General features: G+C 55.6%; 59 protein-coding genes and 4 pseudogenes. 20 read left to right on the forward strand and 43 right to left on the reverse strand.

Annotated elements, in window-relative coordinates; all coding sequences use genetic code 11:
• On the forward strand, window positions 1–807 hold an 807-nt coding region (locus AAEZ03_RS03910), incomplete at its 5' end, for an IS3 family transposase (RefSeq protein WP_350576208.1).
• 165 nt (window positions 808–972) lie between these two features.
• Here AAEZ03_RS03910 and AAEZ03_RS03915 read toward each other — a convergent pair.
• A complete protein-coding gene (locus AAEZ03_RS03915; protein WP_350576210.1) occupies window positions 973–1,272 on the reverse strand; it encodes an RcnB family protein in 300 nt (99 codons plus the stop codon).
• 447 nt (window positions 1,273–1,719) lie between these two features.
• Here AAEZ03_RS03915 and AAEZ03_RS03920 point away from each other — a divergent pair, with 447 nt between their 5' ends.
• Entirely contained in the window at window positions 1,720–2,193 is a 474-nt protein-coding gene (locus tag AAEZ03_RS03920; protein WP_350576213.1) for a PA2171 family ribosome-binding persister protein, read from the forward strand.
• A gap of 197 nt (window positions 2,194–2,390) precedes the next feature.
• Here the strand turns inward: AAEZ03_RS03920 and AAEZ03_RS03925 are convergent, their stop codons facing one another.
• Entirely contained in the window at window positions 2,391–3,968 is a 1,578-nt protein-coding gene (locus tag AAEZ03_RS03925; protein ID WP_350576215.1) for a tyrosinase family protein, read from the reverse strand.
• Window positions 3,969–4,503: 535 nt separating this feature from the next.
• On the opposite strand from AAEZ03_RS03925, the pseudogene AAEZ03_RS03930 reads away from it, so the two are divergent.
• The 3 genes and pseudogenes from AAEZ03_RS03930 to AAEZ03_RS03940 all read left to right on the forward strand — a co-directional run.
• Window positions 4,504–4,662: pseudogene (locus tag AAEZ03_RS03930) on the forward strand (tyrosine-type recombinase/integrase); the annotation flags it as partial.
• Between the two features lie 5 nt (window positions 4,663–4,667).
• A complete protein-coding gene (locus AAEZ03_RS03935; RefSeq protein WP_350576216.1) occupies window positions 4,668–5,003 on the forward strand; it encodes a hypothetical protein in 336 nt (111 codons plus the stop codon).
• A 50-nt stretch (window positions 5,004–5,053) separates the two neighbouring features.
• Window positions 5,054–8,287, forward strand: coding sequence for an AAA domain-containing protein (locus tag AAEZ03_RS03940; protein WP_350576219.1), 3,234 nt, complete (start codon window positions 5,054–5,056; stop codon window positions 8,285–8,287).
• 77 nt (window positions 8,288–8,364) lie between these two features.
• Here the strand turns inward: AAEZ03_RS03940 and AAEZ03_RS03945 are convergent.
• The 5 genes and pseudogenes from AAEZ03_RS03945 to AAEZ03_RS03965 form a co-directional block, all read right to left on the reverse strand.
• Window positions 8,365–9,164, reverse strand: a pseudogene (locus tag AAEZ03_RS03945) (phage late control D family protein).
• Window positions 9,165–9,638: 474 nt separating this feature from the next.
• Window positions 9,639–9,929, reverse strand: a complete 291-nt coding sequence (locus AAEZ03_RS03950) for a hypothetical protein (protein WP_350576221.1) — start codon at window positions 9,927–9,929, stop codon at window positions 9,639–9,641.
• Between the two features lie 201 nt (window positions 9,930–10,130).
• Window positions 10,131–10,988: a hypothetical protein gene (locus AAEZ03_RS03955; RefSeq protein WP_350576224.1), complete on the reverse strand. Its 858-nt coding sequence runs from the start codon at window positions 10,986–10,988 to the stop codon at window positions 10,131–10,133.
• Window positions 10,989–11,160: 172 nt separating this feature from the next.
• The gene (locus AAEZ03_RS03960; RefSeq protein ID WP_055103924.1) at window positions 11,161–11,367 is read right to left on the reverse strand and encodes a tail protein X; all 207 of its coding nucleotides are present in this window, start codon (window positions 11,365–11,367) and stop codon (window positions 11,161–11,163) included.
• Window positions 11,342–11,623, reverse strand: a pseudogene (locus AAEZ03_RS03965) (phage tail protein); the annotation flags it as partial. The gene AAEZ03_RS03960 and the pseudogene AAEZ03_RS03965, both read right to left, overlap by 26 nt.
• 20 nt (window positions 11,624–11,643) lie before the next feature.
• Between AAEZ03_RS03965 and AAEZ03_RS03970 the strand changes: the two are divergent.
• Window positions 11,644–12,221: pseudogene (locus AAEZ03_RS03970) on the forward strand (tyrosine-type recombinase/integrase); the annotation flags it as partial.
• 536 nt (window positions 12,222–12,757) lie between these two features.
• Here the strand turns inward: AAEZ03_RS03970 and AAEZ03_RS03975 are convergent.
• Window positions 12,758–14,389 (reverse strand): AAA family ATPase, encoded by a 1,632-nt coding sequence (locus tag AAEZ03_RS03975; RefSeq protein ID WP_350576227.1) that lies wholly within the window; start codon window positions 14,387–14,389, stop codon window positions 12,758–12,760.
• A gap of 340 nt (window positions 14,390–14,729) precedes the next feature.
• On the opposite strand from AAEZ03_RS03975, the gene AAEZ03_RS03980 reads away from it, so the two are divergent.
• From AAEZ03_RS03980 to AAEZ03_RS04015, 8 genes are all read left to right on the forward strand, one after another.
• Window positions 14,730–15,446, forward strand: a complete 717-nt coding sequence (locus AAEZ03_RS03980) for a hypothetical protein (RefSeq protein ID WP_350576230.1) — start codon at window positions 14,730–14,732, stop codon at window positions 15,444–15,446.
• 443 nt (window positions 15,447–15,889) lie between these two features.
• Complete coding sequence (locus AAEZ03_RS03985) at window positions 15,890–17,224, forward strand: AAA family ATPase (protein ID WP_228393882.1); 1,335 nt, start codon at window positions 15,890–15,892, stop codon at window positions 17,222–17,224.
• Window positions 17,208–17,813, forward strand: a complete 606-nt coding sequence (locus AAEZ03_RS03990; RefSeq protein ID WP_153376272.1) for an HNH endonuclease — start codon at window positions 17,208–17,210, stop codon at window positions 17,811–17,813. The genes AAEZ03_RS03985 and AAEZ03_RS03990 overlap by 17 nt, the downstream gene beginning before the upstream one ends.
• Before the next feature lie 149 nt (window positions 17,814–17,962).
• Entirely contained in the window at window positions 17,963–18,661 is a 699-nt protein-coding gene (locus tag AAEZ03_RS03995; protein WP_350576235.1) for a hypothetical protein, read from the forward strand.
• Between the two features lie 31 nt (window positions 18,662–18,692).
• Window positions 18,693–19,103, forward strand: a complete 411-nt coding sequence (locus AAEZ03_RS04000) for a hypothetical protein (RefSeq protein ID WP_153376276.1) — start codon at window positions 18,693–18,695, stop codon at window positions 19,101–19,103.
• A gap of 145 nt (window positions 19,104–19,248) precedes the next feature.
• On the forward strand, window positions 19,249–20,991 hold the full coding sequence (locus AAEZ03_RS04005; RefSeq protein WP_350576238.1) for a P-loop NTPase fold protein: 1,743 nt from the start codon (window positions 19,249–19,251) through the stop codon (window positions 20,989–20,991).
• Window positions 20,992–21,852: 861 nt separating this feature from the next.
• Window positions 21,853–22,425 carry a hypothetical protein gene (locus AAEZ03_RS04010; RefSeq protein WP_350576241.1) on the forward strand — a complete coding sequence of 191 codons (573 nt, stop codon included), beginning with the start codon at window positions 21,853–21,855 and terminating at the stop codon, window positions 22,423–22,425.
• Window positions 22,426–22,624: 199 nt separating this feature from the next.
• On the forward strand, window positions 22,625–23,002 hold the full coding sequence (locus AAEZ03_RS04015; protein ID WP_028237301.1) for an Ltp family lipoprotein: 378 nt from the start codon (window positions 22,625–22,627) through the stop codon (window positions 23,000–23,002).
• Between the two features lie 141 nt (window positions 23,003–23,143).
• On the opposite strand, the gene AAEZ03_RS04020 is transcribed toward AAEZ03_RS04015, so the two are convergent.
• The 4 genes from AAEZ03_RS04020 to AAEZ03_RS04035 form a co-directional block, all read right to left on the reverse strand.
• The gene (locus tag AAEZ03_RS04020; RefSeq protein WP_350576244.1) at window positions 23,144–23,938 is read right to left on the reverse strand and encodes a DNA adenine methylase; all 795 of its coding nucleotides are present in this window, start codon (window positions 23,936–23,938) and stop codon (window positions 23,144–23,146) included.
• A gap of 150 nt (window positions 23,939–24,088) precedes the next feature.
• Complete coding sequence (locus tag AAEZ03_RS04025) at window positions 24,089–24,616, reverse strand: lysis protein (protein ID WP_350576247.1); 528 nt, start codon at window positions 24,614–24,616, stop codon at window positions 24,089–24,091.
• Entirely contained in the window at window positions 24,613–25,158 is a 546-nt protein-coding gene (locus AAEZ03_RS04030; protein WP_350576250.1) for a glycoside hydrolase family 19 protein, read from the reverse strand. Before AAEZ03_RS04030 ends, AAEZ03_RS04025 begins: the two co-directional genes overlap by 4 nt.
• Window positions 25,159–25,215: 57 nt before the next feature.
• Window positions 25,216–26,253 (reverse strand): phage late control D family protein, encoded by a 1,038-nt coding sequence (locus AAEZ03_RS04035; protein ID WP_350576253.1) that lies wholly within the window; start codon window positions 26,251–26,253, stop codon window positions 25,216–25,218.
• A gap of 172 nt (window positions 26,254–26,425) precedes the next feature.
• On the opposite strand from AAEZ03_RS04035, the gene AAEZ03_RS04040 reads away from it, so the two are divergent.
• Together AAEZ03_RS04040 and AAEZ03_RS04045 are read left to right on the forward strand one after the other, a co-directional pair.
• The gene (locus AAEZ03_RS04040) at window positions 26,426–26,704 is read left to right on the forward strand and encodes a ribbon-helix-helix domain-containing protein (protein WP_350576256.1); all 279 of its coding nucleotides are present in this window, start codon (window positions 26,426–26,428) and stop codon (window positions 26,702–26,704) included.
• The gene (locus tag AAEZ03_RS04045; RefSeq protein WP_350576259.1) at window positions 26,704–27,069 is read left to right on the forward strand and encodes a type II toxin-antitoxin system RelE/ParE family toxin; all 366 of its coding nucleotides are present in this window, start codon (window positions 26,704–26,706) and stop codon (window positions 27,067–27,069) included. The genes AAEZ03_RS04040 and AAEZ03_RS04045 overlap by 1 nt, the downstream gene beginning before the upstream one ends.
• Here the strand turns inward: AAEZ03_RS04045 and AAEZ03_RS04050 are convergent.
• The 25 genes from AAEZ03_RS04050 to AAEZ03_RS04170 form a co-directional block, all read right to left on the reverse strand.
• Window positions 27,015–27,221 carry a tail protein X gene (locus tag AAEZ03_RS04050; RefSeq protein ID WP_350576262.1) on the reverse strand — a complete coding sequence of 69 codons (207 nt, stop codon included), beginning with the start codon at window positions 27,219–27,221 and terminating at the stop codon, window positions 27,015–27,017. The two genes, AAEZ03_RS04045 and AAEZ03_RS04050, sit on opposite strands and share 55 nt — an antisense overlap.
• Window positions 27,196–28,041 (reverse strand): phage tail protein, encoded by an 846-nt coding sequence (locus AAEZ03_RS04055; RefSeq protein ID WP_350576265.1) that lies wholly within the window; start codon window positions 28,039–28,041, stop codon window positions 27,196–27,198. Before AAEZ03_RS04055 ends, AAEZ03_RS04050 begins: the two co-directional genes overlap by 26 nt.
• Window positions 28,042–28,050: 9 nt before the next feature.
• Window positions 28,051–30,735 carry a phage tail tape measure protein gene (locus AAEZ03_RS04060; protein ID WP_350576268.1) on the reverse strand — a complete coding sequence of 895 codons (2,685 nt, stop codon included), beginning with the start codon at window positions 30,733–30,735 and terminating at the stop codon, window positions 28,051–28,053.
• 120 nt (window positions 30,736–30,855) lie between these two features.
• Entirely contained in the window at window positions 30,856–31,191 is a 336-nt protein-coding gene (locus AAEZ03_RS04065; protein ID WP_350576271.1) for a phage tail assembly protein, read from the reverse strand.
• Between the two features lie 10 nt (window positions 31,192–31,201).
• Window positions 31,202–31,705 carry a phage major tail tube protein gene (locus tag AAEZ03_RS04070; RefSeq protein ID WP_153338341.1) on the reverse strand — a complete coding sequence of 168 codons (504 nt, stop codon included), beginning with the start codon at window positions 31,703–31,705 and terminating at the stop codon, window positions 31,202–31,204.
• 10 nt (window positions 31,706–31,715) lie between these two features.
• Window positions 31,716–32,888, reverse strand: coding sequence for a phage tail sheath subtilisin-like domain-containing protein (locus tag AAEZ03_RS04075; RefSeq protein ID WP_350576275.1), 1,173 nt, complete (start codon window positions 32,886–32,888; stop codon window positions 31,716–31,718).
• A 60-nt stretch (window positions 32,889–32,948) separates the two neighbouring features.
• Window positions 32,949–33,449, reverse strand: coding sequence for a hypothetical protein (locus AAEZ03_RS04080; protein WP_350576278.1), 501 nt, complete (start codon window positions 33,447–33,449; stop codon window positions 32,949–32,951).
• A gap of 2 nt (window positions 33,450–33,451) precedes the next feature.
• Window positions 33,452–34,681 (reverse strand): phage tail protein, encoded by a 1,230-nt coding sequence (locus AAEZ03_RS04085; protein ID WP_350576281.1) that lies wholly within the window; start codon window positions 34,679–34,681, stop codon window positions 33,452–33,454.
• Window positions 34,678–35,280: a phage tail protein I gene (locus AAEZ03_RS04090; protein WP_350576283.1), complete on the reverse strand. Its 603-nt coding sequence runs from the start codon at window positions 35,278–35,280 to the stop codon at window positions 34,678–34,680. Before AAEZ03_RS04090 ends, AAEZ03_RS04085 begins: the two co-directional genes overlap by 4 nt.
• Window positions 35,277–36,164, reverse strand: a complete 888-nt coding sequence (locus AAEZ03_RS04095; protein ID WP_350576286.1) for a baseplate assembly protein — start codon at window positions 36,162–36,164, stop codon at window positions 35,277–35,279. Before AAEZ03_RS04095 ends, AAEZ03_RS04090 begins: the two co-directional genes overlap by 4 nt.
• Complete coding sequence (locus tag AAEZ03_RS04100) at window positions 36,161–36,487, reverse strand: GPW/gp25 family protein (protein WP_350576289.1); 327 nt, start codon at window positions 36,485–36,487, stop codon at window positions 36,161–36,163. The genes AAEZ03_RS04095 and AAEZ03_RS04100 overlap by 4 nt, the downstream gene beginning before the upstream one ends.
• Before the next feature lie 5 nt (window positions 36,488–36,492).
• A complete protein-coding gene (locus AAEZ03_RS04105) occupies window positions 36,493–36,717 on the reverse strand; it encodes a hypothetical protein (RefSeq protein ID WP_278939429.1) in 225 nt (74 codons plus the stop codon).
• Between the two features lie 56 nt (window positions 36,718–36,773).
• Window positions 36,774–37,340 carry a phage baseplate assembly protein V gene (locus AAEZ03_RS04110; protein WP_350576292.1) on the reverse strand — a complete coding sequence of 189 codons (567 nt, stop codon included), beginning with the start codon at window positions 37,338–37,340 and terminating at the stop codon, window positions 36,774–36,776.
• A complete protein-coding gene (locus AAEZ03_RS04115; RefSeq protein WP_350576295.1) occupies window positions 37,340–37,846 on the reverse strand; it encodes a hypothetical protein in 507 nt (168 codons plus the stop codon). Before AAEZ03_RS04115 ends, AAEZ03_RS04110 begins: the two co-directional genes overlap by 1 nt.
• Window positions 37,839–38,504, reverse strand: a complete 666-nt coding sequence (locus AAEZ03_RS04120) for a hypothetical protein (RefSeq protein WP_350576298.1) — start codon at window positions 38,502–38,504, stop codon at window positions 37,839–37,841. Before AAEZ03_RS04120 ends, AAEZ03_RS04115 begins: the two co-directional genes overlap by 8 nt.
• Window positions 38,501–38,821, reverse strand: a complete 321-nt coding sequence (locus AAEZ03_RS04125) for a head-tail joining protein (protein ID WP_350576301.1) — start codon at window positions 38,819–38,821, stop codon at window positions 38,501–38,503. Before AAEZ03_RS04125 ends, AAEZ03_RS04120 begins: the two co-directional genes overlap by 4 nt.
• A gap of 2 nt (window positions 38,822–38,823) precedes the next feature.
• On the reverse strand, window positions 38,824–39,819 hold the full coding sequence (locus AAEZ03_RS04130; RefSeq protein WP_153338332.1) for a major capsid protein: 996 nt from the start codon (window positions 39,817–39,819) through the stop codon (window positions 38,824–38,826).
• A gap of 64 nt (window positions 39,820–39,883) precedes the next feature.
• Window positions 39,884–40,228 carry a head decoration protein gene (locus AAEZ03_RS04135; RefSeq protein WP_350576304.1) on the reverse strand — a complete coding sequence of 115 codons (345 nt, stop codon included), beginning with the start codon at window positions 40,226–40,228 and terminating at the stop codon, window positions 39,884–39,886.
• Window positions 40,225–41,370, reverse strand: a complete 1,146-nt coding sequence (locus tag AAEZ03_RS04140) for a head maturation protease, ClpP-related (RefSeq protein ID WP_350576307.1) — start codon at window positions 41,368–41,370, stop codon at window positions 40,225–40,227. Before AAEZ03_RS04140 ends, AAEZ03_RS04135 begins: the two co-directional genes overlap by 4 nt.
• On the reverse strand, window positions 41,367–42,851 hold the full coding sequence (locus tag AAEZ03_RS04145) for a phage portal protein (protein WP_350576310.1): 1,485 nt from the start codon (window positions 42,849–42,851) through the stop codon (window positions 41,367–41,369). Before AAEZ03_RS04145 ends, AAEZ03_RS04140 begins: the two co-directional genes overlap by 4 nt.
• The gene (locus AAEZ03_RS04150) at window positions 42,851–43,057 is read right to left on the reverse strand and encodes a phage head-tail joining protein (protein WP_153338328.1); all 207 of its coding nucleotides are present in this window, start codon (window positions 43,055–43,057) and stop codon (window positions 42,851–42,853) included. Before AAEZ03_RS04150 ends, AAEZ03_RS04145 begins: the two co-directional genes overlap by 1 nt.
• A 3-nt stretch (window positions 43,058–43,060) precedes the next feature.
• On the reverse strand, window positions 43,061–45,058 hold the full coding sequence (locus tag AAEZ03_RS04155) for a phage terminase large subunit family protein (protein ID WP_350576313.1): 1,998 nt from the start codon (window positions 45,056–45,058) through the stop codon (window positions 43,061–43,063).
• A 3-nt stretch (window positions 45,059–45,061) separates the two neighbouring features.
• Complete coding sequence (locus tag AAEZ03_RS04160) at window positions 45,062–45,655, reverse strand: terminase small subunit (RefSeq protein ID WP_350576316.1); 594 nt, start codon at window positions 45,653–45,655, stop codon at window positions 45,062–45,064.
• Between the two features lie 156 nt (window positions 45,656–45,811).
• On the reverse strand, window positions 45,812–46,156 hold the full coding sequence (locus AAEZ03_RS04165; protein ID WP_153338325.1) for a phage holin family protein: 345 nt from the start codon (window positions 46,154–46,156) through the stop codon (window positions 45,812–45,814).
• Between the two features lie 86 nt (window positions 46,157–46,242).
• Window positions 46,243–46,554: a hypothetical protein gene (locus tag AAEZ03_RS04170; RefSeq protein WP_350576319.1), complete on the reverse strand. Its 312-nt coding sequence runs from the start codon at window positions 46,552–46,554 to the stop codon at window positions 46,243–46,245.
• A 194-nt stretch (window positions 46,555–46,748) separates the two neighbouring features.
• Between AAEZ03_RS04170 and AAEZ03_RS04175 the strand changes: the two genes are divergently transcribed.
• Entirely contained in the window at window positions 46,749–46,994 is a 246-nt protein-coding gene (locus AAEZ03_RS04175; protein ID WP_350576321.1) for a hypothetical protein, read from the forward strand.
• Window positions 46,995–47,549: 555 nt separating this feature from the next.
• On the opposite strand, the gene AAEZ03_RS04180 is transcribed toward AAEZ03_RS04175, so the two are convergent.
• The 5 genes from AAEZ03_RS04180 to AAEZ03_RS04200 all read right to left on the reverse strand — a co-directional run bounded on the left by AAEZ03_RS04180 (window position 47,550) and on the right by AAEZ03_RS04200 (window position 51,435).
• A complete protein-coding gene (locus tag AAEZ03_RS04180; protein WP_350576323.1) occupies window positions 47,550–47,912 on the reverse strand; it encodes a PA0613 family protein in 363 nt (120 codons plus the stop codon).
• A complete protein-coding gene (locus AAEZ03_RS04185) occupies window positions 47,905–50,121 on the reverse strand; it encodes a VapE domain-containing protein (protein WP_350576326.1) in 2,217 nt (738 codons plus the stop codon). Before AAEZ03_RS04185 ends, AAEZ03_RS04180 begins: the two co-directional genes overlap by 8 nt.
• Window positions 50,111–50,329 carry a TraR/DksA C4-type zinc finger protein gene (locus AAEZ03_RS04190; RefSeq protein ID WP_350576328.1) on the reverse strand — a complete coding sequence of 73 codons (219 nt, stop codon included), beginning with the start codon at window positions 50,327–50,329 and terminating at the stop codon, window positions 50,111–50,113. The genes AAEZ03_RS04185 and AAEZ03_RS04190 overlap by 11 nt, the downstream gene beginning before the upstream one ends.
• Entirely contained in the window at window positions 50,322–50,840 is a 519-nt protein-coding gene (locus AAEZ03_RS04195) for a phage regulatory CII family protein (protein WP_278939443.1), read from the reverse strand. Before AAEZ03_RS04195 ends, AAEZ03_RS04190 begins: the two co-directional genes overlap by 8 nt.
• 334 nt (window positions 50,841–51,174) lie before the next feature.
• Entirely contained in the window at window positions 51,175–51,435 is a 261-nt protein-coding gene (locus AAEZ03_RS04200; RefSeq protein ID WP_278939444.1) for a hypothetical protein, read from the reverse strand.
• A gap of 79 nt (window positions 51,436–51,514) precedes the next feature.
• Between AAEZ03_RS04200 and AAEZ03_RS04205 the strand changes: the two genes are divergently transcribed.
• The gene (locus AAEZ03_RS04205; RefSeq protein ID WP_350576331.1) at window positions 51,515–52,231 is read left to right on the forward strand and encodes a LexA family protein; all 717 of its coding nucleotides are present in this window, start codon (window positions 51,515–51,517) and stop codon (window positions 52,229–52,231) included.
• A 17-nt stretch (window positions 52,232–52,248) separates the two neighbouring features.
• Here AAEZ03_RS04205 and AAEZ03_RS04210 read toward each other — a convergent pair whose 3' ends face one another.
• The gene (locus tag AAEZ03_RS04210) at window positions 52,249–53,556 is read right to left on the reverse strand and encodes a hypothetical protein (RefSeq protein WP_350576334.1); all 1,308 of its coding nucleotides are present in this window, start codon (window positions 53,554–53,556) and stop codon (window positions 52,249–52,251) included.
• A gap of 116 nt (window positions 53,557–53,672) precedes the next feature.
• Here AAEZ03_RS04210 and AAEZ03_RS04215 point away from each other — a divergent pair, with 116 nt between their 5' ends.
• Entirely contained in the window at window positions 53,673–53,852 is a 180-nt protein-coding gene (locus tag AAEZ03_RS04215; RefSeq protein WP_350576337.1) for a hypothetical protein, read from the forward strand.
• The gene (locus tag AAEZ03_RS04220) at window positions 53,849–54,442 is read left to right on the forward strand and encodes a hypothetical protein (protein WP_350576338.1); all 594 of its coding nucleotides are present in this window, start codon (window positions 53,849–53,851) and stop codon (window positions 54,440–54,442) included. The genes AAEZ03_RS04215 and AAEZ03_RS04220 overlap by 4 nt, the downstream gene beginning before the upstream one ends.
• Window positions 54,443–54,447 lie beyond the last annotated feature (5 nt).

A 54,447-nucleotide genomic window follows, 5' to 3' on the forward strand; every position in this document is an offset into this window, starting at 1 on the left:
CTACTGAAGCTGGCGGGTGTGGCGCGCAGTACGTTTTACTATCAAGTCCAGGCACAACAGCGCCCAGATAAGCACGCCTCGCTCAAAGAGCTGGTACAGCGTGTGTATGACCAGGAGAAAGGCCTTTATGGGTATCGGCGCATTACAGCTGTGATCAGGAGCTTGGGCACTTTGGTCAACAAAAAGCTCGTGGAGCGGTTGATGGTTGAGCTGGGACTGCGTTCGATTGTGCGTCCCAAAAAGTATCGCTCGTATCGAGGGGCTGTCGGCAGGACCGCACCGAATCTATTGGAGCGCAACTTCATCGCTCAGCGCCCTAACCAGAAGTGGGTAACGGACGTTACAGAGTTCAAGGTTGCTCAGCAAAAGCTCTATCTTTCGCCTGTTATGGATTTGTACAACCGCGAAATCGTCGCGTATGAAATGGCAACCCGGCCCTGCCTGGCGCTGGTCGACAATATGTTGGATAAGGCCTTCAAGCGTTTGCAGAGCGAGCCAAAGCTGGTCATCCACTCTGACCAAGGATGGCATTACCAGCACTCCCAATACCGCCATAAACTGGCCAAGCTCGGGGTTAAACAGAGCATGTCGCGCAAAGGAAACTGTCTGGACAATGCCGCGATGGAAAGTTTCTTTGGTACGCTGAAATCCGAGTTTTTCTACTTGAAGCGATTTGAAAGCGTTGAGGCGCTGAAGGCGGGGCTGGATGAATACATCCATTATTACAACCATGACCGCATCAAACTAACACTCAACAGCCTAAGCCCTGTGGGATACAGGACTCAGGCTGCGCAGGGCGCTAGTTAATCTGTCCAACTTTTGGGGGGCAGTTCAGTTACTCGTACGCATCTCATAAGTGAACAGCATTACGCCGCCGAGCGGGATTTTCTTTGAGTGGCAGCAACAGTGCTGACCTGGCCGAAATGCATGCGCTCTGAAAGAAGCGCTCGACCTCAGGCCAGCGCTATTTCATTACTTGTCGACCATCTCTTTAATGGTCCCGGTAGGGACGCTAATCAATATGTATTTGCCCTTGATCTCCACCCACTGCTCATGCTGCTCAGGAGCTTTAAGCTTGCGATTTTTCCAGTCTTTGATTTCCAGGCTCTCACGTTGATATTCAGCCGGGACTATATCGCCAATCTTCATTTCCACTGCGCCGGCACCTGGTCGATCAAGAGTCACGCTAGGCTCATCGGCGGCAAAGGACAGGCTGGACAGTGAGCAAAGCAGCCCGATGGTTAAAGCGGCAAATGGTTTTCTGTAAGTCATCAGTTATTCCCTCTGTAGACGTGGCGGAGCGAGTGTGCTGATCAAACCTCTGTCAGACCGGGCAGTGCTAAGGCAGGGCTTTCAGAATCCTTTAGCCCGCTTATAGCGAATACGTTGCTGACCCAATCAAGCAGACTTTATGAAGAAGTCACCACAGCTAAGCGCTCGCTGGGGTGGTATGAGGTTGACCAGCCTGCACAGGAAGCGTTCATTAAAATGACGACTAAGTGAGGTGTAATCCCGTTTGAACAATTGAGCAGGGATTTATGCATCATCCTAAAGACAGCATCGGGCATGCTGCATGAGCGCCATTAGCCACCATCCACCGCAACCGACTGAATTTAAGCGAAAAAAAATTCTTGGAAAACTGGCACGGCAAATGCGACAGGCATAAGGACATTGCCGGCAAAGATCGGCACCAACCATCCGTGATAGTGAGGGAATACCATGAACGCCATCGACCTTCTGAAAGCCGACCACGAAAAAGTAAAAGGCATTCTTAGTCAGTTAAGCGAGTCGACTGATCGGGCCGTCAAGAAACGCACGGAGCTTTTGGAAAAGCTTGAACTGGAAGTAAGCATTCATACCCAGCTTGAGGAGGAAATCCTTTACCCGGCCTATAAAGCTGCAGGCGGGAAAGCTGAGGCAGAAATGTACTATGAGGCCAAAGAGGAGCATCGCACAGTCGACTCCCTGGTACTGCCTGACCTGAAGGACACAGATCCGACAAGCCCGGAGTTCGCCGGTCGCGTGAAAGTGATCAAAGAACTCTTGGAACACCACATTGAAGAAGAAGAAACCGACATGTTCCCTCACGCGAAAAAGATTTTGGGAAAAGCCAAACTTGATGAGCTCGGGGATCAAATGCTTACTCTCAAAGCACGCCTGAAGAAAAATTTGACCCCATCGAAAGCTGCTTGAGAGTACCTTTTCGATTTAAATCCAAGCCCGCTACTCAGCGGGCTTTCTGTTACCCATCCTCAAACTAGCCAATAGTGGCCGCACGCCAAGATTGGTAAAGATAAGCCCGGATTTATACACCGATCCAGTGAAAGGCTTTGGTCCGGGCAAACTTGTTGTAAAGCGCCGGTGTGACCTCAGACAGCTTGGCTACGCAACTAGCCCACAACCCGAACCTGCATGCCATGGATCTGAAGTGCATTGCTTTGCGGCGGCCGTAGTCCGCTCAAACTTGCGTTGAGTGCAAGCTTGAGCGCGGTGTTTGTATCCAGTCCGCCGGTGCCATGCAGCCGGCTCAATGCCGCATTCACGCTGAGAGCGAATGAGCCTGCAGGGTGATGTCCATGTTGATCGTTTGCATGCGGCATGCGCATGTCCAGAATTTTCAGCTTACCGATCGATACGGAGGGCGCAGGATAGCTGCTGTTTGGCATGAGCAGCAGCTCCAACTCCCAGGCACTGGCAGGTACCGGATACTCCATACGAACATCCACAAGCAGTGAAGCTCCATCCCGGTCCAGTGCATCCAGCAGCACCGCAGCGGGGACGTCCACCTGAGCATCGATGGTTTGGCCTGCGCCTATGCTATTGGCGCTCAATATGGAGTCGTATACCGTACCGCTGCGTACCGGCGCCAGTGGCAAGGGCCGCGTCTCACCCACAATCAACGGATGATAGGAATAGTCGAAACGATCAGCCTGCAGATAGTGCTGGAGCGGGAGGTCGCGTACCGGCGCCGCATGCTCGTCGCTGAAGAATTCAAAATACTCCCCCGCCCAGGCCTCGAATTGCTCGGGCTCGGGGTGACCAGGGAGGTCTTCGGACGTCTGCATTTCAGTCCACACCTGCCAGAGCCGATCGACATTGGCGTGGTGCAGATAGAACAGCGGATCAATTGGCGAGAACATCGAAAGCATCGTACCGCCGACCGCGGCATGCACCGAGTTATGCGGCAAGCTCTCCAATAAATCCGAGCCGCTGAATACGCTATGGTGCGGTGCCAGTTGACCACCGAAGCCGACGAATTTTCGCGATGCAAATACTCGGTGAATAGACTCTGCGCTGGTGCCTTGTTTACTATCGTCGTCGAACTCCGGATTGGCCTGGCTAAGATCCCTTGAATTGTTGTTCTGCATAAAATACAGCCGCACCTCCGGGGCGAGGATCTCCAGTTCGGTGTAGCCGCGCAGCCCCAACAGCACGCGTTGTCGATCACTGAGCCCGCTCCAGATTCCGTCCAGGGTCTCGTCGAGCTTGTCCCTGAACACATACATGGATTGCTGGAACATATCACTGGTCGGGTCCAGCCCAGCTGAAAAAAATTCCTCGGGCGCACGCTGCACGTGGGTCCAGTTCCAGTACGGAAGTGCGAATGCACTGTTACCGCTCAAGTCCCGGCAGATTTTCTCGAACCAGCCAAGATAGACCTGATGCCACGGCAGAAACCACCAGTTTATGTGTGGGCAATCGAGAAGATGGACAAGGGCCTGGCGGTACCAGTTGCGTGGATCTTGCGGCGGCAGGCTCAACATCGTGGCAATGGCATTGCTGTAGTCCTGCAGAATGCCGACCGGGAAGTCTTGGGCACTGACATCCAGACGGGTAAATCGTGCGACCCCGGAGCGGGCAGCTGGCAGTGTTGGATTCATCGAGAATAGCGAACTGCTCCCAAACAGCACGCAAGTGCCAGCAACCCCGGCGCCAACGATAAAACGCCTGCGATTCATGCCATTCATTATCGACCTCCAGATCCAGGCTGAACAATCGTAAATTTGCGATACCAGCACGGATGCAGATTTACCATCTGCGTGCCTCCCTGCCAGCAACGCCACGGCGGTGAAACTAACGTTCACCGGCAACGATGAGCGTGAGCGTGTTTCCAATAAATCACAAACAGCGGTCAGTCCTTGATCTTGTGTCAAGGCCTGCAGTCGGGCAAATCGCCGCCGCGGGTCACCCCGTCCCCTACCGATGCGTTGGGGGTAGTAATCAAACTCAACCATGCACCTGCGGGCTTGGATTCATGCAGTGCGAATACGTCCAACCGCACGGCCAATCAGGCCTGCCGGCCAGTAGAGCCCCATTTGCAGGGTGTGCTTTGGGCTGCCGCAACAGCATTGCGTGCAGGTGCCACGGAGAAAGATCGACAACCGACAAGGCCAAAGGCGACACCCTCCTCTGCCAGCAAAACTCCGTCAGGATTTGTCGAAAAGTCTTACACATTCAGCACTGCGTACTTGTTTGAGCAGATGCCATATGGGATTGGGAGATAGCGGTGATGAGCGCCTCATGGTGCTCAACAGCGTGGCCAAGTCGATCGTGGATAAGCAGTGGGGCACCAGCAAGGAATGAAGGTTTCCTTGCGACAGTACCGCCATGCATCGGATGAATGATTCAGCCTGGAAGAAGGCGCGAGTGAGAGCGGCGAAGTTCTCATGCCCAGCCTGATGAATGCCTCCTACCGTGTTCCGAACCTACACGAAGGACTCGACGCGCCGATCTATGTCATTGAGACTCGGCCACAGCTGCTGGCCTGGCGCCACAAATGGCAAGGCATGGCCTACGTGGTCCAAGAGCTAGCAAAGCGCGAATTGCGCCCAGCCTTCGACCGAGAACCGGATGTAGTACCCGGCATCCGCGAAGAAGTCATCGATCTGGAAGAGGATTACACCCACAACTACGCCACCTGGTTTCCCTCAGGTAAGAGACCCGGCTCACGATTAGCATCACTTTTGCGCGCCGGGCGCCATCAAGCGATGCAACATGCCTGATATCCTCCCTGCCAGGAATCCAAGCCCCAGCGCTTTCAAGGACGTCGTGAATGAATTCGCAAAATATCGTCCGTTATTGGCACGCCGTCGAACTGCTGCAACCTCAGGCAGTCCCAAAGCTGAAAAAGCGCGACAGCGACTACCAGCCGTTTTTCCAAGACATCCCCACCTCGACCCAAATCCTGCCGTGGATGCCAGCCAATCCTCTGAGCCGACAGCGCCTGCCGAACAAACGCGTATGGAGCCACACGCTCTACGCACACCTCTACAACAACCTGGATGTTTCTCGCCAGCTAGAGACTCTCTACGGCGCTGACCAAGGCTACAAGGAGCCACAACAAAGGCTCACCGCCCTGTACGCACTCAAGTTCAACGATCAAGGCATGATGGTGGTTGATAGCTTGGTGCTATCCAGCGAGGCATGGTTCGTCGGCTGCGCCATCAACAAGAAAGATTGGACACGCGGCTTCGAGGAGACCCAGGACTCCCTCCGCGAACAGGCTAAAGGTCTGCTCAGTGGCGTGGTCCACGCTGCTGACCTGTCACGCCTAACAAGCTATATTCGTCAAACCTTGGGACTCGACAAGTTTTTCGCAGACGAGTCGCGCAAACATCGCTTCCGCTCAGCACCGATCAACCCGAACAAACCCAAACAAGAAGACGATCCGCTCAACAGTTTCCTGCTAAGCGATTTGGCCGACATGGCCGATGCCCTGGCCCGTGGCGAAACCAGCGAACCGTTGGCCCGCTACCTGAGTCATCACGACACCACTCAGCGCCTGCACCTCGACAAGCCCGAAGCAGATCTGGCTCTGATTGATCGCCTCGCCCCCTCGCGCTATGCGACCGGCTGCTGGCCTGCCGAAAGACATTTGGGGTTAGTGCACTCCCAACAATTGGCAGTCAACAGCCTGCTCCAAAACCTCAGTAACAACACCGGCATAATGGGCGTTAACGGTCCGCCAGGTACCGGGAAGACCACCCTGCTCCGCGACCTGATCGCAGCAGTGGTGACACAGCGAGCCGACGTACTGGCCTCGTTGACCAAGGCCTCGGACGCCTTCATCCACGATGGTCGCGAATCCGCCAACGATGGCGGACGCGAACGCTTTGCCTATCAGCTCAACCCCCGCCTGTTTGGCTTCGAAATGGTGGTAGCCTCCTCCAACAATGGTGCCGTGGAGAACGTTACTCTCGAGTTGCCCCAGCAGGATAAGGTAGACCCATCCTGGCTGCCCGATGCCGAATACTTCAGCGAACTGGGCGAACTCACCAGCGGCAAACCGGCTTGGGCAATGATCTCTGCGGCATTGGGCAGCAAAGCCAAACGTACCCAGTTCGTCGATCGCTTCTTCTATGGCAAGCGTCCACCTAATAAGACCCAAGACGAATCCACACTCTCCCAACCAGAGGCCCTCGACAACGGTATCTTGGACGAAGATCTCCCGGACGGCGACCCAACGCCCGACGCATCCGTAGCGAACAACACGCAAGACAAGCCAGCCCCCAAGGGCATGCGCGAATGGTTGTCCGAGCAAGTACCACAAATGAAGTTGCTCTCGTCCGCCGAAAAAACCAATTTCTGGCGCACCGCCGTAAAGCAATACCAGGACGCCAAGAACGCCGAACAAGCGATACGCACTCAAGTCAGCGACATTCTGGAACGGGTTCAGGCAGTGATCAGTGCCAAAGCCCGAGTACAACAGAAGGAAAAGGAGCGCCAAGTCCGTCTGACCCAACGCAGCGGTCTTGATGACGAACAAGCTACGCTGGAAACACTGCAACTCACGCCCGCTCGCGAGCAACTGCAACGCGAACTCCAGGCTCTCGAAGCACACCTTGCAAAAAAACCTGGTTTTCTCGCCAACCTATTCAGCCTTTGGGGTGCTTATCGCACGTGGGCAGCTCGGCAACGACTGCTCAATAGCACTTGCAGCTTGGCCAAGGACGCCTTCGACTGTGCGCAACGCCAGGCACAGCGGCTAAGCGGCCGGCTCATCGAACTCAATCAACAATTGGCTAGAGACGAACAGGAGATCAATGAAGCCGTGCTCCACGCCGCCCTGCAACTCGACAAAGCTCGCAGCATTGCCCAAGCGGGCAAGGCGAAGCATTTGCAGGTCTGGCTCGAACAAGGTCAGATCGGCAGAGGCAGCGAGATCGAGCTGCTCGAACCCTGGATAGTCGAAGGCTGGCGTCAGGCTCGGGCACAGGTATTCATCGAAGCGCTCAAGCTGCACCGCGTCTTCTTCCAGATCGAAGCCTCGCGTTTACGCGCTAACCTGGACTTCATCACCAGCACGCTTACTGGCAGTCAGTATCGGGGGGTGTCCAAGTCCGTGGTACGTTCTGCATGGGCCTCGCTGTTCATGGTAGTACCGGTGCTCAGCAGTACCTTCGCCTCGTTCGCCCGCTCCTTCGGTAGCCTTGGTTGCGCAGAGATTGGCTGGCTGTTGGTGGACGAAGCAGGTCAAGCTACACCGCAGGCTGCAGTGGGTGCCCTATGGCGTTCGCGCCGGGCTGTGCTGGTCGGTGATCCGTTGCAATTGGAACCGATCGTCACCGTATCTGATGCCGTACTCGAACACATGCGTACCCGCTATCAAGTCGATGCACACTGGCTACCCAATCGCCAGTCAGCCCAAACCTTAGCCGACCAGGCCACCCCTTGGGGTCGCATGGCTGGTCCCAAGGACAAGAAACACTGGGTCGGCCTGCCGCTGGTGGTGCATCGCCGCTGTGACAAACCAATGTTCGACCTGGCTAATCGCATCGCCTACGACGGAGCCATGGTCTATGGCACCATCGAGCCTTCTCCCGTCAAAGAAACTCCTGCCGGTCTACTCACCGGCTGGGTGCACGCAAGTGGCCGCTCCTCTGGCAATTGGGTCGACAATGAAGGCAAGGCGCTCGAACGTTTGCTGGCATTGCTAGATAGCTACGGAGTGCCGCTGGATAGCATCGCAGTTATCACGCCCTTTCAGGACGTGCGCAACCAGCTTAGGGATCGCTTAGATACCAAGATCGTGCGCGGTACGATTCACACCATGCAAGGTAAAGAGGCTGCAATAATCATACTTGTCCTGGGTGGGAGCAGTGAAAACGGCGGCGCTCGCGAATGGGCAGTGTCCAAGCCTAACCTGCTCAACGTCGCTGCCACCCGGGCCAAGCGCCGCTTGTATGTGATTGGCGATCGCAATGACTGGAAGCAGCGAAAACTCTTCTGTGACGTTATTGAGCTGCTACCAGCTCATTCCCAGATAACCACCGACAGCCATGTATGACAAATACCGACGCCTTAAGTACTTCTTCTAAGCTTTATACGAAATCAGAGAGCGGGTTGGGTTTGGGGTTTTGATGGTCAGAGGTCAACGATTTTCAGCGGCACTACAGGCTTCAAACCACTGGCCTTGGCTTCCCCTTGCTTCCCCCGTTGCATTCAACGGTGGTGCTCCAGCCGCTTTGGGTGAAGACCTGCTCAACCGAGTCCACCAGGTACTCGCCATCGAGCCCTGTCTGGAAGCCTTGGGCGTTGATACTGCGCCCGGCGAACAGGTCGGTACGCCCGGGCATTTCCAGTCGAACAGCAGCGGTAAAGCGGTTGAAGGCTGTCAGCCGAGATTTGGCCGCTTGTTCGGCGGCAGATTCGTTTGGGTAGATATGCCGGTCGGTGTATACGGGAGGTAGCCCCTCAGGCGCGTCTTCGTTGTTGTTGCAGTCTGACTTGCTCAGTTGGTCAGCCCGGAGCACTTCGGTCGTCACCGGGCAAATGGGCAACCAACTATTTCGCGCTGCTACGTCGTTGACGATACTGCCCAAGCTGACGCCTTCCCAACTGCCACTGTGTGCAGTTTTGCAGCTGCCGCGCATGTCGCTGGCTTTGCCTCGGATCACCAAGGTGTCGGGTGGGCCTGACAACTCAACTTCATCCACGGTGTAACGGCCCAACCGGGCCAGCACTGTGCCGGTCTAGCCAAGGAAGATTTCGATACTGGCCCCGCGATTTGGCAAGGAGACGGCACTGTCGCGGTCATCGATGCGCAGTTCGAAGTCGTCGGACTCCATGCCGGGTTTATCCGTGGTGCGCATTAATAGCAGGCGGTCATTGATCAACGAAGTGATGTCTGCGCCGTCTGCGACGATGCGAAAGGTGGGGGTCACGGGCAAACTCCAGACATGAAAAAGCCCACTCGATGGTGGGCTATACATTTAAGTGCAACGCTGCGCTATTCGAAAACTCTCACAAAGTCTATTTTAGCAACCTCGACTTTCTAAAAATGAACAGTAAAATCATTGCAGCTAAAAGCACTATCGAAGACCACTTTATCAGGGCCAACTTTCGTTTAAGACGCACGGGAAATGCATCCAGTTCTTCTATGCTGACTTCCCCTCGCTTTAAGTAAAACCCCGGAAATGTTACCACTCCGGCTATCCACCCTACCAATAGGAGCATCCCCCAAGGCCCACCATTTTTAAGTGGAATATGAAGCCGAATAGCAGAAGATTTTTTTAAATGCGCCAACATCAAATCCATCTACGTATACGCCATATGAAGTGATGCACCCACGCACATAAAAATCCCTCCAAATATCAATAAAGAGAAGGCAAGAAATATTAGATCAGCAATGCTCACGTTCACTTAACTATCTCATAAATAACATCGCCTGTTTCCTCTCCGATTACGCCACCAATTGCGCCGGAAGCAAAAGAAGCAACACCTACCACTGCAACACCACAAATCAATGTCCCAACACCACCCGTGGGCACACCAATCGCGAAACAAACATATCCAACAGTTGAACCTGTTAACACTGCGCCTGCCACCGCACCACCTGCGGCGCCTCCCAAAAAACTACCCGCTTCAGTGAACTTAATTCGCTTGCAAGCCTTAGTATTACCCGCCGAACAAACGTCTTGAACCTTCATGTAAGAGGCAGTTCCACCAATACCCGTGCCAATCCAACCACCGAGCTTAAGATATTTAGAGGCCTTGGACACACCGTAAATATGGGTGGCATATCCCGGTATTTGATCTGCACCACCGGCCAACGTCCAGCGGTGAACCAAGCTCCGCGTAGAGATGCCAAGTGCACTTTTTAAATTTGGATGGTCCGGAAAACCTATGCCTTAACGGGTTAAAGCGGTCAAGTTCGTGTTGAGTTGTGCCAACAGTCGCTTACGCTCTGCAAAAAAATCTGCTGAGCGCAGATGTCCATCCGCTTGGAATGACCGTATGTGCAGCGCTTCAATGTCTTTAAACAGGTTTTTTACGTCGTCCAGGTTCTTGGCAAACATCGCCTCCCCGATCCCGATTGATGTGGCACCTTGGGCAAAAAGGGTTTCGATCTCGTCACGATGCCGAACCATAAAATTGGCTTCTTCCGGACTAAGCGCTTTTACCGCCTCATTGGCTTTGGCAGCGGCCGCCATCAATATCGCTTCTTCACGGGTGCATTGCAGGTTGTTGGGATCGCTCAATACGATCATCGAACCGGCATTGACAGTGCTCAGCCCGGGGTTGAGTGCATCAAATTTGCTCATCACTGCGGGGTATTGCGACGAGAACAGCGCAGCCTTTAACTGATCGACTGTCGTACTTTTGGGAACAACATAGAAGCCAGGCTCTTGCAGTGGCTGCCTGAACTCTGGCTTTGAAACCGGGAGTGGTTCTCTCTCCGGCTCAACGGGGCTATGAAAACTGCCGGGCCTGCCTTGCCCCGTAATGTGCGCATACCGACCCAAGTTGTCATCGCTTAACGGACTGAAGGGGTCGGCGTCGACCAGCAACAAATCTCCGTTTTCAACAGCCTCTACGATTTGTTGGTCACTCATTGGCCGACCGAACACATCAACATGAAATAAGTTAAGAGGCGTATGGGGCAAATGCAAAGCAAGCTCGACGTTCGCTTTTGCAAAGAATGGTGATTCTATATTTCTGAAGCTAATTCCGAGTCGTTCGCGATCTTGTCGACGAATAAGGCGCATGCAGTATTTTCCCTAATTAAAACTGACCGCGCCGATTGATGCCGGCCAACGTCTTGAAGAGCGCGGACTGTATCGGCCAGTTCTGCCAAGGATCTGTCAGACCTTTCCTTTAATTGAGAAGGCTTTATCTATTTCATGCTCGGCCATTTAAAAACGATGCCGTTTGCAGTCATCAACCCCACAACATTACCCCCTCCTCACTCGCCCCCACCACATCTGGCAAGTGAATCACCACCCCGGCCCGATACGGCTGTACCTCATCGGCCAACCCTTGGTTGGCATCGAGCACGGCTTCGACCGTGCCGTTGAGGTGGCCGTAGTAGTTTTGGCAAAGGGTATCGAGCACGTCGCCGCTAGCGGTTCTGCAGGTCGTCGCCATAGCGTACAAACTCCAAGGTAAAGCCCTGTTTACGGGGGATGCCGCCTTGCAGGAAGGCGCTTTGTTCTTCTTCGATGTTTTTTAAACACCAGTTGCCCAGTACGTCGCCGTAGCCGGTGGTCAGGCCCAGCGGCTGGAGCTGGGCGCCGATGCTGCGCAGGGTATCGAGTTGTTTTAGGCCGCCTTTGAAGCCTGGGTAGATCGCGCCTTTGAGGGTGAGGCGTTCGCTGCCCATGCCGATGGCCTGTTGGGCTGGTCCGCTGGTAAATGGAGACTTTGCTCAAGGTTAAAAGCAGGTGTTGGGTGCAGGAAGTCTGCAAGATTTAATGGTATTGGGGGATTGCGATGGTGGAGTTGGATACCGTGCTTTTTTTGATTCCACACGGACTCTCTGGGCGAACGTTAAGAACCGGGACAAACGCTTGGTGATGGCCCACACCGTGGCCAAGTGGGTCATTGAGAAGCAGCTAGGTCAGCACAAGTTGTACGTCTTCCCCTTCGGCAAGCAAGACGGAGAAGGCGACGAAACAATGGTTCACCGGATGAATGGCTCAGCCTGGAAGAAGGCTCGCGTCAGAGCGGCGAAGAGATGGCAGGAAAAGTATTTGCGGCTGGCACATGATGGCTTTTCCAGAATCCGCATTCACGACCTGAAGCACACCTTTGGCAGAAGGCTACGTGCAGCAGGCGTGACACTGGAAGATCGAAAGGCTTTGCTTGGGCATAAGAGCGGAAGCATTACGAGCCACTATTCTACCGCAGAGCTTGGGCAACTGATCGAAGCGGCAAACAAAGCATCGTCAACTGATTCGCGCGGGCCAGTGTTGACAATCTTGAGGAGGATAACGGGGTGATCCCCCCGCAAAAGTCCCTGGACATGAAAAAGCCCAACTCGCAAAAGTTGGGCTAAGTCATTGAGAAATATGGTCGGGACGGAGTGATTCGAACACTCGACCCCTAGCACCCCATGCTCCCTCGTAAAATATCGTAAGCCATTGTAATTAAAAGAAAAATATAATTCTGCATGATAGCAAAATGTACTGCTATTCGAGCTTAGGCAAACGGTAAACCATGGCCTGTGGGGTAGGTTTTGCGCAGTTTCAGTCTCCCCTCACCTCCAGTTTTTGATTGTAGCCACTCAAAACCCAATAGCTAGGCAATGACTGTTTTCGGCCAAAAGCAGCCGCTCGGCATTGGCAGAAAACCGCTAAAACTGGAAGGTACGAGAAATGAACTACCACTAACCCAAGAGTACTGAGAGCCTGTTTGCAAGTATGGTCCAGGCAGACAAAAAACTTACGCTACAAGTGATCCGGCAACTGCCTAAGCAGCCAGTTCCCGGATCAGTACTGCCTCGCGCTACCGAGGCACAGAGGTCGGGTGCTTGGTATCAAGCGGTAGTGATCTCCGGCATCACTGTACGAATTGCGTTGCGAAGGCGATCGTCGCGCGAACTTTGAATGGCTCGCGCGACCCAAGCACTAAAAACCTCGACTTTCCAATTGCGTAAGTGGGAGGCTGCCAGAGCCAAAAGTGGCTTCTTTCGATCATAAATGGCGAGTAGAGCGGCCAAGTCAACAGTAGCGATTGCGGCCGCTATTTTAGTTTCCATTTCAGTTGCTAGCGCGACGACATCAAGTTCGCTCGTACGAGCAGCGTAACTGGCGGCTAGATCCGTGATCGACTTGTCCGCAGATAAATCAATTTGCTTAAGCATCCTGTCGATACGCCGACGGCAGTATCCAAGGACTACTTCGCTCGCGTTCTTCGCGTCTGAAGCATCGGCGATAATTGCTGCCTTAAGATTGGAGAGCTTTTCTTCTAACTCGGCCCCGTCGAGGTCGTTCATTTCAAGGATCGCGCGTGACACGACGGGAAGAAGCAGAAGGTTTTCTATTTCCGACACAGGCAAAACCTGGATGCCTATTTCGGAGAGTCTGGCGCGGTCAGTTTCGTCGTGTCCATCTGCGTCTACTAGTCCCGCACATTGAATCCGTGTGAAAGCTGCATTACGACGCAGCGTGGCGACAGAATGAATAACGCTCTCGCATCCACCACGGGGCACGACGGTCAAACCTGGATAGCATGCACGGTAGAATGCATTATCTAGGCTACACTGTTCGCCTTCTACGAAAAGGATCGGCTTACGACTGCCCAAGATCAGCGTAACAAGATCCTCACTAAATCCTTCTGCCTCGGGCACGTCTTCGATAGCCCAGCCGGTGGTAGGTGAATAACTGCGCGCTACGTATTTCTTGCCCGCTCGCGACGCTGCAAACTCAAGGTCGTGGGTAATCAGGAGAAAAGCGCAGTCTGCTCGCACGGCCTCCAACTCGTCCCATAGACGGCTGAGGATCGAGCGATGGACGTGAATTTCAGGCTCATCCATGATGAAAACTGAGTCAGGGTCTGCAATTAACGCTTGGCCAATGATGTAAAAAACAGCTTTTTCACCATCGCTCATCTGCGTGATGCTGTACGAATCCCCCTCCGAATTGTCAAGGACCTGGGAAACGGTGATGTCGTCCGCTGTGATTTCCAGACAGCGTGTTGGAAGAACCCTGTGAAATATAGCTTTAAGCCTTCTCACTAAAGTATCTTGGCCCTCTATCGGAGTTCCTTCCGCCAAGGCGTTGTATGCCTTAACAGCGGTATTCGCCTGTTCGGCGAAAAGTACTTGCAGCAATGCACCAGCGTCATTGAGTATGAAGCGTGGTTGATCTTGCCCCCATCGATTCATGTTGCGGGCTTGCTGAAAGCCTCCATAGTCTTCCGGCTTAGCGTAGCCATAACGGAGCTGTCCTCTAGCTGCCTTCTCGCTAATTTTCTCGATAGCTGGGTCAAGCGCTAACATCCGCTGAGCAGAAATGCGATGTGCCTTGTCCCCAAGCTGCCGTTCACACTTCACCGCCAACTTGGTTTTTCCGCTCCCATTCGCACCAACGATTATTGTGGACAAGCCCGCACGGAGTTCAATGGGCATACACGAGCCTGTAATTTCCAGATCAATTTCTAACGTCATTGCTTCGTCCTTGAGGTAGGGGTACTGATGATGCTAAACCGCCATGTCGAAGTGCGTCCACCACGTTTATTTTGGTTAGTTGGCGCTAGACGCGCAGTATCGAATTCACGTCTAGTATGCCGCCGAGAATGCTGATAAATCAGTCTAGCGCGGCCGATAGCTGCAGCTCTCCAACGTCCTAATCTCGACCACTGAATGCCCTCGCGGCTTAAACCAGTCAGCCAATACCGGCCGGTTATGCGGCTCATCTAACCTTCCGCCGCCTCATTTGCCAGCGCTGCTACTTGGCTAAAAATGAAGTATCAGGTATCTCTGCTACCTTGCCCCGAAGGAGCTTCAAATGGACAAGATCGACAACGAGCTGATCGACCCAATAATTGAGCCAACTGGTGAGAAAGCCCACCGCGTCGCGAGAATCATGATTGGCGCAGTTCCTATCTTGGGAGGAGCTGGCGTCGAAATTTTCAACTCAATCATCGATACGCCGATGAATGACCGAAAAGTGCAATGGATGAATCAGGTCGGCAACGCGCTGAACGATCTCATCGAAGAGGGGGTACTGACTGAGCAAGGCTTGCAACAGAACGAGACTTTCATCACTACGGTATCCCAAGCATCGATGTTGGCTATACGGAATCACCAGCAGGAGAAGCTGGAGGCGCTGCGTAATGCAGTGCTGAACGTCGCAGTCGGCAATGGCCCAGAAGAGGATTTGAGACAGCTATTCCTCAACTTTATCGATGTATGCACGGTTACCCACATCCGCCTGCTCAGCCTCATGGCCGGCCCTGAAGAATGGGGCCAGAAGCACGAAGTAGAGTTTCCAAGAAATTGGAGCATGGGCGGTATAACTCAAGCCATTGAGCATGCGTTTCCTGATCTCCAAGGCAAAGAGCAAATTTACAAGGTCATCTGGGGTGACCTTTATCAGCGCGGCCTTATCAACACGCAGAGCCTTGGCACAACAATGTCGCGCGAAGGCATTCTTGCGCGTAGAACCACTGATCTGGGGGCTAAGCTCATCGACTTTCTGAGTGAGCCTTTAGAGCTGAAGTGAGGATCTAGCTGGATCAGGTACTCGTTTCGGCCATCGCGAGTCTTTGCCCTGAGAGAGGCCGCTGTTGACCGGTTGCTGCCCGTCACGAACGGCAAAAATCGGCCAACTGCGGTCACTCAGCGCCAGAACGATCTAACCTCCCAAGGCTGATACCAAGGCTTGAGTTGAGTCTCGTAATGACGTGCGGACTGCGGGCATCAAAACATTCTCTAGCCGCATTTTTGCGTGATAATCAGCATTTGCAAGCTGCCCACTCCCAAAGCCATGATATTGCCAGTATTGTATAATCCGTCGCCCGTAGTCTCTCAAACGATCGAGACAGTGAAAGAGGGATTGGAAAGGACACGTATCAGTAAGACCATGCTCGATATGACGCTTGGCCATGACTGCCCCACGAGCACTCCAGTGTCTATATCTGTAGTCTGAAATGGAGATTCATAATAATGGCAACACGATTAACTACCATAGACTTTGATGGCGCAATGGTAAGGCTAGCTCCCGACCACGAACTACCAGAAATCAGCAATACATTTACTGTAGTCGTGGGTAAAAATGGCATCGGTAAAAGCCGGCTTCTTTTAGAGCTAACCAACTTGAGTGTTGCTTTGGAGTATCACTCAAAAGTTATCGCGGTATCAACTAGCCCGTTCGATAAATTCCCAAGTCCTCGTAGGCGGAATGGTGTCTCAAGCAGAAACTATCGCTACGTTGGAATGCGTAGCGATGGTATTTATCAATCATCATCTGCAATATCTCTAATTTCATCTGCGTCCAAGGGGCTCCTTGAGAAACTTTCTGATGGCAGCGGCACACATGATCTACAGTCAGTTTTCGAATCATTAAAATTTTATCCTGTTGTTAGCTTTGTGTTGAAACCAGGATATCTGAAGGCCCGTCATAGTAGTTATGAAGTATCACGTATTGAAGGGAGCAGCCTAGCAATTGAGCTAAGGCGATTGGATCGCGAACACGGCATCCAAATTGATGAGCGATATTATGACCTTCTGGAAAGTCTTCCTCTAGGTAGGCGCCTAGAAGTGCTTGACTCGATGGTAAAAATAAACGAAGTTCTTCAGGAACGGCGAGCGCTGGAGCTTAAGGCTCACTTTTCAGTTTCTGCGCTTACAATTGATGGATATGACGCAGACATTTCTTACATTCGCGCCATTATAGTTCTTCTGGATGTTGGCTTAATGCGTCTTATGGATTTAAGGCTGCAGAAAAAAGATTTTGGTGAACTTTCCCTGAAAAAGGCAAGTTCGGGTGAGCAGTGCTTGCTGGTCCTTATGTTAGGAATCGCGGGACATATTACTGATGGGTCGCTAATTCTGATAGATGAGCCCGAAATTAGTTTGCACCCAAGATGGCAGGAAGAGTTTATGTTGCTCCTCACATCTTCTTTCGCAAGGTATAGAGGATGTCAGTTTATCGTCGCCACCCATTCCCCCCAAGTAATCTCAAGACTGAAAGGACCTGGATGTTACATCACATCTCTTTCTAGAAGAGAGTTGTATCGCGCAGAGGACTTTCATGATAAGTCGGCTGACTTCCAACTGGCCGAACTTTTTGACGCGCCAGGGATAATGAATGAATATATTTCGCGACTAGCGTTCAACTTGTTGGCAAAAGTAAAATATAGCAAAAAAATGGACGAATCTTCAAATAATGAACTGAGGCGCTTACTTGAGTTCAATAGTCAGTTAGAACATAACGACCCTGTAAAAGAACTAATTCATTCAGTTGCCACGCTGTGTGAGACTTATGCCGACACTCAATAATGCAGTAACACTTAGTGAAGAAGCGCAGGGCTTGATACAGGCTAAAATAAATACGGAAGGATTCTCACACGAAAACTGGGGGGATGATGATCTGCTTCCTGTTCGGCGTGAAATTCGGGAGTTTTATCGCAATGCCCAGCGTCTTATTTGTGTATATTGCCTAGGCCCAGTTTCAAATCGTTCTGCCGCGGGGGCGCCGATTGAACATATCGTGCCAAAATCACAGCATTTAGGGTTCATGTTTGAGCCGAAGAACCTATGTGTAATTTGCCCTGACTGCAATGAGTACAAATCCAAGCGTGAAACTCTGGCTGACCCCATCTTAGTAGCCAGTCGAGTAAATTACCCAAATAACTCTAACTTGTTCCGTATTGTTCATCCCCATTTTGACGACTATGACGAGCACATCGTTAAGTGTGAAAGGCTGTATGTCGAATGCTCCGATAAAGGGGGGTATACAATTTATGCCTGCAATCTTAACCGTTTTTTTAGAAGATTTGGAAGATGTGAGGAACTAGTGAATGATGTTGCCTTGGTTCAACAATCTGAACGTTTCTACGACGAAGGAATAGTTGAACTCCAACTATGAAAGGCCCGACCACGCTTATATTGAGCGGCAGAGAGGTCGGTCGATGTGTCAATGATCGTCAAAGTAACTCAGCTTTTTGGTTGAAAAGCTGTAATAGGTTTTAGCGTGGGTTTGACGATCAGTGTCAGATCACAAGAGAATGGTCCACTATGTTATCAACGGAAGATCAGAGATTCATATCTCAAGAAATGAAAATTTTGCTTGAATCCATTGACTTTAAGGTCACTGGGCACGCTCTATTGCCATATAGGGAGCAATTTGAATCTGCCATTTCTTTTTTTATACATTCTATTCGCGCCCAAAACAAACTTGACTATACACCTAGTCGCAACTCATTTGAAGATAGTCCTGCTGAAAAAGAAATAAATGAGTATAGCGCCGAATTGTCTAAGACTCTTTTTGAGGCCGAAGCAGTCTCTGTGCTCGATTCATTAAGGCACGCATTTTGCTCATTTGCTTATAATGGACTCCACCAGTTATTTACGCGCCAAGAAAATGAGAATTGGTATCCCAAGGTAATTCTTGACGAAGAATTAAGACCCAATGACATTAACAAGCTACCAGACATAGTTGTCCTTTACAGAGGTACAGATATAGCCGAATTCAATTCAGCGAACTATGGTCAATCATGGACCACATGCAAACGAATAGCCGATGCTTTTGCATTCAAAAATTATATTGGTCAGTCATGGTTTAAAAATAGCGAAAGAGTGGTTTTGGAGACCAAGATTTCAAAAAAACACGCCTATTTTTCAGATCAATCGGGCGAGTTTGAGGTTGTCATTGACGTTAGAAATATTGGATGCGTTAAAATAATAAATAGCTTACTTGATGCTGGGGAAAGTTAAATCTTACCCTTAAGTCACATAGAGGCCATGTATGAGTGATGTTGTTTCTAGAATCAACCAGGGAAGATATGACTCTGAAAAAAGTCTACTGAGGCTACGCGACAACGCTATTAACAATAGCCGAATTGATGTTCTTGATTCAGTAAATCAACGCCTTAAAAAATGTCATCCAAAAATCTATGAGCGGCTCATTGGGCCGCTTCATGAACGCAAGAGAGAGAAAGCATTTAAATGCTATTGTAACAACCCTCAGAGTCTTCATGTTATTTATCAAGACATCATAAGTGGCGAAGTTCATGTTCATTCGCTAATGTGTGACGACTGCTGGCAAAAAGATATCGCGAAGACATGGGGCTACTATGGCTGGGCAAGCAAATTGATCCCACAGAAAACGTGGGACGCTTTGTGCGAAAAACGTGCGTATGAAAAATTCGTTGAGTGAATCGACCCCAATTGAGTAGATGCCTTGAATGTCTGCTCTTGGCCGAAAGCTGCCGCTCGGGAGGGGAGTCTTTATACCCATTGCAGCGTTTAGCACCGGTATAAATCGACAAGGGCGATTTTTGCGTTCAACAAAGGAGGAGAGTATGTCTCTATCAAAAACGAAGGAACGATTGCTCCGCTTGTTAGGGCAGGACGACAACAGCGTCATAGCGCTGTCGGGGAAGTGGGGCACAGGCAAGACGCATCTGTGGAACGAGGTCAGAACTGCCTCTGCCGACGAGAAGGCCAAGAAGGCTCTCTACGTGTCGTTGTTTGGTCTCTCGAGCGTCGACCAAATTAAGCGCAAACTGATCGAGTCGGCAATTCCCGGCGTTGAGTCTCATGGCGGCGTTTTCGACGGTATTAAAAACCTCTTTAACGCAGGCATGTCCGCCGCCTCGCAGCACTACAAGGCGATGGCCGCCCTCAAGGACCTCAACGTGTTGTTGATGGCCCCGGTCGTGCTCCGAAACAAGCTAATAGTCATCGACGACATTGAACGCAAGCACACTAAGCTCGGTATCGACGAGGTCTTGGGCTTCATCGACGACTACTCCAAGCAGTTCAACGTGAGGTTCCTCTTAGTGTTGAACGACGACCAGCTATCCACGGATGGCGGCCAGGCGAAGCTGTGGGAGACCTTCCGCGAAAAGGTCATCGACGAGGAAGTCAGGCTACAGACCTCCCCGGAGGAGGCGTTCTCGATAGCCATCAAGCTGACGCCATCGAAATACGCGCAGGGGCTGGATCGAGCCATTGCGATCTGCGGGCTCACCAACATCCGCATAGTGGGCAAAGTGCTGAAAACCGCCAACCAGATTTTGGCTGGTCGAGATTTGGACCAAGCGATCCTGGCGCGAGTGGTGCCGTCGATCGTCCTGTTTTCCACGATCCACTACCGCGGCATCCCAGACGGGCCCGATTTCCAATTCGCGCTGAACGTGGCGAATCCGGACTGGATGCATTTCGGCCGGGACAATAACGCAGAGCTGACTGAGCAGGAGAAGCTCGAGGACAGTTGGCGCTTGCTCATGCAAGAACTCGGCGTTCACGGCTGCGACGAGTTCGAGAAAGTGCTCGTCGATTTTTTGGAGTCCGGACTGTTCGACGCGGAGCGTGTGCAGGCCATCATTGACCGGCTCATCGCTGGGACGCAGTCGCTACAAGCCAGGGAGACTGCGCACGACTTCTTAAAGCGGGCGTTTTGGGACCATCGGCTAAGCGACGCCGATCTGCTGGCTGAAGCCGGCCAGTTCCCCGCCTGCGCCGAATTGCTGGACCCCTACATCGCGACCCAGCTCTTTGACGCGCTCTGCGAGTTCCCTGAGGGGCAAGCGCTTGGCCATGCAATCATCAATGCGTGGATAACCGCCTTCGAGGAGGAGAATTACCAGTACGTAGAGGATGACAACCCGTTCAACAACCCGATCCATCCAGATATTCAGGCAGCGTTTAATGCTGCCAAAGCTCGGACCCAAGCGAGCACAACCATAGTCGACGCTTGTCTCGACATCATAAATAACCGGGGTTGGGGGACACTACAGGAGTTGGCTATGAAGCGGGCTACGGTAGCGGATTTCGATGCTGCAATACGAAGTATGGAAGTAGACACGCTGCGTCGGTTCATGCGGCGGATGATTGAAATGTGTCTTCAACGGTCGACTTACGACGCTCACTTCGGCACGGCGACCCAGCACTTCCTTGACGCATGTCGAGCGATTTCGAGCGACTCGAATTCCCCTCGGCTCGCAGCGTTGATTAACAAGCTTTTCGCCAAAACAGCATTAGCAGTTGAGCTTACCCCGCTAACCACCGCACAAGTTGAGTCTGTTGTGAAGGCTGACTAGCTGAAATCTCAACTAGGTGGTTTGCACTTCCTAGACTTGCAGAACTTCCTCAACATAAAGACCGCGGGCACACCCACCACCTCAATAGCAGTATCTCCATAATAGGAAAAACTGATGGCGCTTGACGATAGCTTATTGTATACCCGCCTCGATTTTCGCATGCCTGCTCGGGGTTGATAATCGTCATGTGTGACTGACTGCTTCTGGCCGGTTGCTGCCCTTCAATATTGCCCATTAAGAAGCTTGCTTGGGCCTAGCTTGAGGAGTCCATGGCCGGGGACTTATGAACGCTTTATCAATGCAGCAACAAGTTCGAGGAAAAGATGATGAGCAGTGACAAAAACGAGCACAAAATCACTCTGCCCCCCGGCTCTCGATTTCGGCGACAGGCTGGTCCGTATACTTAGATAACGGCCGTCCGCGTTACGCCGTCCAGGTAATTGCGCCGGATGAGCAGGCGAGATGCCAGGTCGAGGACAACTCACAGATCATGGGCACTCCCGGCAAGCACTTTTATGTGTGGGATATCAAGAACGATTCAACTTGGCCTGTTTTCCTGACCCTGACAGTGGATGGAGTGACGGTAGGGAAGGACAACGACTGACGAACTATTCGAGGAAACCGAAGCATGGAGTCCCGTCATACGCTGATAGCTTTGGGTTTGATTATCGCCGCCATAATTGCGGCGAATACTTCAGCCTGCAATCCACCGGCACATACAGCATCCTCACGCAGCAAGCGAAGCAGATCTGCGATGAAGTTTACGCTGACAGCGAGGACGCTAGCGGATACGGCGATTGCATCAGCTCAGCAAAGCGAAGCCTCGAAAAATATTAATTGACGGAAAAAGGAAACTCCGCATTGAAGTATCTCATCTTTTTAAGCGTCACCGTGCTCTTGGCCGGCTGTGGTCAGGAATCCAAGCCAGCGAATGTACTTCACCTTGCTCCGATCACACCTGGTGCCATTCCCGAAAAGATCGGCGGCTGCGAGGAAGGTTGCAAGAAACTGGACAAGTTTGCTCAGTGGCAACCGCTGCTCGCTCCGCTGGTTGAAATGCACCGCAAGCAGGAGAAGTGCTCCTCAGTTGAGTATGCGATGCCCGATATCGACTCTGACCCAGTGGACCCGAAGTTTTATGTCCAGTGCAAAGATGTGAGAAGCGGCCAGCTTTACAACACCTTCTACACGCGGACACAGATCGAGATGGGTACGCCTGCGACGGGTGAGCCGGTATCCCGTGCGTATGCTGAACCTCTTTGTGCAGGCCAATTGGCTGAGAAACTGCCCGGTGCCACAATTGCCAACCAAGGCTTTTACGAAGCACCGAATGGCTCAGTACGCCTAACCTATGACTTAAAAGTAAATGGCGTCGACAAGAAGGCGGCTTGTCTAGTTAGCCACGAGTCTGTTGAGTTCAACGTCGTCCAGTAGCTTAGTAATCAAGGAAAAAATGACTCTCGCAATAAACGTGACTTTTGGCCTACCGCCGCAGATGCGGACACTGATTGACTAGGTGAAAACCGAGGAAATTCGCTCAGTCCCCTCAAAGGGACGTTTCATGTAAAGTTGAGCCGTAAGACAAGAATTTTAAGGCCGTTAGAGGCTCTGCATGGGTTCTGGAGATATTCCGATGAATTTTTTGAAAGTAATATTGGCTGTCACTTTTTTTGCTGCTGCTCCCTCATGGGCTGGAGATTTGACTGGACCTCAAAATAATGCAGTCAGATCAGCGAAGCAGTATCTCAGCATGACGGGCTTCTCACGGAATGGGCTTATTCATCAGCTTTCATCTGATGCTGGAGAGGGTTTCGACGTTTCTGACGCTACGATAGCAGTGGACAGCATGAACATTGACTGGAACCAGCAGGCGGTGAGGTCAGCGAAGCAGTATCTCAATATGATGGGCTTCTCGTGCAAAGGCCTCATTAAGCAACTTTCCTCGAGCGCTGGAGAAAAATACACTGTGGACCAAGCAACCTACGGGGCAAAACATGCAGATGGTTGCTGAAGAACGCCGTGCTTTAAATTGCCCTTAGTTTCGTAGACGCCATCAAGCTACAAGGAAGGGTTGCTAACCCAGCATAACTGTCCGCTTCTGGCCCATAGCAGCCCTTCGTCACGGACTGCTATCGGTTTCAAACCTACCAACCTAAAACAAACCTCCCAACGCCTCTGGAACCCAATTCATCACAATCAGCTCCCCCGTCACCTCAGCCTTCCCCTGCCGCTGATTCGTGGTCGTGTACCGAATCTCCGTCATCTCAAAATGAAACCCTTCAAACACCCGCCTAATATCCGGGTGGTCGTTGATGCTGACCATGACCTTGCCTTTGCAACGTCGCATAAAATCAGCCATGCGCTCGTAGTTTTCAAACGGAAAGTCGACGCCATACCCTGCCGTCTGCCAGTAAGGTGGATCCATGTAGTGGAAGGTGTGCGGCCGGTCGTAACGCTCTGCGCACTCAAGCCACGGTAGGTTTTCAATGTAGGTGCCTGCAAGGCGTTGCCAGGCGGCTGAGAGGTTTTCTTCGATGCGTAGCAGGTTGATTGCCGGTGCGGTTGTTGCGGTGCCGAAGGTCTGGCCGGAAACTTTGCCACCAAAGGCATGATGCTGCAGGTAGAAGAATCGCGTTGCGCGCTGGATGTCGGTCAGGGTTTCCGGGCGGGCCATTTTTTGCCACGCGAATATCTGCCGGGAGCTGAGGGCCCATTTGAATTGGCGCACGAATTCTTCCAGGTGGTTTTGTACGACGCGGTAGAGGTTTATCAGTTCGCCGTTGATGTCGTTAAGCACTTCGACTGGAGCAGGTTGCGGGCGCATAAAGAACAGCGCACCACCGCCTGCAAACACTTCGACATAACATTCATGAGGTGGGAAAAGTGGCAGCAAACGGTCGGCCAGACGGCGTTTGCCGCCCATCCAAGGAATGATGGGTGAAGTCATTGCGTGCAAGTCCTTTCTGTTTTTTAGATTCAGGTGCTAGGCTCGCTGCGCTTTGTGCACAGAGCGGGAGCCTTGGCGGGGCTTGCAGGTCTGAACTGCGGGTTCGGTGGCCGGGCTGGATGTTGATGCATCCAGTGTCGGCCGCTCCTTTTACTGTGTGCTTGAGACTTCTTTTGCGTAGGCCTGACAAGCCTGCAGGGCGATCAGTCCTTGGTCGCCGTCGCCGGTGATTCCGATAATTCGTTGAGCATGCGCTCGGTCAAGTTGGGCGCGATGGGTTCCATGAACCACGCCGCCGGTGCCGGTGGGGGCTTGCATTCGGTCACAACCAGTTGCGTCAGTGGCGTCGAGTAGGACTGACAGCCGCAGGTCAGCAGTAGCAAGGCGATCGCGCAGGCGGGTTTGATGGATTTTTTCATCACTCAGAGCTCGGTAGTGAGATTGTTCGCTGGCTGCCAGCCATTGCTCCAAAGCGAAGCGCTTGCCCTGCTCTTCTAGGATTAACGCCGAATTGGTGTTGGCCAGATGGGTGAGTACGGTTTGATGCGCGGCTTTCTGTGTGGCCAGCTCTTTGCCGTAGGCGTTTGCCTGCCACTTCCACGCCACCCACGCGCTGCCAGTCATTAGCGCTAGGATGATGGCTAATGCCCCTCCCCGCTTCACCGCCTCGACATTCACGCCAACACCTTTAGTGCCCGGGCGTACAGAACTTTGCGTTCGGCAGCGCCATTCTGGCCGCCGTTGATGCGCCGCGTGATGGTGTCGAAGTGCCCGGCATCGGCCAGTGTGTTCAGACCATTGGTTGCCCAATACCACGCTGCAGACAAACACGCATATTGTGGCTGCTCGAGCAGCTCGGGATGGTTGAGCAGATCAATGCCCAAGGCTTCGCCGCACGCTTGATAATTGGTGCGGCCGGTGATTTGGATTAGGCCTCGGCCACGGTATTTCTGACCGTCACCGTCGGCCTCAGGGGTATTGCCCAAGCGTTGGGCGAGTGAGCCGGTGTCGTATTTGCTCAGGTAGTGATTACCACCCAATTCGCGCACGTATCGCAGTTGGCCCGATTCGTGGCCGATCTGGGCGATAAACGCGGCAGTACGCTGGGGGCCAATGATTTGATAGCGAACCATGGCGGCGTTGATGACGGGTACAAAAACGCCGGCGAATTGGCCGGCGTTTGGGAGGATCTGCAGGAGTTGTTGCCGCGTAATCGACATGGGGTTTTCCTAACGAAAAAACCCGCTCAAGGCGGGTTGGGTTTGGGGTTTTGATGGTTAGAGGTCAACGATTTTCAGCGGCACCGCTGGCTTTAAACCACCGGCCTTGGCTTTCCCTTGTTTCCCCCCGTTGCATTCAACGGTGGTGCTCCAGCCGCTTTGGGTGAAAACCTGCTCTACCGAGTCCACCAGGTACTCGCCATCTAGCCCCGTCTTGAAGCCTTGGGCGTTGATGCTGCGCTCGGCGAACAGATCGGTGCGCCCGGGCATTTCCAGTCGAACAGCAGCGGTAGAACGGTTGAAGGCTGTCAGCCGCGCTTTGGCCGCTTGTTCGGCGGCGGATTTGTTGGGGTAGATATGCCGGTCGGTGTGCACGGGGGGCAGTCCCTCAGGCGCGTCTTCGTTGTTGAGGGTGATGATGTGCAACTGGCCGGTGTTTGGATCCTGATGTTTGGTCATCACGGCTTTGTGGGCGCTGCGATCGGCTAAACGAAACTGCCAACGGCTTACGTCGCTGCGGGTCAATGTGACTGCGCCCAAGAGCTTGCCGCTTGCGCTCTGCCCCGCTTGGCGCGGCATGACCAGTAACAGGCCGTCGGCCACTTTGGCGGTGCAGTCGTATTGCTTGGCCAACCGGGTGATGAAGTTGAAGTCTGACTCGCTCAGTTGATCAGCCCGGGGCACTTCGGTCGTCACCGGGCAGATGGGCAACCAGCCATTTCGCACTGCTATGTCGTTGACGATGCTGCCCAGGCTGACGCCTTCCCAACTGCCACTGCGTGTGGTTTTGCCGCTGCCGCGCATGTCACTGGCTTTGCCTCGGATCACCAACGTGTCGGGTGGGCCTGACAGTTCGACTTCATCCACGGTGTAACGGCCCAACCGGGTTAGCGCTGTGCCGGTGTAGCCGAGGAAGATTTCGATGCTGGCCCCGCGATTTGGCAAAGAAACGGCGCTGTCTCGGTCATCGATGCGCAGTTCGAAGTCGTCGGACTCCATGCCGGGTTTGTCAGTGGTGCGCAGTAATAGCAGGCGGTCATTGATCAGCGACGTGATGTCAGCGCCGTCTGCGACGATGCGAAAGGTGGGGGTCATAAATGCTCCAGACGACAAAAGCCCCGCACAAGGCAGGGCGTGAAGGGCAAAACGGCTGCATGCGGGCAGCATGTATGGAACATGACCGCATGTCATACGCTGCCAAGGAGTCGCTAGGTTTGGCTTTAAGGATGGAGTAGGATTAAAACCTACTCAGCCCGGGAGGCTTATCATGCGCAGCACTCAACAATTCAGTATCACTCTGCCCATTCAGATGGCAGAAGCGGTGAAAGCTAAAGTTGCTGCCGGTGAGTACGCCACTGAAAGCGAAGTCATTCGTGACGGCCTACGAGCGTTGATGGCCCGTGACCGCGCGCTGGAAAGCTGGCTTGTCGGCCAAGTAGCTCCCGCTTACGATGCCCTAAAAGCAGACCCTTCTCGTGCATTAAGCATCGATGAGGTGCGTGCCCGGTTAGCAGCAGAGCATCAGAACGCAACGACCGAATCTTGATGGCGTATTCCATTGAGTATTCACCTGAAGCTGTGGAGCAATTGACGGCGCTCTACCGATTTATAGCCACGGCGGCGTCCCCAGAAGTTGCCAAACGCTACACCGACGCTATCGTGGCCTACTGCGAAGATTTACGAACGTTTCCCCTGCGAGGAAATCAACGCGACGATATACGCCCAGGTTTGCGTATAACGAACTATCGCAAGCGGGCCGTGATTGCTTTTGCCGTTGATGGCAAGCAGGTTTTTATCATTGGCATTTATTACGGCGGGCAAGATTTTGAGACGGCCTTGCTATTCGAGTCCGATGATCACCCCCACAACATCACCCCCTCCTCACTCGCCCCCACCACATCTGGCAAGTGAATCACCACCCCGGCCCGATACAGCTGCACCTCATCGGCCAGCCCTTGGTTGGCATCGAGCACGGCTTCGACCGTGCCGTTGAGGTGGCCGTAGTAGTTCTGACAGAGGGTGTCGAGCACGTCACCGCTAGCGGTTCTGCAGGTCGTCGCCATAGCGTACAAACTCCAAGGTAAAGCTCTGTTTACGGGGGATGCCGCCTTGCAGGAAGGCGCTTTGTTCTTCTTCGATGTTTTTTAAACACCAGTTGCCCAGTACGTCGCCGTAGCCGGTGGTCAGGCCCAGCGGCTGGAGCTGGGCGCCGATGCTGCGCAGGGTATCCAGTTGTTTTAGGCCGCCTTTGAAGCCTGGGTAGATCGCGCCCTTGAGGGTGATGCGTTCGCTGCCCATGCCGATGGCCTGCTGCGCCGGTCGCCGGGTGAGGCGTTCTTGGGAGGCCCAGCGAAACTCGGTTGAGCGCACCAGCTCTTCAAAGGCGGCGGTATCCAGGTTGAAGTAGTACGGCTTGGCTCCGGTTTTGAGCGGTTGAATGATCAGCAGGTGCGGGAACGGTTTGACCGATTCCATGGCCGGTGTCAGGTCGCCTCCAAACGCTGCGGTGGGGATGATGCTGCCCAGCGCGGGGTTGGCCTTGCCTGCGATTTTGTTGATGGCGGTGGCAGCTTTGCCCGCTTGCTGTTTGAGGGTGCCGAGGCGTTCTTCTATTTGCGAAGCTGCCCGCACGCCTTTGTTGTAGGTGGCGACGACGGAGCCGACTTTGGCTTGCGCGGCGTTGATGCCGCGCATCAGCCGCTGGGCCTTGTCGGCGGTCTGCGGGTTGATAAAGGGCAAGTCACCCAGTTCTGAGGCGGCGCCGGTGATTTCGCTGATCGCTCCATTGAGCGGTCCTAACATGCCATCGAAGCTGCGCCGCCCGGTGACAGCGGCTGCCGTCAGGTATTTAAGCCCTGCTTGCAGTTGTTCCAGGTAGCTCATGTTGGTTCCTTATCCCACGTGCGGTTCGTCATACAGGTTGCGGCTCGACAGTTGCTGGCCGAATTGTTCCATGTGCTGCTGCAGGTGCGGTTGCAGCTCACGGGCCAACGCGGCCGGGTCTTTGACGTCACCTTTGACGGTGATCTGCAACGGCGCCGAGATGTCGATTTTCTGCTGGATTTTCGGCGGCTCAACCTTAAGCACTGGCTCTACGGTAGGCGGCATGGCCAGCGGGCCGGTCGCCGGGCCGTTGGTGAATGACCGCACCACGGCGCCCATGTTGACGGCGCCGGGCACGCCTTGGGTTAACCGGGAGCTGTAAGGCACCGACGTGAGAACAGCCGCAGGTGTTTTTTCGGTGTCGCTGCCGAACCATGATTTGCCGAGCATGGCGCCCAAGCTTTCGCCGCCCATGCTGCCGAGGATGCCGCCGACTACACCGCCAATGGCAGTGCCCAGCACCGGTACCACGGAGCCGATAGCCGCACCCGCCGCTGCGCCTGCCAGTGCACCGGCCATGTTGCCCGCCGCTGCGCCGTAGCCTTCGGCTTTGGCGTCTTGGGTTTCGGCACTCTGGTAGGTGTCGAGGATGCGCAAGCCGCCTTCAAACAGGGCGGCGCCGGGGATGACCTTGCCTGCTTTGCCCACCAGGTTCATTGCCCGTGCTGCACGCCCGGGCGCGGGGGCTGGAGGCATTGGCGGCCGTGGTGGGTGACCACCACCAGCACGTCGTCGGTTGTTACGGTTGCTGCCGCGATTGCGACGGCTGCCACGCCCTGCTCTACCGCCCATGTCGCCTGCGTTGACCACGAAGACTTTTTGCGGGCCTGTGTCTTCGTCGTCATCACCTTTGGCTTCGCGCAGGACGTCGAGCACTTTGAGGCCGGTTTCGATAGGGTCGAAGCCTGCCTTTTCGTCGCCTTCGCCTTCGCCTTCGCTTTCGTTCTCTTTTTTGCCGCTCCACGCTTTAAGGCCGATTTCAGCAATGTTCAGGAGTTTGGAGCTTTTGCTGTCCGGTCGGCTGTCATCGCTGCCGTCGGCATTGGTGACGAAGACTTTTTGAATGTCGTTCTTGTCGCGGGCGCCCATCACGCCACGGGCGATGTTGACCAAGCCCTTGCCCATTTTGAAGGCGCTGAAAGCAGCCGCGACTACCCCAATGGCGCTGACCGCCAACGTGGTACCGCTAATGACTTTCGGAAACTCGCCCGCCAGTGCGGCAATGCCGTTACCGACCTTGGTCAGGCCATCGGCGGCCATGTCTGTCAGCGGGCGCAACGCGTCGCCGATCCGGGTCATTGACGCTTCCATGCTCGCTGCGGCCGAGCCCCATTTCGCAGCCGAGGTGGCGCGGGCATCGGCCGCGTCTTTCTCGATTTTGATCTGGCCGTCGGTGCCCTTGATGTCGGACATGTCTTGCTTGATCTTGCTGCCGTATTTGATCTGCGCGAGCAGCCCGGCACTGGCGCTTTTATCGCTGACGATAGAGGCCAGCCCTGCCGCCTGAATCAGCGCGACCATGGCCTGCTCTTCTTCAACGCTGCCTGCTTTGGCCGCCTGTATCTTGCCTTTGAGGGCTTCGACGCGTTTGGCTCTTTGCGGATCCTGCTTGGCGATCAGTTTTTCGCTGAGCAGGATGAACGCCTCGACCGGGTTATCGGCTTTGCCGCTCTGGGTAGCGGCCAGAATGGAGCCGGTCAGGTCGTACCCGGCCTTGGCGAAACGCTCTTGGCTGGTGCTGCTGATCACCGCGTTAAGCAGGTTGTCCATGTTGGTCGCGGCAGCAGCGGCATCTTGAGTCTGTGAGTACTGCGATTGCAGGCTGGCACCGAGAAAGCGCACGGCTTCGGGACCTTCCATGCCGAGGCGTTTGATGGTGCCAAGCAAGGCTGGCATGTACTTGGCCATGTCCTTGGGGCCAAAGGCGCCGATGTCACCGGCGGCGGCCACTTGGCCAAGGATCGCGCCCATGTCTTCTTTGGCCACGCCCGCCTCTTTGAAGGCGCTGAACAGGGTGGCGATGGTCTCGCCTTCCATGCCTTGGCCATCGATCAGGTCGGCGATCAGTGGTGCGTAATCCACCGACTCTTCCCAGTCGATACCCTTTTCAATCAAGCCGCTCACAGCGCTGGCCAAGGCTTTTTGGCTCATGCCTTTACGGGTGGCGACGTGGGTGATTTTGTCAGCCATTTGCTGTTCGGCATCGGTACCGGCGGTGTGCGCCCAGATCGACATTTGGCGGATCTGAGCTTGGTAATCGGCCGATATTTTGGTCGGTACCGCCAAGGCCGCCACGCCAATGGCGGCTTTGCCCAAGGTGCTTTTGAGCCCCGCCCGGCCTTCGCTGAGCTGGTTATGCCCTTTGGCCTTGAGTTCGGCGCTGTTCGCCGTGCTGCCCAGTGCGTGGTAGGCCTTGTCGAGCCGCCCGACCTCAATGCCCTGCTTGCGCAAGCTGTCGAGGTTGGCGTTAAGTCGGTTGAGTAACGTGGTTGCACCGGCGGCACCGCTGTCATGGGCTTTTTTCCATTCGTCACGCAGGCGCATGGTGTCGCCAATGGTGCGTTGCAGCACGCGGGCTTTGGCGCCGGTGGCTTGCAGTTTTTTAACTCGGGTTTCAACGTCTTTAAAGGCACTGCCCACGGTGGAGCTGACCGCGCCGCCAATGACGAGGCCGAGTGCCAGTTTGTTGGCCATGTGCTTGCCCTACCCTGTGAATGCCCGGCAGCAGCTCACTCCGTGAGCCACCAGACCATTTCCGAAAACGGCATGTCGACGATCTCGGCGGCAGAGAAATTCAGCTCTACGGCCAGACGCTTAGCCAGGTACTTGAGGGTTTTGGGCGTGCAGTTCGTCTTCATTGACCAGACGAAAATAGCCTTCCTGCAGGCGCCCCCAGTCCAACAGTTTCAGGGCTTCAAGGTCTTTGACACCGACACCGGTCAAGCTGGAAAACAGCGACATTTCACGCTTCTCGGCGTCGTTGCCCGAGGTGGCCACGGCGGCACGCACATCGCGCACGGTCGGGGCCCGCATAAATAGCGAGTCGGTTTTGACGTGGTTGAGTTCCGAGGCGTAGCGCAACATCACGGTGACGCCTTCGTCGCTCAGGGTCAGCCATGCCGGGATCGGGTTTTTATCGGGAGTCGTCATGGTTATGTCCTCAGAGGCCAATGGCGTTACGTTCGGCGGCCAGTTGATCGACGCCATCAATCACGCGCACGCAATTGACCATGTCGATTTCGTACATCACCCGACCGTCGATTTCGAGCTTGTAGTAGTGCACGGCCATCCCGTGCTTGATCTCGGCTTTGTCGCCGGGTTTCCAGTCGCCCATGTCGACTTCTTTGAGCAGGCCACGCAGGGTGGCGATGACCGGGGTGATCTGGCCCTTGAGCCCTTTGAACGAGCCACGAAACACGGCGTTGCAGCCAGTCTGGTCGGACAGGCCAAAGTACTTGAGCGATTCACGGCGCACGCCGGTGGTGGTCCAGTTGGCCTCCATTTTCTCAAGGCCCATGTCCATTTCGATTTCACCGGCCATACCGCCGCCGCGATGCCCTTCGGTTTTGAGGGTCATTTTGGGCAGGGTCAGTGAGGGCACGTCGCCGGAAAAACTGATGCCGTCGACGAACAGGTTGGTGTTGCTCAACACTTGCGGAATCATTGCGGCCTCCTCAGGCGGTGGTTTCCAGCACTTCGGTCAGCCATTGGTTGGTGACTTCAACACGGAAATTTGGGTTTTCGGCAGGCGGTACATCGGTGAAACGAATGTTCCAGTACACCTTGCCCTGCTCCAACTGGCTGGCCGTGTTCAGTTCAGGGTCGGCAAACACTTCGAAGTTGATCACCGCCCCCTGATTTTTCAGGTCACGCATAAAGGCTTGCAGGCCTTCGGTGACGTCCTTTACGTAGGTTTTGGTGATCGAGCGGTCAACCGCCCATTTGTGCCCGAACAAGATGGCGTCCATCACGATGTCCAAGGTGCGCACGCGGGTGACAAACGACCACTTCGCATCGGCCGACAGGGTACGGTTGCCCCACAGGCGATAGCCGCCATCGCGGATGATGGTGGTGATGTTGGCGTTGTTGAGCAGGTTGGCGCGGCAGGTTTCGTCGCCGTCCAGAAACTCAATCGGGCGCGTGGTACCGGTGATCCCGACCAGCTCTTTGTTGGACGGTGAGGCCCAGAAGCCGTACTCGGTATCGGTCCAGGCAAACAAGCCCGCCGCAAAGGCCGAGGCCGGGGCATCGACGGTTTTGTTGAGTAGCGTGTCCCACTGCTGCACACCGGGGTCGACCATAAATACGCGCTTGCTGCCGAACTCTTTCGCATAAGCCAGCACCGCCTCATCGGTGGTGTTGGGGCCGTCGACGATGGCAATCGCCCGCAGCTTGCCGGCCAGTGCATCCATGGCCGTGGCCACCGCTTGGGTGGCCGAGTGTTTAGGCGCGATCAACAACCGTGGCTGGGCGTTGAAACGGCTTTTGCCATCGAGCAGCGCTTGCAGGCCGGTACGCTGGCCCGAGACCAACACCCCGCCGATAATGGCCGAGGTCTGCAACGCCGGGTCATCCAGCTTGGCCACGCCACAGGCGACGATCACCGCTTTGGCGCGGATAAACACGGCCTTGGCGGCACGGGTGATGGCTGAGTCGTCGCCGAACGCGGCCACCGCTTCGCGCTCGCTGGTGAGCAGCACCAAGTCGTTGGGTTGTGCGGTCGCGGTCTCGCCGGGGGTGAAGGTGTCGACCAGCCCGATGATCGAGGTGGACGGTAGCGCGATGAAGCGCGCGCCCGTGTCGACCAGCGTCACGGTCACGCCGTGAAAGCGGCTTGTTGTGCTCATGAATTGATGCTCCAGAAACGACAAAGCCCCGCAATGCGGGGCCGTAGGATGAGAAGGAGATTATTGTTTGCGGGGGGGGGGTTCAGGCCAAGGGAATTGCACCTGAATCTCATTGAAACGCTCGATCGCTTTGTCGCGCACGGCCTCCCAACCAGATTCACCCATGTTCTGCATGCGTAAAACTTCGGAAAACAGTCGATCTGTCCCTGTGATGGGATGCGCATAAGCACGCATACGGTTTGCTTCTACGGCCTCTTGCGTTAGAGGAGGTGCCTGAGGCGCAGCGATGAGGATCGGTTTTTGGTTTTCGTCTAATACGGCGCGCATACCGCGCGTAATGCCGTCAAACAGGTATCGGTAGTCCTCGTCAGACAACGCAATCAATTGCTCGTCTGGCGGCAGTTTGCAGTCCGGGTTGGCGATGCGGACCAAAGGCGGTGTCGTGTCTTCGTCCCGTTCCGGGTCATAGACCCAATCAGGGTCGGCGATCAATACGGTCCTTTCCCCGGACGCATCGCTGTTCGGAAAACCCAGTGTTTTTTTGTCAAAGTACCAGGTCATGTCTAATAACCCTCCGCCTGAATAAACAGGGTTAAATCGACGGCTTGAACTTCGCTCACCCATTCGTGAAACGCTATTTGACAGGCGTGCGTACTCTTTGCCGCGACGACATACATCGCTGACGCTCTGGCCGGTGAGGTGACGGCGCTGGACTGGCCAAAGGTAATAACCACCGATGAGCATTCATTGGGGAACTGCAACGCCCACACCACATCAGTTCGGGTGCCCGGGGTAACATCGTTCACCAGGATTTTTCTGCGTTGGCGTATAAAGCCGGTGTCTGCACACCGCCACCATCCATCCTCCCCCATCGCCGCCACATTTTTTGGAACGCGTGAAACGGCTCTTGTCACGAACGCGGTATTGGCGATCTGGTTGTCTGATGCTTCTTCGTTGACTGTCGGGGTGTAGGTCACCCCTTCAAGAATGGTGTTTCTACGGGAGGCCAAAAAAACCACTTCGCCCGTGTCTTTTCTTTTCATGTATTGCAGGGTGCCACCGGCTGTAAAGCCTGCGACTGAGCAATTGTCGCCCTCGATAAACCCTCGTGGGTTTTTCGCAATAGCCTGAGCGACCCGCAGCGGTGTCATCGGTTTGACATGGTTTTTACCGGCCTCGGCCTCGGGCTGAGTCGCAAGGGCAATGCCATTGCCCTCCAATGTGTCAGGGTTGCTGCCCTCAGTGACAATGCCGCGTTCGTTGATCGTAACCTTCTGATAGGTCCCAGCTGGGCGGGTCGGCGGCAGCACTTCGATAATGCGTTCATCGACGTATTGCCGAGTTGCCAGCACCACACTCGGGTCGATTTTCAGCACCACGTTGGCGGCACTGGTGACGATGAAGTTCATGCGCACCACTTGAGTCTTGCCGCTGCCTTGGGCCAGCAATGGCTTGAAGCTGGGCGCGCAGTTGGCTACGGCTACCAGATCACCGTCGAGGTCGTAGAGGCCTATTTCACGAATCCACCAGCCGCCTTCGTTTTCCGGGATGACTTGCTCGGCGATGATCACGTTGCTGTTTTTCGGGTCGATCTTGACCTGATTAAGCGGTGCCCGGCGCTGCTCGCGAATCAGTTGGGTTTGCAGCCGATCAGGGATCGGATCGGTGCCGTTGGCATCCCCCACACCCATCTGCGAGAAGGTCCACGGGATGCCCAACGCAGCGGCATTGGCTTGCTTGGCTTCCCCGACGGCGGTGAGGATCGCCATGAACTGGCTGTTTTGATCAATCATGAGTACACGTCCAGGGTTTCGATTTGATGTTCGCGGCCCACCGGGCCGAACTGGCCGGTCACCTCAATGTCACGCGGTGCAGGCGGATACACGTCGATGACTTCGCCCTCATACAGGCAGCTGTAAATGTTGATGACACCGGTGGTTTCGAGGCTGATGACCAGTTCGGTGAGCAATCGGCTCAGGGGTTTGGCGTCATCGATCAGGGCCACCAGTTCGCGGTACATCTCTTCGGTAATGCCGGTTTCCAGCACGCCCACCTTGAGCGCAAAGGTGCCGGGCACGCCCAGCGGCAGGGTCTGCCACCATTCGATAACCTCCACTAGATAACCCAGAGGCTCGACCACCCGACGCAACGCCCCGATGGTGCCTTTGTGGGAATGGATGTAGAACGCCGATTCAATCGCCGCACGCTTGATTTTCTCGCTCCAGCGGTTGTCCCATCGATCTACCGACCACGCCCAAGCCAGCTGGAGCAGCAAGTGCACCGGGCAGCTTTGGGCGTTGTACAAGGTGCGGATCGGGATGACCGGCACGTCGTCCATCGCGGCTTCAATGGCGCGTTCCAGTGGTGTGCTGTTCAGCGGTAACAGGCTCATCCGGTACCGCCTTGAATCACGCTGTACCCGGTGCAATACGCCGCTTGGTGTTTAGCGCGGGGGATGTCCTGCCAGCCCGGCAAGTCGACGCGGCTCACACCAGTAATGTGCAACTGGGCATCAACGGCAGAGCGTGGCACCTCAACACCCAAGCGCCGACGCGGGTTGATCCACGCCGCCAGTCGGCGAGTTGCTTCAGCCAAAATGGCCTCGTTCTCCGAGCCGGTGCCCGCCATGTGCAGTACGGCATCAATCCGGTATTCCTGAACCTCAGCACTTTGAACAGTGAGCCGGTCACCGACCGGGCGTATGTCTTCATCACTGAGGTGGTTGTACACCTTGTCCAGCAATGCTTGATCCGCGACGCCATTGCCCTCCAGATGCAACACCGTCACCACCACGTGGGCCGGACTTGGGCTTTCAGCCTGAGCATCGGCCACCAATGCCGAGGCATTGCGCGCATGCAGGATGTAGCTGTTGCGCGGCCCGGCGGTGGTCAGGCCCTCGTAAACCAGTTGAATGCGCTCACGCAAGGCATCGTCCAGTTCCATGACTTTCGGTACCGGCGGCACACTGAGGGCGTTGGCTTCTTGAACCACTAAACGCTTGAGCCTGACGTTGGCGGCCAATTGATCGAGGTCGGTGCGTTGCGCGTAAGCGAGCAACAAGGCCTTGGCCCCGTCATTGATCCGCGCCCGGGTTTGCAGGCGGCGATAAGCCCCCAGCTCCAGCAGCTTGACCACCGGATCGCTCTCAAGCGTCGCATTCCAGTTGTCGCCCATGTAGGCACGAAACACGCTCAGTTCCTCTTGATAGGCGTCTTCAAAATCCAGCGACTCCAGCACTTCCGGAGGCGGCAGTGCCGACAGGTCCACGGTGCTCATGCCCTTACCTCCAGTGCAACGCGATTGCCCAGGTACTCGCCCTTTAGCTCAAAGCTGATCACGCCGTTGAGCACCTCGGTGACCCGTACGGCGTGCAACTTAAAGCGCGGTTCCCACAGGTTGAGAGCGTGGGCGACTTCGGCCTGCACCGAGCTTTTCCAGCCTGCCGTGACCGGCATGTCGACAAAGCGCCTGACTTGGCAGCCATAGGCCGGACGCATGCGCCGACTGCCCAGCGGAGTGGTCAGAATGTCGATGATGGACTGGCGCAAATGGTCGACGCCGGAAAGGGCCGCGCCGGTGTGGCGATCCATTCCGATCATCGGGGTTACTCCGTCAGGGGTTCAAAGTCTGTGTGGGCGTCGAGGTATTGATACTGTTCATCGTCGAAAGCGCAGGCTTGGCCTTTGGCGACAGCCAAACAGGCGCCGCTCGGTAGAATCAAGGTGCGCGAGGTAAAAACGGTGTCACGAAACACGCGCACCGGCCCAATCGGCGCTTGGTCTAGGGATTCCGGCAACGGGGCGGATTTTTCATTTGAGGTCTTGGCCATGTGTTTCTCCAGGCATGCAAAAGGCCGCTCGCGGCGGATGGGTCAAGGGTGATCGCTTAGTGTTTGTGGTTCGGGGTGTTGCCCGTGGTATCGATGATCGCGCCCAGCCCGGTGATGTCACCGGTCACCGTCAGCGGGCCGTCGATGGTGACCGCGCCGATCAAGCCAATGTCACCGGCCGTGACCGTCACGCCACTCCCGGTCACCACCGCCGAACTGCCCCCGACGCTGATCGTGACGGTGCCACCGGGTAAGGTGATGCTGTAGCTCTTGGCCTGCCAGTCGTAAATCAATGACCCGCCGTCTTCGAAACGCCAGACTTCGACGTGGTCGCGGGTATCGGGAGCAGCCCCAGCATTGCCGTACAGGCCCGGAATAAAAGTGCCCATGGCCGCCTGCCCGCTTGGGCTCAATAACACCCCTTGCTCACCGATGCTGGGCGCCCGCCAGTGCCGCGCCTTGCCCGCCGCCCCGCTGTGCCAGCGCAGCCAGGCACTGGTCCAGTCGTCGCCGGTCGACACCCGGCACACCGGCGGTGACGCGGCCAAGTCCAGCGCGACGACGTAACAAGGCAATAGCATGGCCGCAATCATGCGGTCGTGTTCGGCACTGGCGTAGCTCATTACAGATCCTCGGGCGCGACGTACTCTGCGTAATTGACGCTGATCAGCAGCGCGCCCGGTGGTTGATCGGGCCACGGCCATTCTTTTTCACCGAGGTAGAGCCTTTGTGTCCACTCGACCAACCACACGGTGTAGCCGTCCAGCTCCGGCCGGGTCCAGTCTTGGGTCGAACGCTGGAACTCAGCGGGCTCGACTTCCAAGCCCCATGTCTGGGTGCGTAACAGCACGGCCAGTTGCGTGGCCAAGTGCACTGCCTGTTGGTAATGCTGGGCACGGATGATGTCGACGATCACCCGCGCCTCAAAGGTGATGGTCAGGCTGGTTTCGCCGGTACCGATGTCCGCGCCCGGCTCGATCTCGGCGATGTCGAGAAACACCGCAGGCAGCGGGATGTGGTTGCTGATGTCAGGCCAGAAGCTGACCAGCTCGACACCGGGCAAGTGCTGCTGGATCTGATGCTCGATGGTCTGGTACAGCACGTCGAGGCTAAATGACTGCTCACACACGACGCGTCCCCTTCAAGTATTTTTGCAGCTCGTAATTCATTTCGTACCGCAGTATTTGCAATAGGCGCTCGTCGGCGTTGCGACTCCAACTATCAAAGTGCGGCCGCACGGCTTCTAGCGAGATTTTGGCTTTGGCCAACGGGTGACGGTCGCTGTTTTCCGCGATCCAGCCCGAACTGACACCCTTGCTGCTGGTGACGTCGCTGTCGGGGTAGTCGGCCCTGTCAAAGTGTTTACTGGCGGTGCGAATCCAGATATCGGCCTGATTGCCATAGACCTTTTTGTAAAAAGCGCCGCGATAACGCCGACCGGCCACTGACACACCGGCCTTGGTCTGTCGTGCACGCCCGGCCCGGCTGGCTTCCAGCGGGTTAATCCCGAACCAGAGTTTGCCGCGCATAGAGCCCCCTGCGACCGGATAGCTGCGCAAACGCTGACGCACAGCCCTGACGGCAATCTTTTCCTGACGCCCCACAGCGCGGGCGATGTGCGTACGCAGCCAACCCAAGGTTTTGTTGATCGCACGGCGCTGCGCGTTGGCAGCGGCTTTGGGCACCAAGATAGCCAAGTCGGCAAAGGCTTTAATGTCCTCAGCCGAAACTTGGACCGTCAGCATGCCGCTGTTGGTTTTGACCTCGCTGTAGCTGCCAATGCTCATGCTCGCTTCCTCAGGATCAACGACACCAGACCGTCGCCACTGGGCTCCAGTTGCAACAGGTCGTACTCACCACCGCCGTCCAGCGCGGGCACGTCAATGGTGACAAGCTGCCCTTTGCTCAGGCCGTCCGAGTCCGCAACCCGCACCACAAAATGCGGCTCGCGAATGGCGGTGTTGAGGCGGCCGATCTGCGGCTGTTTCCACGGCGCCGAGAACATCCCCAGCACGGGTTCGGCGCGGCCTTCGATGTGCCCGGTGTCCGCCAGTACGTCGAACACTACGCTGTTGATGTCGTCTACCAGGTCACGAATGCCCATGCTCACAGCTCCAGCAGGATCTGCGCCAAAGGCCGGGTGCACAGGTGCAGCGGGTTGGATTGAGCCTCACCCGCCATGCCCTTGTTGAACGGCAATGGCTCGATTTTGCTGTAATAAGGGATGCCTTGGGTGTTGACCGTTTCCATGTAGTCGGCCGGCGCAAACACCGAGATGTACAGGTCGGGTACACCCTCGGGGATCAGCAGTGCCTTGTCGTCATGGATAAACGACACGCCCGCGATTTTGCCGCGATAACGCTCCCAGATGATGCCGCCAAATTCGAAGCTTTCTCGGGCGTCACCGCGCAGGGCTGCGGCCTGCTGGGTGTTGAGGTAGGTTTCCTTAACCGAGGTGTGGCTGATTAATTTGCTCCAGAAGTTCTTGCCACAAAGGCTGCGCGAGCTTGTGCTGGTGATGCTGCCTAACGCGTCTTCTTGCAAGTCCAGCGCTTCAGCGCAAAGAACACGCACTTCGGTTTCGGGATCGTTCAGGCCCATGGACATTTTTTTACGGGTGACGCCAAAGCTCTTGTAAATGTCGAGCAGAACCGTTGTGCCATCGGCATCCAGAATCTGCCCGTTCAAGGCCCCCATGCGCTGGAATTCATGGGTCGCGTCCAACTGGCGGCGGGCTTTGGCCAAGCGCTTGCTGACCACATCCTGCACCGCTTGCAACTCGCTGCGGGTGCCGAAGGCGCGAATGCCCTGAATTTCATCAGCCTTGATGGTGAAGCGCTCAGGCAAGTGCACGGTGTTGAAGGGGATCATTTGGCGTTTGGTACCGGCGACCACCAAGCCCGACGTACCTCGCTCACCGGCTGGCACCAGTGCCAGGGTGTCGCCGTCCTTTTCAATCTGCACGGTCAGGGTGGTGATGCCCTCTTCACGAAACAGGCCGAGGCTGCTGATACGGCCCGGCAGGTATTCTTGGTCATTGATGGCAGCGGTCAACGACGAAACACTGAACGCATCGTCTTCAAAAATGGCGATATCGGCCATGGGGTACTCTCCAGAAACGAAAAATCCTGCACGGGGCAGGATGGGTAAGCGGGGTATGAAGGGCTTAGCGAACGATCAGAAAGTGCTCGGCCAAGGCCTTTTCAGCGGCCGGATCCAGCCCGGTCAAATGCACTTCGCTGACTTCGGCCAAACGCACCACGGCACGACCACGACGGACCACATCCGACTCGCCGAGCGGGCCGTACAGGATGGCCACCGGGTTTTCGCTGCCGTCTTCGGCGGTCGGGTTGTAGGGGGAAAATTCTGCGGTGGCGGTCACCAAGCCCAGGATCTGGCCCGGCTCCAGCGCTGCTCCCGCGACGACGTTGATGGCTTCGCGGGAAAGGTTGCCCGCCGCCTCGGACAAGAGAAACTCGCCCGCATGCTGTTGTTCGTGTTGGATAGTCATGCTTTAGCTCCCTTCGGGGTTTGAGGTCTACCGCCCTGCACTGACTGGCGAGCAGCCCAGATCGAGGGTGGGTCGGGTTGTTTGGCCTGTAGGGGTGATACCGGGTCATCATTGATGGGCAGGCTGTTGTCGATCTCAAAACCGCCGCCTCTGACCAGCTTGTCAAACAGCCGACCGCGCACTGCTGCCGCATCCAGACCGGCCGACACAAACTCTTGAGTGCATTCAGGCAAGCGCGCCGCCACACACAGATCGCGCACGGACTTGGCATTGGTCAGAGCCGCATTGACCGTGGCTTCGTCGGCCAGTTGTGTGCTGCTGATCAGCGATTCGATCAGGTTGCTGATCCCGGCCGCGTTGCAGCTTTGGGTGATCAGCACGGCCAACTTGGCCGAGTCGGCAACGAGCGGCTGTTCGGGCACTGGCTTGGCCGGTTCCGGGGTAGGTTCCGGCTCTGTCGGCTCATCCAGTTGCGCCAGCAATGCCTGCGGCGCGTGCTGGTAGCGCTGCAACGCACCGCCCTGCCCCAAACAGGCTTTGACGGTAACGCCATCTCCCACTTCGTCAGCCAGCCCTAGGTCTACCGCTTCGTTGGCGGTGAGCCACGTTTCGGCATCAACCAAACGCCGCAGCTCGACCTCGTCGATGTCCGGCGCCTTGGCTTTGTAGGCCGCGATGATGGCCTCCATCGCTTGGTCCAGTGCGGTGGCCACCTTGCGTAAGTCTTCAGCATCGCCCGCCGCATACGTCCACGGGTTGTGGATCATCAACATGGCGTTGGAGGCGATCACCACTCTGTGCGCGCCGCACACGGCGACACTGGCCGCGCTAGCTGCCAGGGCATCCACTCGCCCGGTGCATCGCTCGCCCAGCCGCGACAGCGCGTTGTGTATGGCCAAGCCGTCAAACAGGTCACCGCCGATGCTATTGAATGCCACCACGACCGGCGACACGCCGTCATCCAGCGCCGCGAGGTCACGTACAAACTGAGCGGCGGTGATGCCCCAGGTACCGATCTCGCCGTAGATGTAGACCTCGATACTGCGGTCCTCGGCCTCGCCGCTGGCTTGCACGCTGTACCAATGCTTGTTTTGCGTGGCCGGTGGGTCGCCAGCCTTGTTGAAGATGCGCAGCCTGTTCATGGTTTCTCCTTGTCGTCGAGCTCTTCTGGCAGCTCGACGAGCGTTTTGTAGTTTAGGCCAAGCTTGCGAGCACGGGCCTGATCGGCGGCGTTTTCGGTGTCGACGGTTTCGGCGTCATAGCCCTGTCGCAGGACCATTTCGCTGCGTGAGTTAAAGCCCGCGTTGACTTCCATCATGCGCGCCTGAATGTCTTGCACCGGCTGGATGTAGGCCCAGCCTTGCGGTACCCAGCGGGTGCGCAGGTATTCGCGGCGCCGTTGTGCGTAGTCGTCCAGGTGCAAGCGACCGGCCAGCACGGCCATGTCCATCCACGCGGCACGAACCGGGCGGCAAAGCTGGTGCACGTAGACGCCAAATTGCAGTTGCTCCAAGCGGCGGCGAAACTCGTTGAGCACCACCCGCAGCGCCCGGTCGTTGACCTCGCGCATGTCGCCACTGAGGATCTCGTAAGGCGTGCCGGTACCGGCCGCTGCGGCCATGAGTTGCTGACGCATAAAGTCGGGGTAGTTGTTGCCCGCGTCCGGCGGTTTGGAGAACTCCACCTCTTCGCCCGGCCCCAGCTCCTGCATGGTGCCGGGTTCCAGCGCCACCATCGGCGTGAAGCCGTCGCGGTCTTCGGTAAACGGCTGGCCGGTCACCGGGTCCAACGCGACTTGCCTGCCCTCGGGGGGCGGCCGGGAGATAAACCCGGCAAACAGGTTGGCGACCTCTTGGCGAAAAAGCACCGCGTCGTCGTAGTTGTCCAAGCTGCGCAAGCGCTTAAGCACCGGCGCCAGGCGCGGCACCCCGCGTAACTGGCCGGGTTCGACCGGTTCAAAAATATGCAGCACTTGTTCTGCCGGGATCCGCACCAACGGGTTGTAGCCCGCGTTCAGTGACGAGGCATCGCGGGGGTGAACGCGGTACATGTGATACGCCACGCGCTGGTGAGCCGGGTTGAACTCGATGCCGGCACGGATGCTGTTGCCGTTTTTGGCGGGTTCAAATTTGTCATGGGGCACAAACTCGGGCGCCAGCACCTGGAGCTGCAACGGCACGGCCAGATTGTCATCCAGACTGCGCGGACGCAGGCGCACAAAGCATTCACCGGCGGTCTCGACGGTGCGGGCGATCAGGGCCTGCTGCCCGTAAAAGTCTGTCAGGCCATCTGCATCGGACTCTTCGACCCAGTCATCCCACAGCTCTTGCTCCCGTTTGCGCAGGGCATCGTCTTCGGTTTTTGGCCGAGGGCTGATGCCGGTGCCGATCAGGTTGCTGACGCGCTTGTCGATGACATTGAAGGCGTACGGGTCGTTGCGCACTGCGGCCCGCGAACGGGCGCGCAGGTTGCGCAAGGCCGGTGTGTTGAGGCTGTTGATGCCCACATCGGGCGCGTCCCAGCTGGCTGAACGACGGCCCTCCCCGGCGCCTTCGTAACTGGCCTTGATGTTCGACGGTAGCAAGAAGCCGCTACGGGTGAGTGTCGGGTAGTGGCGCGCCATTAGAGTCCCTTGCCCCCGTGTGAGAGCCGTAGCACTTTTGAACGTGGCCCGGATGCAGCCGCCAGTGAATTGCGGATCCGGTCGCGGGCCGTGAGCAACTCGTCGACCGTGCGGTATTCCACAGTGCGGTCGGCGTAGCGCACGGTTTTCTCGCCACGCGCGATAGCCGCCTCAACCGCGTCGAGGTGCTTTTGGGTGAAGGACATAGGTCAGCGTCTCTTGAGGTAGCCGCTTGTGGAACTGCGACGTTGTGGGGGGCGTGCGGTGGGTTGTGGTTGAGCAACAATGGTTTGTGCTGGTTCAGGTTGTGGCTGGGGTGTAGCAACCGGGGTGGTGATGCGTTCACCCTTGACCGGTTTTTCATCGAATAGCCCGGCCTGCGCCAGCGCTTGCCGTACTCGCTGCCAGTCGTGTTCTTTGTAGCGGTTGAGGCCCAAGTAATGGGCCATTGCCAGGTTGTACACCATCAGGTCGAGGGCTTCGTTGCGGTCGGCCTTGCCTTTGACCCATTCGATTTTCTTGTGGCCTTTGACGTAGCGGGCGACTTTGCGCTCGGCCACGCATTGGTCGAAGAATTCGTCCGGCAAGTCGTTGGCAAAGTGCAGCGCACCCGGGCCGTCCTCAAACGGGTAGCGGTTATAGATCCAGTCTTTGGCGGTGTCGGTCCCGACAAACCACAGTTCGGCGCCGTTGCGTTCGGTTTGCCCTTTCCATGTCACGTCGACCATGGAGGGGCGCTGAGCAATCACCGGCTTACCCGGCTTGCTCGCGCCTTTGACAGCAAAAACATTACGCCACCGACGCACACGGCAGAACTGGTACACCTCGTCGGTGTGATGACCACCTGAGTCAACGGCAGTGGCCAGAACGCCAAGGCTGACACCACACGGATGTGGGTAGCGCACCTTGAGCAGGTCATCGAGTACGACCCAAGTGCGGTCTTCCGCCGGGTCACCCCAGATCACCTGAAAGTCGATGACCCAACGTTCCATGCCCACGCCCCAGCCCATCACCATCAATTCCAGCCGGTTGGCCTGCACGTCGACCGAAGCGGTGAGCATCAGCACGCTAGCGACCATTGCGCCGAGACCGTAAGGCTCAAGGCGTGCGCGGTCTCTCAGCACTTCGGCTTTGGTTTGCTCTTGGGCGCTGTCCCAAACCCTTGCCAATCGAGTGTTGTAAAACACTTGCATGGGTTCTAGGTCGCCGCGTTTCTGCGCCTTCCTGGCTTTCACAAATTGCTTGGCCAGCGAACGCCAGTCCATCCAGCCGAGCGGGGAATACAGCGCATTGAGGTGAAACCCGATGGTTTCGCCATCACCTGGTGCATGCGCCCGCCATTCGCCGCGGGCTAGCATCTGGCCTTTGTGGTGTTCTTCGATCAGGACATCACAATCCGCCCCGGCGCATTGGTAGTGCACCACGTTGCAGTTGGCTGAGTAGTGCAGGTTTTCCCACTCCAGCGTCTGCATGTGGCCACAGCTTGGGCATGGCACGTAGTAGTAACGCTGGTCGCTGGTTTCAAACAGGTCGGCGATGCGCGACGCGCCCTTGATCGTCGGCGAGCTGGAGAAATAGAATTTGGCATTGCGGCCGAAGGTGCTGCCCCGGGTTTCGGCCAACTCGATGGGGTCGCCCTCCTCGCCGACGTCCACTTCCCAGCGGTCTATTTCATCGCCGTAAACGTAACGTGCCGACAGTTCAGACAGGTTGGCCGCTGAGCCTGCTGTGGTGACGTACAGCGAGCCGCCCTCGAATTCTTTGGTGTCCATGGTGTTCCGTGTGTCCCGCGAACGGTTCGCCGCCACCCGCTCACGCAGCACGGGCGTGGCCTTGATGGTCTTACTGATGCGCGACGACACCCGCTTGGCCAGACTGAGGCTGGGCAGCAAGGTGAGGATGTTGGACGGCACCATGTGGATCAGGCCGCCGATCCAGTTGAGCGCGATCTGGGTTTTCATCAATTGCGAGGCCACCATTGTGACCACGCGTTTGCAGGGGTGAGCCGGTGACAAACAACGCATCGGCTCGCGGGCATAAGGTGTGCGTGAAGTGCGGTACTGGCCTGGCTCAGCGGCGCCGGTGTCACGCGGAATACGCATGTACTCATCGGCCCACTGGTCGACCCACAGCGACGGGTCAGGCCGCAGCCCTCGGAAATACGCCTCGCGGTACACCTCAGCACCGTTCGGGATTACCGTGTGCATGGGTTAGCTCTTGTTGTTGAGGGCCTGAACCAGATCAGCCGAAGACATGCGCTCAGCGTCTTCAAGCGACGCGCGAATGGCGGCGGTCAGGCGACGTTCTATTTCCCAAGGATCGGTCATGCTCGCCAGCTCGGGGGCCAGTTGTGGTGGCATCCCCAGCAGTTGGTCGCGCAGCAGTCGTCCCGCGTTGAAAGCAGCCGTTTTGACTGCTTCCAACTCCACTTGTGAGCCTTGAACCTTGTAGAACTCGGCCTCGGCCAATTGGGCCAGGTAATACTCGCGGTGGGCGCGAGCCTTTTGAAAATCGGGAAGCTTGCCTGCCGGGCTAATAACGGGCTGCGGCGCAGCCGTGGAAGTCGGCTCGACCTCGGGCGACAGTTGGGTATGAACGTCGCGCTGAATCCGTTCCTTTTGATGCCGAGCCGCAACGGCCGCTTTGCTTGGGTCCGCCGACTTGGCCAGCAACGCTTCAGTGGCTTCCAGATCGATCTTGTCATCGGCCGTCAGGACCAGTCGATCCTGACTAGCCAGTTTGGAAACATAAGATTTTGACCAGCCACGCCGGGCTGCAAACTCGGTCTTGCTGATAACCGTCATGATGGGATGTCCTGTTCACCTAATATGTGCGGGGTTCACCTGTTCACCCCAGTTCACTAAGCTGGTGAACTGTCCGCTAACGCTTTCCCGCGGGTTTCCTGCCCCGTACCGGTAGATATTCCCCAGGGTCCCCGGTGGGGTTTGAAAGCACTGGGGTTATTCAGGCCGGTCAGTTGGGGGTGGCGCTTCGCAAACGCCCAACCGCTTGGCCGCCCAGCGCTCATAAAGCCCAATGGCAACATCGGCACCGGCCATGGCCGTGAGGCAGCCAACGGCCGAGGCTGCCCAGATCGACACGCCGTTGACGTGCAGCAACATCATCGTGGACAACCCGCAAACCACACAGGCCCCCGAGCGCAAGACCAAGCGCCGTACCAGGGACCAGCCCCGCATGCCCTCTTTATCTGCGCGCCACATCTCACCGGACACGCCACCGATCAGGGATAACACGATCACCAGCCAGACCGGCATGTCTGCCAGCGCTTGTTGTTCTGTAGTCATTGCCGCTCCTGTTACTGGCCTAAGCATGTCGATGCCCTCCCCGCCGGGAGTGAATGAATTAGATAACTGACGCTTCAGACTTGGCCTTAGAGCTTGGCCTGCAGAGCTATAACGGCACAGAGAGCACTCAGGGCCACACCGGCGATAAAAGGCCAAACCGGCGCAAGATTGGGTTTAGTGCCCGTGACCAGTTCGCTCACTGACAGCGGCTCAGCCAGCGCATTGGCTGAGCTCACAAGGTCAGAGCGAACCACGAAACCTCGATCAGACGAGCGGGCTACAATTTCCTCCCCCTTCTCCAATACCAGCTCACACCCGAAGTACTTAAAACCGTCAGCTTCAATGCGAATGGGCAAAGGACGATCAGGAAGATAGACAGAAAACATAGACTTGCTCATGGACTCACCTTTTCGGACAAAAGACTCGCCAGGATGGCAAGCCCGGGATTGACACTACGCAGCACAGGCAAGCCGGCAGCTCCGGTCATCCTGTACTGATTGCACACAAAGCTGTGATACAGAAAAACGACCGAGCGTGATAACAAGATCGACTGGGGCTCCACCCCGGCGCCCTCAACAGGAAGGACTTAAAAATGCTTTTGGATATCTATCGCGATCAGGCGCTTGAGAAACTTCTGATCGTTGAGCATCGCAATGACATCAAAGGGCTTGCGCCCCTAAGTGCCAAATTTCTTGAGGGTTTGATTCACCAACGCAATATCGATACTGACTCCGATAAATTGCCCAATGGAATCGACACAGACGAAGTGATCGAAGCGGTAAAGGCGCGTGGTTACTTTGCTGCCACGCTGACCGTCACCATCACGGAGATCGTTTGAACGCCGAGTTGAAAACCTTCCACAGCGCCCCTGCGGCCCACACCTGCCCATAAACGCAAAAACCCGGCGCAAGGGCCGGGTTTGTGGGTAGATGCCTGCCGCTTTCTGCGGTCGCACCTATCGAAGATGTCTACTTTTTACAGGTGGAATTTACTGGCAGCAAGCTAGATTTAATGCCATCGGCGAATAAGTGGGTTAGGCCTGTGAATACCCGGCGAATGTCGGCGAATACATCACCCCGGCTATCGCTTTTGGGGCCTTGTCTACCCTGCCCCATTGTTCATGAGATTAGCGGGACAAGGGAGAACAGCTAAATCAAAGACTGTGCCCCACTGTCCTACCTCTTTTATCTTTTACTCGTGCAAGAGAGATAAAGAAAAACACGCGTGCGCGTGAAGCGCGCGTAATGCTGCCCGCTACGCTCACATGGGCGCAGGGGGGCTAAAGGCAGGACAGTGGGACAACCCAATAACGGCGTGGCCTGCACCTGACCCACCACCCTGATAAGTAGCGGGGCAAGGCAGGCCAGTGAAATAAGACAGACGCACGTCACCTTCACGCGGCCTGCTTGCCGAGCAAAAGGTGAGCGAGGTACTCATGGGCCTCATGCAAGCGCTCGTAATAGGTTTTACGACAACACCCACAGTGCGTGATCTTCTGCGACAGCAAACTGTCCTGATTGCAGTAATGCTCCCTCACCACTTGCGACAGCTGCGCTGGCAGGTGCTTGTTGACGATCAACTCAATGTCCGCCGACTCATCAAGCAACACCCGACTGCCCCGCGTACCGCGAATCAGCTCGCCCTTGGTCGCCATCAGCATGGCAATCATATTGGCGCTGGTCGTCCCTTGCGCACCGACAGAGCTGTGCAAGTCCTCGGCCCACAGCTTGAGCAACGTATCGATGCGCCTAATCAAAGCAAGGCTCCTCGACTTTGTGCACCTGCAATTCCGAGTGCCGCCCCCATAGCTCCGGCTTTTTGTAAGCCCAAGGGCGTTTGCCGCTTTTAGCCAGTGCAGGCAGCCGCACCCGACGCCACCCGAGCCGGTGCATGATCGCCCCCACACGCATTTGCTCCGGCTTGCCCCAATGCCCGAAGTCGAGCTTGAGCGCGTTGGCCAACACATCACTGCCCGAAGTCGTCTCACCGATCTGCGACTCCTCCAGCCAATTCAGAATCGGCCCTTCCCACTCATCCACCACAAAGCGCTCGTCCTGGGCCTCAGTGAACATCGGGGCTTCATCCTTGGTCACCCACCAGATATCACCCGCCTCAAAACAAAACATTGCCTCAGCCCAGAGCTGGTCACGCATGTCACGCAACACATCCAGGTCGATGACCGTACACGCCACCGGCCAGTAACGCCGGTTGCCCGTGGCGTCCTTGAGGTATTCATCCTGATTGGTCGTCCCCACGAACACACACTGGCGTGGCACGTCATTTGTTCTGCGCCCGTAACTCTCGCGATAGGTATCGGTCGAGGCCGAAAAGAACTGTTTAGCCTTGGTACTCTCAGCCTTGTTGAAGCTGTCCAGCTCGCCCAACTCGATAAGCCACTTGCCGCGAATCGCCTGAAAGCCGTCCTTGTCCCCGAGAACAAAGGGCGTGTCCATAAACCACTCACCGCCCAAAATGCGCAGGGCGCTGGATTTACCCTCGCCCTGCCCGCCCTCAAGGATCATCACCGCATCCGCCTTGCAGCCCGGACGCATCACCCTGGCCACCGCCGACACCATCCAGCGCTTGCCCACCTTGGCGCTGTACGCGCTTTGCGGCACTCCCATCGCCGTGGTCAGCCAACTGTCGAGACGCGGTACCCGGTCCCAGACCAGCCCATTCAAATAATTGCGTACCGGGTGAAAAGTACTGTCGTGAGCCACCACGCTGACGGCCTCGATCACACTCGAAGACTTGACCCGAAAGTTGTACTGCTGGGCCAGCCACTTCATCACCCGAATGTCATCGATGTCGGCCCATTCGCCTGACCCGCCACCGTAAGGCGGTGTGCGCAACTTGACGATCTTGGAGCTGAACGCACAAAAATTAATGACCCGCCCCCATCGCTCATCGTTGCCCAGGATCAGCTCTACGTTCTGCATGTGCGTAATCAAGCTGCCGCTTTCAGTGCAGGCCAACTGATTCTTCCAGCCTCCAGCGGCCGGTGGCTTGACCACCGACATCACTTGGCGGCGCAGCGCATCCAAGCCCTCGGCACAGTGCAAATCGTTGAAGTCCGTCCACTTGATCTCTCGTTCACCCGAAAAAATCGGCCCAACGACCTGCCCGCCCACCACCAGCGCGGCGTTACTGCCCTTCTCCTCACCGGGATTCCAAGGCTCGCCACTCGGGCGTTTGGTTTTCCAATCGTCGTCGCGACAAATGATCAACGGGCACCCGGCAAAGCGATCACGCATCAGCTTGCAAACAGCCAGCAAGTTGCCCGCATCAAACGCAATGGCCACCGTCAGCGAGGTGGCCATGTTCAAGCTTGCCCCGGTGGCATAACCTTCGCACACCAACACCGGCGCCCCCGGTTCAGGATGCGGGCCAATCAAATGAAAAGCCCCCTCTTTGGACATACCGTACGGCCAGTAAGACTTGTCGCGACCAGTACTTTCCTGCTTCTCGGGGAAGATCACCTGCAAACCGACAATCTGGTCACGTGCATTGCTCATCGGCACCAAAACAGCGCCGGAGCGCGGCGCGAAACGTACGCCGAGCCCCACAATCTGTTTGCGATCTAGATAAGCACTGCGGCCTTTGTCGGGCATGCGCTCAAACAAGGCCGAAGCCCGGTTGGCAGCACGGCGCGCGGCATTAGCGGCCGTCTCTGCGGCCCGGCGCTTGCCCTCTTCTTGGCGAGCGCGCATCACATCGCGCTCCTCTTGGCTCAAACGACCGGGCTTAACCTTGATCTTATGCGTGTCCCCTGCCCGCCAATCCCCGAAACTGCCAAAAATCAGCGTCTCGTTTTTTGCAGTGAGGTACTCATGAATCACGTACCAGCCGTTTTTTTCTTTGCCCTTGTCCTGCGTGGTTTTGCAACGGGTCAACTTGCCGAACGTCAGCGGCTGTGAAGGCTCCAGCCCGTGATCCGCGAATTGATCGAGAACGTCAGCGAGCATAGCGAGTACCTATTTCTTCATTTAATTGTTCGCACTCAGTACAACGGGTGCAGTTGGTAACCGCCAAGCGGCGTGCCAAGGGGATGGACACGTCGCAATCCGTACAGAACTCATAAGACTCAAACACCGGCCGCGCCTTGCGCGCAGCCAGTGCGGTATCGAGACGCTCCTGCACCAGGTCATTGGCAAAATCGACGCAATCACTCACGGCCGTCACCTCGCGTGGTCGAGTTAACGTAACCGGCGCGGTTGTACAGCCCCAACAACCCTTGAATCCCGCGAAACACCTGCAGGTGAATGGCTGCCAGCTCGCTATCGCTGACAACACCATCGCCAATGCTCTTGGCCCAGGTGTCGGCCAGATCCGCGACCTGACGAAAATACGCCGCAAGGCCTGTCGTCAGCGTCTCGGGCATGTCATCGGTGTAGGCCTCTGCCAAATCCTGCCAAATCGTATCCCCCACCAACGCGTGGACTGAATCGAGAATGCGGCGATCTTTGGTCAGTTCCAGGATCTCGGCGAACTCTTGAACGTTCACCGCGTGGCTTGGATGGGTCGGTGACAACTTATGTTGCAAAGTTGAGGGGTTGCGGCCGGTGGTGGCGGCAATGGCAGCTGCGCCACCAGGATAGTCACGCGCAGCGTGATACAGCGCCAGATCGAGCGGCAGGATTTCCCGACGCGCCCGCTGGATACAGCTCAAAGCAATACGGCTCATGGCATTAATCCTTGAATGTTGCCAGTGCCGCGCGGCGTGCAGTGGTGGTACATTTGCCGCGTGGCTTGAAAGGGCCCAAACGCCGGCTCGGTCCGCAAGACCAAAACCGGCACCGTGCCGAGGCAAACGATCCGTCGTTCACCTCTGGCGCAACCGCTGCCAAATCTGTGGTGGAAATGGCAGCAAACCCCAAGGCTTCCGAGCCTTGGAAAGCGCGGATAAAGAGAGGCGGTTTAGCATGTGGTGTGCCCGCCTACCTTTACCGCGACCCGGCGACACTGTGGTGGTGTGCGCCGGGAGGAACTGGGCGGCCTTCGGGTCGCCTTTTTTCTGTCTATGCTGCGGTTTTATGCGGCGAAGAAACCTCTAACAACCATGCAGCCTCAAACGAATGACCCTTTTTCATTGCAGCTGTCGCCAGCAATTCTGCGTAACGGGTTTCGCCGGTGTAGTCGGTCCGTGGCAAACACGAGGCCTGACGCCACTTATTAAGCGCCTGATAGCTACGCCCACAAACCTTGGCCGCGGTGCCGATGCCACCTACAGCTTCAAACGCGAACGCAATGGCATTCGGAAAATCCGCAGGGTTCAGCATGCCAACCTCCATTTATCAATTATTGGTTGATATTAAACATCAACTGACTTTTGCGCAAGCCCTGTGAGAGTCTCAACCTATGGTTGATAAAAATGATTTACGCGCAGAGTTCAGCTCTCGCCTACATGAAGCCCTTGACGATGCTGGCATTCGTAGCCACGGTCGAGGTGTGGACATTCAGAAACGTCTAAAAAGCAGGGGCGTGAATAAGACCACGCAGGCAATCAGTAAGTGGCTGAAAGGTGAAGCTATGGCCGAAGCTGACAGCATGCTGGCCCTGTCTGAGTGGCTTAAAGTTCGGCGTGAATGGCTGGAATATGGTGTTTTACCTAAAGAAAGCACCGGCGAACACAACTTCCAACAACTCCCGGTTGATAAAAACAGCAAAATAGCAGGAATGCCTGCTCGGTTCGGTGAAGTACCGCTGATTTCTTGGCAACAAGCGGGAACCAACAATGCCGAATTGTACGATGCAGAAGCGTGGCTACCTTGCCCTGTACCTATCAGCCCAAGCGGCTATGCACTGAAAGTGCTGGGCGACTCAATGACCAATCCGGGTCCAGGCAGAAGCTACCCAGCCGGGTGCATCATTTTTGTTGATCCAGAAGCGCAGGCAAGCATTGGGGATAGGGTGGTTGCACGGGTGCCGCGTAGTAACGAAGTGACCTTCAAAGTGCTCGTTTCGGATGCAGGGAGACTTTATTTACGCGCCATCAATCCGCAATATCCAATCATTGATATCACGGACGATGCTTATATTTGTGGAAAATTGATCGGGGCATTTATACCTGAGTAACCTTACCTGCAAAATATTTACAGCTTACCAAGCTGTGTTCCTCCTGCTATAAGAACCCTCTGCGCCACATACTGTATTAACTCAATATCAAACCGTAGTTGATCTGCTTCAGCAGAGAACGGAAGCAACATCTTGACTTCAACATCGCGCGAATCCGATTTCGTATGTACAATCTTACATCGAATTTCGTATATTCTTCTCGACACATCCACTCTCAGATCAACATCTTCCGAGTTAGTATTTATTTTATGATAAGCCCCTTTCGACTTGGCATTAAAAAAAGCTAAACGCTCACTATCAGAAGTTATAAAAGCCCTAATCTCATCACTATATGTACATTCATCTAATACGGCACGCAATTGTGATCGCTCGTCTCCAAAAGCACCGCTCTTACTCACATGGATAGCATCTAAAAGCTTAGCAACATCGGAATCTTTTTCCGACCGAAATGTAGGATCCTTCAATAAACTTTTAAGTTTTCGATGAGCCTCTGACTGAGAATAACGAGGAAAATAAAACTCTATAACCTGATAGAAAGCCAAATATTGTAATAGTGGCATTCCAACAGCACTTCTCCCATACCAGTAAAGAGATAGAGGCGCAGAGTCGAATTCTATTTTAGGAAAAACTAAAACAGGTAGCTTATCTAGCTTTGAAGTTTTTTTGCGTGCCAATCCAACCTTCTTCACGACCAAAGGGGTATCAGACACCATATCTAACTGAAATAATAGAGAACTTGCAATAGTCATCAAATACTTTAAAGCTTCGTCGTGCTGACGAATATTTAAATTAGATATTTTTATTGTAATACTCGGAATACCATACCCAACTAACACTTTAAATTCATCAGTAGGTATACCTAATTCAACTGCAGGGCTACCGACATCAGTTTCAACACTTAATTTAGCGCCATGCTTTCTTGCATCTCTTACAGAAACTCCAAAAAATTTTTTGTATAAAATTGGATTTGGGCGGCCGCCACTCGCAGTCTCTACCATGGCTTCAATAGTGCCATCTTCATAATTGCATATTGCCTGAAGCCCAGAAAGATAGATGTATTTCTCAAAATCTATTTGAGCAAACAGAGCTAGATCATTTTGATCCCAAAAAGATACTACTCTTTTTTCTCTGCCAGAGTTCAAAGCAAAAATATATTCGCCGTCGCCATCATCATCGTATTCAACCTTGAAATCGATTTTCGCTGCTTTGCAGCGTTCATCTAAATTCAATTTAATACTCTTAAGCTGATCAGGCGGCAGACGCCAAAAACACTCTTCGTCATCTTCCACTTCAGATATTACAGGCAAAGGAAATTCCTTTTTCATTAAAAACCTTGATGATAGCCTATTGCCGCCCCTCAAAAAAGTCCACCACGCATTTGACAAAATCAACTAATGGTTGATATTTTGCCAGCTCTCCCACCACAGAGCGAGGCATCACCATGCACACCACGGCCACCCTGCACGTCCACCCGACGTGCGCCTGTAACCGTCGACTGATCGAGCAGTTGCAAGCCACCACCGGCTGCTTGGTCGTCCTCCAGAACCGCCAGCCCATGCTGGTTCCACGCGGCAATCGCACGACTCCGCTTGACCCAAACAATGGAGGGCATGCCGCATGAACAGCTTTGTATTGCCTGATAAAACCCTTCATTTGCTGGCAGCGCAGGTCAATTTAAACGGCACGTTCAATCACACGTGCCGCAGCCAGAATACCAACCAGCTGTTGACTTTCCAGCTCCAGGTCGAGCGCAGCCCGGGCGAAACACTGCTGATTGTCGTGATGAACGACGAGAGGCACAGCCTGACGGTGTACGACAATGACCGCTATACGCATCTTGTACTCGCGGACTTTATCGAATGCTCGGTCAATAGCCACATGGACACTGCCGAGCCAGCAGTGCCTCGCATCAGTGCCGAGTCTGTCGAGCGCGGCCAGTTGCTCGATGATCAGCAGCTTCACCAGTTGCACCAATTGGTCCGCAACGGCGGTGCATTACTGCTCGAAGTTGGCCTGGATGCCCCCGTCAACCTGACAGTGCACCGCACGCGAAACCGCAGCGGTATCACGGCGATTCTGACCACCAGCGACCTATGCGCGCTAACCGCGTGCTTCACCGCCTATGGCAACGACCAGCACAGCGCTGAACGCCTGCTGCAAGCGCTCAATCATTTGGTCGCATCGGCAACTGCCGCCATGCGCATGGCCTAGGAGGT

The organism is Pseudomonas sp. HY2-MNA-CIBAN-0224 (genome assembly GCF_040310285.1).
GTDB classification, from domain to species: Bacteria; Pseudomonadota; Gammaproteobacteria; order Pseudomonadales; family Pseudomonadaceae; genus Aquipseudomonas; species Aquipseudomonas helleri.

What these genes read in the sequence shown, in the direction of transcription:
- AAEZ03_RS04060 (WP_350576268.1), bottom strand. Translation starts at nt 30,735, where the DNA reads ATGGCCAACAAACTGGCACTCGGCCTCGTCATTGGCGGCGCGGTCAGC.
- AAEZ03_RS04110 (WP_350576292.1), bottom strand. Translation starts at nt 37,340, where the DNA reads ATGAGCTACGCCAGTGCCGAACACGACCGCATGATTGCGGCCATGCTA.
- AAEZ03_RS04135 (WP_350576304.1), bottom strand. Translation starts at nt 40,228, where the DNA reads ATGACTATCCAACACGAACAACAGCATGCGGGCGAGTTTCTCTTGTCC.
- AAEZ03_RS04050 (WP_350576262.1), bottom strand. Translation starts at nt 27,221, where the DNA reads ATGGCGACGACCTGCAGAACCGCTAGCGGTGACGTGCTCGACACCCTC.
- AAEZ03_RS04165 (WP_153338325.1), bottom strand. Translation starts at nt 46,156, where the DNA reads ATGACTACAGAACAACAAGCGCTGGCAGACATGCCGGTCTGGCTGGTG.
- AAEZ03_RS04215 (WP_350576337.1), top strand. Translation starts at nt 53,673, where the DNA reads ATGCACACCACGGCCACCCTGCACGTCCACCCGACGTGCGCCTGTAAC.
- AAEZ03_RS03920 (WP_350576213.1), top strand. Translation starts at nt 1,720, where the DNA reads ATGAACGCCATCGACCTTCTGAAAGCCGACCACGAAAAAGTAAAAGGC.
- AAEZ03_RS03955 (WP_350576224.1), bottom strand. Translation starts at nt 10,988, where the DNA reads ATGCGCCTTATTCGTCGACAAGATCGCGAACGACTCGGAATTAGCTTC.
- AAEZ03_RS04210 (WP_350576334.1), bottom strand. Translation starts at nt 53,556, where the DNA reads ATGAAAAAGGAATTTCCTTTGCCTGTAATATCTGAAGTGGAAGATGAC.
- AAEZ03_RS03935 (WP_350576216.1), top strand. Translation starts at nt 4,668, where the DNA reads ATGCCCAGCCTGATGAATGCCTCCTACCGTGTTCCGAACCTACACGAA.
- AAEZ03_RS04075 (WP_350576275.1), bottom strand. Translation starts at nt 32,888, where the DNA reads ATGAGCACAACAAGCCGCTTTCACGGCGTGACCGTGACGCTGGTCGAC.
- AAEZ03_RS04195 (WP_278939443.1), bottom strand. Translation starts at nt 50,840, where the DNA reads ATGAGCCGTATTGCTTTGAGCTGTATCCAGCGGGCGCGTCGGGAAATC.
- AAEZ03_RS03985 (WP_228393882.1), top strand. Translation starts at nt 15,890, where the DNA reads ATGGCAACACGATTAACTACCATAGACTTTGATGGCGCAATGGTAAGG.
- AAEZ03_RS04095 (WP_350576286.1), bottom strand. Translation starts at nt 36,164, where the DNA reads ATGAGCACCGTGGACCTGTCGGCACTGCCGCCTCCGGAAGTGCTGGAG.
- AAEZ03_RS04100 (WP_350576289.1), bottom strand. Translation starts at nt 36,487, where the DNA reads ATGATCGGAATGGATCGCCACACCGGCGCGGCCCTTTCCGGCGTCGAC.
- AAEZ03_RS04020 (WP_350576244.1), bottom strand. Translation starts at nt 23,938, where the DNA reads ATGACTTCACCCATCATTCCTTGGATGGGCGGCAAACGCCGTCTGGCC.
- AAEZ03_RS03980 (WP_350576230.1), top strand. Translation starts at nt 14,730, where the DNA reads ATGGACAAGATCGACAACGAGCTGATCGACCCAATAATTGAGCCAACT.
- AAEZ03_RS04220 (WP_350576338.1), top strand. Translation starts at nt 53,849, where the DNA reads ATGAACAGCTTTGTATTGCCTGATAAAACCCTTCATTTGCTGGCAGCG.
- AAEZ03_RS04185 (WP_350576326.1), bottom strand. Translation starts at nt 50,121, where the DNA reads ATGCTCGCTGACGTTCTCGATCAATTCGCGGATCACGGGCTGGAGCCT.
- AAEZ03_RS04085 (WP_350576281.1), bottom strand. Translation starts at nt 34,681, where the DNA reads ATGATTGATCAAAACAGCCAGTTCATGGCGATCCTCACCGCCGTCGGG.
- AAEZ03_RS04065 (WP_350576271.1), bottom strand. Translation starts at nt 31,191, where the DNA reads ATGACGACTCCCGATAAAAACCCGATCCCGGCATGGCTGACCCTGAGC.
- AAEZ03_RS04090 (WP_350576283.1), bottom strand. Translation starts at nt 35,280, where the DNA reads ATGAGCCTGTTACCGCTGAACAGCACACCACTGGAACGCGCCATTGAA.
- AAEZ03_RS04005 (WP_350576238.1), top strand. Translation starts at nt 19,249, where the DNA reads ATGTCTCTATCAAAAACGAAGGAACGATTGCTCCGCTTGTTAGGGCAG.
- AAEZ03_RS04205 (WP_350576331.1), top strand. Translation starts at nt 51,515, where the DNA reads ATGGTTGATAAAAATGATTTACGCGCAGAGTTCAGCTCTCGCCTACAT.
- AAEZ03_RS04200 (WP_278939444.1), bottom strand. Translation starts at nt 51,435, where the DNA reads ATGCTGAACCCTGCGGATTTTCCGAATGCCATTGCGTTCGCGTTTGAA.
- AAEZ03_RS03950 (WP_350576221.1), bottom strand. Translation starts at nt 9,929, where the DNA reads ATGAAGGTTCAAGACGTTTGTTCGGCGGGTAATACTAAGGCTTGCAAG.
- AAEZ03_RS04040 (WP_350576256.1), top strand. Translation starts at nt 26,426, where the DNA reads ATGCGCAGCACTCAACAATTCAGTATCACTCTGCCCATTCAGATGGCA.
- AAEZ03_RS04015 (WP_028237301.1), top strand. Translation starts at nt 22,625, where the DNA reads ATGAATTTTTTGAAAGTAATATTGGCTGTCACTTTTTTTGCTGCTGCT.
- AAEZ03_RS04145 (WP_350576310.1), bottom strand. Translation starts at nt 42,851, where the DNA reads ATGGCGCGCCACTACCCGACACTCACCCGTAGCGGCTTCTTGCTACCG.
- AAEZ03_RS03990 (WP_153376272.1), top strand. Translation starts at nt 17,208, where the DNA reads ATGCCGACACTCAATAATGCAGTAACACTTAGTGAAGAAGCGCAGGGC.
- AAEZ03_RS03960 (WP_055103924.1), bottom strand. Translation starts at nt 11,367, where the DNA reads ATGGCGACGACCTGCAGAACCGCTAGCGGCGACGTGCTCGATACCCTT.
- AAEZ03_RS04175 (WP_350576321.1), top strand. Translation starts at nt 46,749, where the DNA reads ATGCTTTTGGATATCTATCGCGATCAGGCGCTTGAGAAACTTCTGATC.
- AAEZ03_RS04105 (WP_278939429.1), bottom strand. Translation starts at nt 36,717, where the DNA reads ATGGCCAAGACCTCAAATGAAAAATCCGCCCCGTTGCCGGAATCCCTA.
- AAEZ03_RS03995 (WP_350576235.1), top strand. Translation starts at nt 17,963, where the DNA reads ATGTTATCAACGGAAGATCAGAGATTCATATCTCAAGAAATGAAAATT.
- AAEZ03_RS04130 (WP_153338332.1), bottom strand. Translation starts at nt 39,819, where the DNA reads ATGGCCGATATCGCCATTTTTGAAGACGATGCGTTCAGTGTTTCGTCG.
- AAEZ03_RS03940 (WP_350576219.1), top strand. Translation starts at nt 5,054, where the DNA reads ATGAATTCGCAAAATATCGTCCGTTATTGGCACGCCGTCGAACTGCTG.
- AAEZ03_RS04150 (WP_153338328.1), bottom strand. Translation starts at nt 43,057, where the DNA reads ATGTCCTTCACCCAAAAGCACCTCGACGCGGTTGAGGCGGCTATCGCG.
- AAEZ03_RS04035 (WP_350576253.1), bottom strand. Translation starts at nt 26,253, where the DNA reads ATGACCCCCACCTTTCGCATCGTCGCAGACGGCGCTGACATCACGTCG.
- AAEZ03_RS04055 (WP_350576265.1), bottom strand. Translation starts at nt 28,041, where the DNA reads ATGAGCTACCTGGAACAACTGCAAGCAGGGCTTAAATACCTGACGGCA.
- AAEZ03_RS04125 (WP_350576301.1), bottom strand. Translation starts at nt 38,821, where the DNA reads ATGGGCATTCGTGACCTGGTAGACGACATCAACAGCGTAGTGTTCGAC.
- AAEZ03_RS04080 (WP_350576278.1), bottom strand. Translation starts at nt 33,449, where the DNA reads ATGACCTGGTACTTTGACAAAAAAACACTGGGTTTTCCGAACAGCGAT.
- AAEZ03_RS04170 (WP_350576319.1), bottom strand. Translation starts at nt 46,554, where the DNA reads ATGAGCAAGTCTATGTTTTCTGTCTATCTTCCTGATCGTCCTTTGCCC.
- AAEZ03_RS04070 (WP_153338341.1), bottom strand. Translation starts at nt 31,705, where the DNA reads ATGATTCCGCAAGTGTTGAGCAACACCAACCTGTTCGTCGACGGCATC.
- AAEZ03_RS04000 (WP_153376276.1), top strand. Translation starts at nt 18,693, where the DNA reads ATGAGTGATGTTGTTTCTAGAATCAACCAGGGAAGATATGACTCTGAA.
- AAEZ03_RS04045 (WP_350576259.1), top strand. Translation starts at nt 26,704, where the DNA reads ATGGCGTATTCCATTGAGTATTCACCTGAAGCTGTGGAGCAATTGACG.
- AAEZ03_RS04155 (WP_350576313.1), bottom strand. Translation starts at nt 45,058, where the DNA reads ATGCACACGGTAATCCCGAACGGTGCTGAGGTGTACCGCGAGGCGTAT.
- AAEZ03_RS04030 (WP_350576250.1), bottom strand. Translation starts at nt 25,158, where the DNA reads ATGTCGATTACGCGGCAACAACTCCTGCAGATCCTCCCAAACGCCGGC.
- AAEZ03_RS03915 (WP_350576210.1), bottom strand. Translation starts at nt 1,272, where the DNA reads ATGACTTACAGAAAACCATTTGCCGCTTTAACCATCGGGCTGCTTTGC.
- AAEZ03_RS03975 (WP_350576227.1), bottom strand. Translation starts at nt 14,389, where the DNA reads ATGACGTTAGAAATTGATCTGGAAATTACAGGCTCGTGTATGCCCATT.
- AAEZ03_RS04160 (WP_350576316.1), bottom strand. Translation starts at nt 45,655, where the DNA reads ATGACGGTTATCAGCAAGACCGAGTTTGCAGCCCGGCGTGGCTGGTCA.
- AAEZ03_RS04120 (WP_350576298.1), bottom strand. Translation starts at nt 38,504, where the DNA reads ATGAGCATTGGCAGCTACAGCGAGGTCAAAACCAACAGCGGCATGCTG.
- AAEZ03_RS04140 (WP_350576307.1), bottom strand. Translation starts at nt 41,370, where the DNA reads ATGAACAGGCTGCGCATCTTCAACAAGGCTGGCGACCCACCGGCCACG.
- AAEZ03_RS03925 (WP_350576215.1), bottom strand. Translation starts at nt 3,968, where the DNA reads ATGAATGGCATGAATCGCAGGCGTTTTATCGTTGGCGCCGGGGTTGCT.